Here is a 57,124-nt window from a genome sequence, read left to right on the forward strand (position 1 = left end):
AATGTTGCCATAGATAACTCTGACCCTATATCGAAACACAAACTGCATGTTCGCAAATGAACATAAAGATACACATTAGACTTGTTACAAACAAGATCCGGTGGTAAAAATGAACACAACTTTTTTTGCGTAACAGTGAGAGAAGACGCGAAACAATAACCACCTGAAACAAAAAGTTTTTATTTGTCATCATTAAATCAAACGTTTTTCATATTGAAAATAGAGGATTTTTTTGAACGACTTAACCAACCCTGCCGAATACAAAGGCTCGACATTCAGCCAAGATTCGCTGTCGAAAAGACAACGCTTGATCTTGACCATGGTAAACGAGCAAGGGTTTGCAACCATTGAAGCCCTGGCCAGCCATTTTGACGTCACACCTCAAACCATTCGGCGTGATATCAATCGACTCTGTGAGTGTCAGCTCATTCAGCGGTACCATGGAGGTGCCAGCAGATCCTCCAGCGTTGAAAACGTTGACTACAGTACGCGTAAAAATATTCTTAATCTGGAAAAAAAACGCATAGCTGAAATGGTGGCAAAGCAAATACCCAACCGAGCTTCACTGTTCATCAACCTGGGAACGACCACTGAAGAGGTTGCCAAGTCTCTAGCCAACCACAAAAAACTGCGGGTTATTACCAACAATCTCAATGTGGCGCTGACCATGAGCAACAATAAAGATTGTGACGTGATCATTGCCGGGGGCATGGTAAGAAGCAGGGACAAAGGAATCACCGGAGAGGCAACGGTAGAGTTTATTCGTCAGTTTAAGGTTGATTATGGCATTATTGGTGTTTCCGGAATAGACGAAGACGGTACCTTGCTCGATTATGATTATCATGAAGTTCGAGTTGCGCGAGAAATCATTAATAATTCGCGCAACATCTTTCTCGTCACCGACCACACCAAGTTCACCAGAAATGCCATGGTCCGTATAGCAGATATTGCCGGAATTGATGCAATATTCACTGACAAGAAGCCCCCTAAACCATTTAGGGATATGCTGAAAAAAAAAGATGTGGCTCTTTTTGTTTCAGAGGGTGATGAAGAATAAGAAGAATGTTCCCTATTCTCTGAAGAATGAGCAGTTGAATGGTACAGCTCAAAGCTTTGAATCTTGAAACTTTTCAGAAAATAATTTCCCCGAGTCTATATATATGAGCATAAAAGCCGGGTACAACCTACAATTGATAATTAAACCACCCACGTAAATGCACAGAGTATTTAGGTGTAGAAATCGAGACCCGATCTGACTGCATATTCCAGAACAACCTGAGACTCATATATAGTGTGGTTTAACTTTATCTGACCATCTCGCGGAAACCAATTATTCAGGTATAACAGGAAACAGCTACACTCAAGAAGGCAGGTCACAGCTTGATATTGCCAATGCTACCCCTCAAGTTTAAGGGTTGAACGATACTATCTCGCATATTGCCGAACATACAGTCTTTCAGTATAATTACTTATTCCTGTCGGTTTCGCCGCCAGGAATCGTGGTGCTGACTGCGTTCAGCCCCTAGTCCGTCGCCTCTGGCGCCGGAACAAGGAAAGGGACCCGACACCGCGCACATCACACCAAGAAGAGATTGCTTGCACTGCACACAGCGCGGGTCAGTACCTTGATTATGTGCCCTGCGAGCATGGTTAGAGTTATATGGCCAAGGAGCCGAATAAACAACAATATAGAATCCCAAAAGTCTTTTTACACTAGAGTCAGATAGAAAATGAACAGCACAATAGAAGAATGGGAAAAAACGGAGAGCCCTGACATTGTGCTTAAAGCTCTGGAATCTCAGATAAAGCAACTTTACAAGCAATCGTGGGTTGGCTTAATAGGTGTCCTTGTGGTCGCTATTTCTATCTGCATCGCACTTTGGCAAGTTCTGCCCTCATGGAAACTCACTTTGTGGGTAGGAATTTTAACGCTGGTCACTTCTGCACGTGGTTATATTATCGCTGCGTTTAAGCGAAAAGCACCGGTAGGGGCTAATATAATTAAATGGGCGAAATGGCATGTCATTGGCACTAGTGTTTCTGGTTTGACGTGGGCTTTGCCATCCTTCTTTTTGTGGCCAGAAAATTCTTCCGAGTATCATTTGATTTGGGCTTTATGCATCTTACCGCTAAGTGCTTCTGCTGTATCAACATACTACACGTGGAAAGCATCCTATATTTCATTCATCTTACTTTCCGTTATACCGGTTTCGCTTCGTTTTTTTTATGAGGGTGGGTTGTCATACATTGTTCTGGGATTTCTAGCGTTATTTTTTATTGCTGTTCTTATGCAGGCTGGCAGTTTGATACATACCAGCAGCTTGCGTACGCTGATCGTAGGCTTTCGCAATGAGGCACTCAGTGTATTCTTATCTGAAGAAAAAGCAAAACAGGAAAAACTCAGCCATCAACTTCAAAAAGCCCATGACCAGCTTCAAAAGATCAGCCTGACGGATGATCTGACTGGACTTTGGAACCGGCGTTACCTTAAAGTGACTATTCAAAAATACGTCGCTCAAGTGCTTCGGAACTATCGCAATTTCCATCAGGGATTAGAAAGAATAAATTCCAGCAACACTGACATTATGTTCATTATGCTGGATTTGGATCATTTCAAGACAGTAAACGACACCTACGGCCATAACGCTGGAGACCAAGTTCTCAAACAGATGAGCCATTTGCTGAAGAAATCCTGCCGTGAAACAGATACCGCAATTAGATGGGGTGGCGAAGAATTTTTGGTGGTTTCCTTAAATGTGCAACGCGAAAACGACACAATTCTCATTGAACGTATACGGCAGGCAGTGGAAACTAACAAGTTTGATATCGGTAAAGAGTCACCACTTCATCTCACTTGTTCAATTGGAGCCGCTGTATTCCCTTTTCTCACAAACCGCCCAGAAGCGCTGAGTTGGGAGAAGGCAGTGGATTTAGCCGATACTTGTCTGTATGCCGCGAAGCGTTCTGGGCGTAATGCCTGGGTAACAATCATTTCTACAGATCTCACCATCAGCGATGACCTAACGTCTGATCTCGCCAAGCATCTGCCAGGTCTTATTAAAGAAGGAAAACTCAAAATTAAGACCAACCTGAAGGAAAATATGGTTGATTGTTGGCCCGATTGAAATCTGACGGATAAGTCTACAAATCGTTTCAAGTTGACTCGGCGGGATGAGCCCTCATCGCAAGTTAAGCCAGTGCTAACATTGCCAACTCAAACATCATAGTTCTGATTGAATCTAATAGTTTTACCTTCTTCCTGTTGAAGGTGAGGCTGTACCTATATGGTTAAAGGAGGTCGCCGGTGTTAAGACGATTCGGAAGAGATCAGGAACAAGCTTCAATAAGTCTTAATGGTGTTCGCTTAATATTGCCAGTTTCAACCTCACTAATTCCCCGATTGTCTCCTTATATCACAACAATACAGAAGGCAGCTATTTTGTTACATTTATAGGTGGGATGCGTAATCCATCCGTCCATGGAGAACGCGGACGATTTGGATTTTATCGTCTGCTATTTGACGATAAAAAATGACATGGGAGCCAATATTCTTTTTCCTATAGCCAGTTTTAATCTCACTACAGTTCCGGCCTTGGCTAGGGTTTTGTGCAATAGATCTAAAGCTTTCGTCTATCAAGGACAGATATTTATCTCTTTGAACTTGCCCCCAATGTTCTTCGGTGTAACGCCCGATTTCCAGTACGTCAGCAATGGCTTGATTTGTAAGAGAAAATGAAGGCACTAAACGAGCCTTTCCTTATCCAAGATTTCCAAAATGGCGTTCAAAGAATAATCACCTTCTCCGCTTTCTTCTCCTTCGATAAGGGCTTTACGCAGGAGAGCTTTCTTTATTTCACGCTCTTCTAAAAGCTGTAATCCAGCTCGAATTGTCTCGCTTGCAGTGCCAAAGTGACCACGGGAAACTTGGTTGGCAATGAATTTTTCGTAATGCGCTCCAAGAGTGACGCTTGTGTTTTTTTGCATCTTTCTATCCTCCATTAATACCAACAAATATTATTTATTAATATAGGCCTTGATCATATTCAAGTCAACAATTGTCATTTCATCAAGAAAATCTTGCTGGGTAACCAGCCAGAAAGCAGGCAAGAATCGTGTCTGCTGTCGGAGGGAGGAGCTGGGTACTGGCACTTTATCGTACTTTCAAAATATAGCCTTTGTCCTTTGAAGATTTTTTCCGATAAGAAATGAGAAGGTACAAAAGCCCCCCTGGACACCTAAGAATGCTGTAACGTAAAAGGGTGGGGAAAATATTTCGAGCATCCTACCGCAAGGTTGCGAGTAATAGTCTTTTGCTTAGCAGTACGTTAGGACAAAATTTTGCACGGGTTCTCAGTGGTCATGGAAAAATCTGAATACCCCGAACAATCTATCACCGACGATATCGTTGCTACCTGCGGACAATGCCCACGCAAAGCTTACTATTCGTTATTTTTTCCAAAGAAGTGCCGAGTCAAAGCCATTACGACTTTCGTAAATCAACGCAAAAAAGAGAACAAAATTAGCTTTATTGCGAAAAGTTCGTCAAATTCCCCTTTCTGTTCAGATCCGCTATCCGGTAAGGCTGATATCATCACTGATGCGACACTCTCTTATAAAGACCTAACTTTCGAAAATATCCATCTTAGAAAAATAAATGGCACATCCCCTTTTGGCAACTTTTTATATGCACCCATTTTATTTGCGGCGGACACCGCAATAAAGCTTCATGACCGTATTCGAGCCGCATTATGTGATACCATCTTGCATGGTATTCAGGCAACCAGTACCGGCAAAAGCACTGTGGTATTAATTGATGGAAGCGTCCGGCGCGTAGCAATCAGGCGTGAGGCATGTGTTACGATTGTTGAAGATCTTCGCCATTGGATTGGTACTTGTCCCGATGCGCCTCCTGTGGCGTTTAATCAGCATTGTCCGTTCTGTGCATTCGAACATACGTGCGTCGAGTACGAGAAAAAAGCGGATAGTCTCGCTCTTCTATCTAAGCCTGGTAAACGTCAATAGCTATATCTTTGGACGAATCTATTTTCCGGTTTACTCCAATAGCCTGAAGGAGCTTTGCTGCTATCTCGGGTTTCACTGGGGCGTTCAGAATTCATCTGGTTTAATGGCCATCATGTGGCGTTACATATATGAAACAACAGCGCACCGGAAGCCAAAACACGATTTGCATCTGTACAACAGAGAGGACTGTGTAAACCTGAAAAATCTTAAAATGGCGATCATTGACATCTGCGAGAACGCCTCAATCAAAAAAGTTTTGGCTGCAGATAGTGCTGATCAATTCCTTAACAGCACTATCAAGCAAATCGAAAAGGATTTTTCCTTTATTCAGAAGTCGGCACATGGCAAATACGAACAGTCAAAAATTACACTCAAACATGCAAAGCGAGAGGGCCCAAAGAAAAAGAAGGTTGGATTGCAGCACTTTAAGGAAATCCCGAAATCCCACATTGACAAAGAAATCCGTATACCAAGTCGACGCGTATGCCCTTTACACAAAAGGCCTTTGAAACCTACCGGTGTCATGACGGACAAAGTCGTTGTAGACCTTATAAAAACCAAAAAAGGTATAAAAAAGACAATCGTCAAATACTACGGAGAAAAGGGACGTTGCCCGAATTGCAGCCATAGGCATATTCCCCGCGGCTTAAAGAATCTAAAATCCTACGGCCCTGGGATTCTCGCCTGGATCGCATATCAAAGACTGGCAATGCGCTTACCATTCGGAAAGATCTCTCAACTTATTGAGGATACTTTTGATATTTGGATTGCCAGCGCCGGTGTTCATCGCCTTTTCAAATCTGTAACACCACAGTATCGCATTACGGAAAATCGCATCCTCGATAGTTTGAAATCAGGGTCCGTCATTCATGTCGATGAAACACAGGTCAATATCCAAGGAGAAATGCAGTATGTCTGGGTATTTTGTAACGCAACATATGTCATTTTTCGACTGACACCCACACGGGAAGCACACATAGTTTATGATATCTTGAGTAATTACCATGGTGTTGTCGTTTCCGATTTTTATTCTGGTTATGATTCGCTTTCGACGGGTCAACAAAAATGCTGGGCGCATTTTATCCGAGATATCAATGAGGACTTGCGGAAGTCACCGTTCGACACCGAGCTCGAAACATTTACGAAAGCCTTACGAGACTTAATCGTGCCTATTTTCGAAGCTGTCGAAAAATACGGCTTAAAAGCAAGACATCTTCGAAAATTTAGGGTCAAGGTAGATAAGTTTTACACATTGCATGTAAACGAATCAAAACTTAAATCAGATACGGCCGTCAAATATCAAAAAAGGCTTTCAAAATACAAAGACCGTCTGTTTGTTTTTCTGGAATGCGATAACATCCCCTGGAATAACAACATGGCGGAAAGGGCTTTAAGACACATTGCGGTCCAACGGAAAATATCGGGATCGTTTTTCTCTTCAAGTATGCAAGATTATCTCGTGCTTCTAGGAATTTCACAGACGTGTCGATTTCAGAACAAACAGCTATTATCCTTTTTGATGTCAGGCGAGAAAGACATTGATGTTCTTAAAAGCAAAAAGGATACCAAAGGATGGATTATGAAATAAGTAGCATTTCTAGCCTCGGGAAATCAGCGAACAGCATACACAATCCCAAGAGTGAAGAACCAACGGAGAAACTGCAGATTTCAACGTTTGAACTTGCCACTCTCAATCTCAATAAATTTCTAATTTCTTATAACTTTACATGCTTCCTGTCCATGCCCCAGGCTGATAGGTAGATTTTCAGCTCTATTCCTTCCCGGAAATACTTGTCCATATCCAAAACCATTGACGGGCTTACCGGCATGCTTTCAACATAAATGCATGTATTGAGGCGCTCTTACAGGCAATATCGCCGTATCAACGAAAAAGTAGAAAATAGGATGAAGGTGCCCACTCTGTCATTTGAAAACGAGTAAGAAGGTAAAGCATGTAGGAGCAGTTTAATGTTTTGCAGAAATTGCTGATAAGGTTAAGTCTAACCCCAAATGGCCTATCTACTGACGTTTTCGGTGCTGAAATCCGGTTCAATTTACCTTCATCAGGGGGTGATTGCGGAAATGGCAGGAACAGTAGCAAACTCAACCCGCTAGCTTCAGAGTATACATATTCAATTAAAATCGGTAACTTAAAAACAATATACCCAAAAGCTCAATTCGACCTTTTTACTGAAGTATGCCGAGAGGGCAGATCGTGGAGAGTTGGAGTGCTGCTGAACGGTTACTGTATTTTTTAATATTTCAATGACCACCCACAAGAAACACTTAAAGTTGTCGATTATACATATCGGCTATTTTAGGAGTACCACAAGGCTCAAACCCCTCCTCGTGTTTATTCTTGCCGATCTGTAATTTTTCATAGGATTTCCCCCATTCTCTCATGTTCATGAGAACTGGAATCAGGTTCACGCCTGCTTCCTTGAGGCTGTACTCAACTTTAGGTGGCACTTCTCTATATACATTCCTGAATATCAAGCCATCTTCCTCGAGCTCTCTTAGCTGCTTAGTAAGCATCCTCTGGGTAATATCCGGCATACTTCTTTTTAATTCACCAAACCGCATAATGCCTTCCTGTGTGTAATCAGCGGAACAAAAACCCACCAAAAACAGCGATTAAAAATCAGCCACAACAACGGCTGGTCGCAGCTGTGCGTTTCAGAATGATGTCTTGACGACATTTCCTCCATAGTATCCAGAAGTTGTATTTTTACTCCTTATGCTCTTTTGCGATAGCTTTTCCCCTCCATGACAAGGATCTCCGAGTTATAGACAAGACGGTCGGCTATTGCTGTGGCCACGGTGGTACTGTCAAAAATGGTTCCCCATTGTGCGAATGGCAGATTGGTCGTTATGATGGTGGACTTCTGCTCATGCCGGGCACTGATAACCTGGAAAAACAAATTTGAACCCTGTTGGCCAAGCGGGAGATAACCTATCTCGTCACAGACAAGTAGATCCGGATTTTGATACGTTTTGAGTTTACTCAGCAAGGTATTGTTTTCCTGGGCGGCGACCAGTTGATTGATCATGTCCATTGCCGAGGTGAACAGAGTTTTTATGCCAGCCTGGGTGGATGCGTAGGCAATAGTCTTGGCCAACAGACTTTTACCGACACCGGGGTTGCCGATCAGTATGATATCCATTTTGCGGTGAATAAACTCGAGGTCGATCATGCCAAGGATAACTGCCTTCTGTTTCTTGCGGGAAGGATGGTGATCAAAGTTAAACTGATCGATGGTGGGTTGTTCGTAAGCGCCAGCAGAACCACACCCAGCTTTACCTAACGAGGGCAGCTATATGCTCTTTTGCATTCCAAGGCAACAGTGCCTCATAATCCTGCAGTGATTGAGCTTTCGGCAGTTCCTCGAATATATGCCTCAAATAACTGTACGGTTCGATGCCGTTAGCCTTAGCTGTTTCGATAAGGCTGTACAGTGCAGCGCTAGCCTCAGCCCCTTCCGGAGTTCCAGCAAAAAGCCAGTTTTTCCGGCCCACGACAAACGGCCTGATAGAGTTTTCGGCCATGTTGTTATCGATGGCAAGATGGCCGTCCTCGATATATCCAACCAGCCGTTTCCATTGATTGAGCGAATAGGTAATCGCCTTACCAAGTAATCCCTTGGGAAGAGTTCTGGTTGACTGCTTCAAAAGCCATTCATGAAAGCTATCCAAGATCGGTTTGGCATATTCCTGTCGTTGTCGATATACCTCTTCCGGTCGCAGTTCGTTTTCCCTGAACTGCTTTTCCAACCTGTACAGTTTTCTGATGTAAGATAAGGCCACATCCGCACTGCCGCTTTTCCCTTTCTTGCCACGTGCCTTGACAATATCAGCAAAATAGCGTCTGGCATGGGCAAAGCAGCCAATGTGGACTACCCCTTCTTTGTGATCCAGAAAGTCATAGCCGCTATAGCCGTCAGTTTGCACGTATCCGGTGTACTCGCCTAAAAAATCGGCAGCAACATCTCCGGCACGGGTCGGGTGGTATTGATACAAAAGAACCTGTTTGTCGGGATCGCCCCGGCGGAAGATCCACATATAGGAATTGGAAGTCGGGTCTCGACCGGGTTCTTTGAGCACCTGTACAGTAGTTTCATCAATGTTGATGGCATTTGCAGCCAGCAGTTCATCGTGAAGCAGGTTCAGCAACGGGATGCATGCCTGTGCGGCCTGCATGGCCCAGGTGGACATGGAGGATCGCGATATTTTAACCCCAAGACGGGAAAACTGTTTCTCCTGCCGATAAAAAGGCAGATGATCTATGAACTTCCCGGTCATGATGAAAGCAAGCAGACCGGCGGTAGCTATGGATTTGGGGATAAGCTGTGGCTGGACAGGGGCAATTTTGACGGTCGGCCCTTCATCCAGCGCACCTTCGCAGCACTTGCAGGCATATTTAGGCCGAATGTGGCGGATTACCTGCATCCTGGCAGGTACTATATCCAGTTGTTCGCTGACCTCTTCCCCGATCCTGGTCAACGGACATCCGCAACCACAGGTCTTCTCGCTATCAGCAATATCGTGCACTTTTTCCACACGGGGGAGATCCGCAGGTAACGGCTTACGCCCCCCTTTCTTGCGTTGATGCCCTTTAACCGGGATTTCTTCAGGGCCAGCCTCTTCTCCCTCCGGCTCCGGCATGTCAAATAGGGGGAGAACTTCAACCGTGCTGTCCGGTGGGATCTTTTCACTTTTACGGCCAAAAAGTTTGGCCCGAAGAAGACGTAACTGCTCATACAGGATAGAGGTTTCTTTTTGGTAAGACGCCTCCAGCCCCTCAATCCTGTCCTGCAAATCGAGTATGATTTCTTTAAGAGATTCTGGCGAATCCGGTAATGTGGCAGCTTCAAATTTCATGAAACCATCATAACATATCTACCTGAATTTTCATCGATTAACTTAAAAAAACAGACTGTTATACAGTGTCAAACATGAGGCGTTCATGGGCATCAACCTGCTCAATGGACAAACCGTCAAGCAGCCAGGATAATGATTGTCCGGATATGCTCATAACCTCCAGCTCGCTTTGCGGCCATTGAAAACGGTCTTTTTCGAGCCGCTTATGCCAGAGGCAGAATCCGTTTCGATCCCACAGCAGAATCTTGACGATATCACGCCTGCGATTGCAGAAACAGAACAGATGCCCGGAAAAAGGATCAAGCTCGAACTGTTCGGCAACCAGCATGGAAAGGCCATTGATTGATTTCCGCATGTCGGTGGTGCCGGGCGCAAGATAAACTTGCACAGGCATGGAAGAAAATAGCATTACCGACTCGCGAGAAGAGGAAGAAGCCTGCCGAGGGCATCGCTGCTGAAGGTATTGCTTATCTCGATGCTGATATTGTTGGCCAATACTACACGTATGTCTCCGCGCTGAGATGACAGTGTGATCCGGGTTGCTTTTTCCGGAACCGGGATCAGTTGAGGGGTATGCGAGATATCAGGTCGCCTCCGTTTTCTCTGCCAATACGTCAGCGCGTGGTAAGATAGTTTATGTTGGCGACAGTACTCGGCGCGATTCAAGCCGCTTTTTGCCTGCGCTTCAACATGCGCCATCCAAAAACGAGATGTGTGAGCACGGTTTGTCATGTGATGCCTCCGTATGAGTTGATCGGGAGATCAACATGACATAGCTCGAAGTCAAAATACAGATGCGGTAAAATTCTCGCTTACGGTTGTTCGGTAAGCTTCGACTGTTTAAAGCAGCGCAGGATCTTTCCCTGGCGGCGTTTTTCGATCTCCAAGTCGAGCAACCTGTGAATGGTTTGCAAAGTCGAAAGATTTTTCTGCGCTCCCTGTTCCAGTAGTTCTCCGATATTTTCAGCACAGTGTGTGAGACGCAGTACCTTGAATTTCTTTTTTATCTCGTCAACCATTGTTTGATCTCCTCTTGAGGGCGATAGCGTCGTATTCGGCCAAAGCCGGAGTTGTGAGCCTGATTGCATTAAGGTCCTCCTGTTTGAGCCGTACCGGCAGATGAGTGCTGGTCGGAGTCATCTCCTGATAGAGGATATTGCGGACGTAATCAGCACCGATGACATTTTTCTCCAATGACTTTTTCAATCCGTAGATAAGGGAACTGTCTCCGAACTCATCGCGCAGTATCAGGAGGGCTGCGATATTTTTTCTGATTGCCAGGCGCAGTGAGTTCAAGCGCTCGAGATACTGGAGCGCCACCTCTCCCAAAGAGAGGAAGACCACTACCTGTCGATCTTGAAGCAGCCGTTTTTTGATTTTTTTCACCTGTTCCCGATGACCTGGCACTTCGATTCGCTGCTGTCTTTCCCAGCAGCGGCTGTGGCAGGCGATGAGTTTTTCTTTGAGATAGATTGAGATGAGAGAGTTGTCTGCCTTGAGGGTGACCTGTTTGCCGATGGCCCATGGCGGTACGGAATAAACATTGGTGTCAAAGCGCACACCGAAGTCTTTATGCACCTTGAGAGATGCAGTCTGTCGACAGTCAGGTAAGGGCTCAGGAAGTGGACGCAGGTTATGCAACCGGTCAATCGGCCGTTGAGATGTGGTAGCGTGCTTCCTAACGTTGGCTACAGTGTCCAGCCATTGATGCACCTGGTCCTGAACATCACTCAAGCTGCTGAATTCCCGCAGAGGCCAGAAATTGGTACGCAGGTATTTGATCGCATTCTCTACTTTCCCTTTTTCGTAAGGCGACCGAATTGTACAGGCATGCGGAAGGATGCCGAACTTGCTGAGAAACACGAGGAAAGCCTCATTGAAACGAACCACAGAGCCGACTCGCTCGGTCACTGCGGTGAGCATATTATCGACCACGATTTCTCTTGAAGTGCCGCCAAAGTAGGTGAATGCTTCCAGCAAACCTTGATGCAGATATTCCTGCTTCTGACTGTGGGAGAAATAGACGTAGAGCATACGACTGTAACCTTCAACCACCGCAAGGGCATACAGTTTTCTATGCCCGGCGCCATAGCTCAGGGAGGGGAAGTGGCCCCAGTCAATCTGTACCTGCTCACCTGGTTCGGATTCATAGCGGATGAACGGTTGGCGCTGAGCCTGCTGCCCCCGCAATTGTCTGAGCAAGGCCCTGACAATGGTGATCTCGCCAGTGAACCCATTCTCCCGTATTTTCCGCAGTACTACCGGTGCCTTGATGTCCGGGCAGCTATCCACCATTTCACCTATCATTTCGCGATAAGGGTCGAGTTTGGATTTTTTGGCAGTCCTCTCGGCAGGCATCGGTCTGTCGTCCTGCAGATATTTCGCCACGGTCTGCCGGTCGAGTTGCAGTTGTCTGGCAATGCTGCGTTGGGAAAACCCCTCTTTTTTAAGCTGCAGGATTTCAAGTGCCGTTCGCCTGCTGATCATGTCCTTCCCTCCTTGAATTGCCGAACAAGCTGATGGATGGTTGCCGGATCTTCCCGTCGCATATCTTCCTCATTCTGGAGTAACCGCGTTTGGTGTACAGGTTCAGGCGGAAGGGAAAGCACCTGGAATAAGGTGCCGTCAAAGGCCAACAGGTTTTTGCTGAGGAGCCCGTCCCGGGCAAGAATGTATTCATCGACATTGATGGTTAGCAGGGTGCAGATTTTGTCGTAGGAATAAAAAGACAGCCCCTGCCGGTCAGCCACCATGACCAGAAAAAAATAGAGCAGCAGCTCTTGATGAGAGAGGCTGCTCCAGAAACCATGGCGGAGAAAACGGTGCTCGATAAAGGCAAAGCTGCCGCTGATTGTCCTGACACGTTCAATAATAAGTGGATTTCGCATGATAGACCTCCGTTTTTCACTACGATATCGCATGTATTACCGGAAGACTATCGAGTCCTTCTTTGCAAGATCGCCTATATCGCTGTTGTTGGGACTATTTTTACAGCTAACGCGTCCATCTTTGCAAGATTCCCGCTGTCGGCAGAAATGAAATATGTCATTGATGTATCGTTTAAAAGGCTTTCTAACGTATCCATCTTTGCAAGATTCTCCTTCACCGGGACTGACTGGCGCGCGGCCTTGTCCCGTACCCGTTGCAGTTTTCGGTTTTGCTCGCAATAATTCGGATTTTTTTGACGATACTGTTGCCAATAGAAGGGATTTTTCCTCTGCCAGGCCCGCTGGCTCTCGCATTTGTTGGCCCGGTGATCTGGATCGGTCTGCTGTTTTTCTCTTTGCCATTTGCTCTTTCTTGCTCGCTGACAAGCCTTGGCTCCACAATACTTCTGGTTATGCACTCTTGGGTTCCTTGGTAGAATCCTTCTGCAACAGACGCATCGAAATGTGCAAGTCTTCACTCTCTCCTCCGCGGGTTGAGGGATGTGCACGTCGAAAAAAAGAAAAAGAAGAAACTACAAAGGAAAAAATAGAAGAAAAGACACCTGATATGCATCAGGATTGGATGAAAAACGTAAGAAAATGAAGAAGGAGATTATCTGTGGCTGGATTTCAACCGATGATGGTGTCGACTTTTAAACCGCTGATTTTGGTTGGGAAGTAAATCGCTGGTACCATTCCTGTGCAAGATGATATACTATAACAGGCTTCCACTTCCCGCCTATAACTTTAAGAGTTAATTCGAAATAGCAGCGATACGCCTTTTCATTTATCTGCTTGCTTTTGCATTTATCGACCATCGCTTTATCTCCATTAGTATACATTTTGTAACTATGGCACTTCAAGTACCGTACTTGCGGTTAGTGGTGTAACGTTTTACATAGTCTCATGAAGAAAGTCAATGTGGGTACGTAACGGGATTCAATAGTGTAGTACCTAAGAAAGGTTGAGAATATCGAGGTGATCATCTGGTACGAAAAAAATGCTGATGTTTATGATCGGCCCGTATCAATCAACAACCGCAAAGTAATACAGATGGAGGTTATCATCCAATAACACTAGGGATTGTTTTGTTCTGAATAACATACTTGTTGAGGCATAGAGTCCTCTGGGAACAGGGAAAATGTTATCGAATTTACAGCTCTCAACAATTGCTGCGAAGTACCAAAAATCTGTAGCTCAGCTTTGTATCCGTTGGTGTCTTTAAAACGGTGTACTGCCTCTACCAAAGACCGCAACTCCATCACGAATTGAAGAAAACTTGCAAGTATTTGATTTCTCAATATCTGAGGAAGACATGAGGGAAATAAACAGTCTGGAATATTTTGGTGGCTCTGGTTTGCATCCAGGCTTAATTCCTTTTTAGAGGTAGCCGGCACATTTGAACTGAGCATTGCTCCACAATCAAATAAATAATACCGAATGGTGATGAAATGGAACTGTTAGAAGCAATTTCAACAAGAAGAAGTGTGAGGAAATATGCAGAAAAAGAAGTTGCTGATGAAATGATAGATAAGATTATAAGAGCAGCAATGACGGCTCCTTCGGCTGGTAATCAGCAACCATGGCACTTCATTATCACGCGAGACCGTGAAAAGATGAACAAAGTATCAGGATTTCATCCATACGCCTCAATGCTGAAAAACGCATCTGTTGCTATCGTTGTGTGCGGTGCCCCAAATGGTAAAAAATGGCCGGACTTTTGGCCGCAGGATTGTTCGGCCGCATCGCAGAACATGCTTCTTTCTGCACGAGATCTTGGGCTCGGCACTGTATGGGTTGGTGTTTATCCGCTGGAGGACCGGATGGAAGGAATGAGAAAACTCTTTGGTATACCTGATGACATATATCCTTTTGCTATTGTTCCTGTTGGTTGGCCTGAGGCTGAGTTTAAAGCGATGGATAGGTATAATAGTTCATTGATTCATTCTGAAAGTTGGTAATTTATAGGTTGTGCAAATGAAATATACCCCTCCAGTCTATAGACCACCCTTTGAGGCAAACTCTCTTCTGTTGCAGGTAACAGCAGGCTGTAGCCATAATAAATGTGCATTTTGCAGTATGTACAATAATGTACCGTTCCAAGTTGAACAGTTAGAGCAAATTGAAAAAGATTTAGTTGAGGCGCGACGTCTTTACCCCTCAGTAAAACGGGTGTTTCTGGTGAGTGGTGATCCCTTTGTACTCAAGGTGAATCAGTTGATTCGTATCGCAGAAAAAGTGAATCACCATTTACCAGAGGTTGAAACAATAGCGATGTATGCTTCAATCGCTAATATTACCAGCAAGAATAATGAAGAACTTAAAGCTCTACGGTCATTAAAAATCAACGATTTGAACATTGGCCTTGAATCTGGATTACCTTCAGTTGTTAAAAATTTAAATAAAGGATTTACAATCCAGCAGGCCAAGGTTCAGTGCAAACGTTTAGCAACTGCCGGTTTCGACTTTAGTCTCAATATAATTATTGGAGCGGCCGGGAATACTATGTGGGAGGAAAACGCTCTAGCATCAGCAAAAATCATAAATGAGATACAACCGCACCTTATATTTGTTGCTGCTCTACACCTTGAAGAAGATTGCGAGTTGGCAACGAGGCTTCAACAAGGTTCGTTCATAGAGAACACTTTGCGAGAAAACATTGAAGAAGAAATCTTACTTCTGCAAAACCTGGAGCTTGATCGAACTAGGTTTTTTGCAGTTCATCCTTCGAATGCTATACCTGTCGATGGTTATCTACCTGAAGAGAAGGGGAAGCTTCTAGAGATTCTAAAAAATGGCAGAGATTCAATTGAGGCGGAATGGCTGAATACAAGAAATACTTCCTTGGTAACAGGTGGAGAGGGAGCAATACTTTTGAATCCCAAAAGATGAAAGAAGTCTACATCTTCCCATTTTACCGATTAAAATTACTACTGGTAAGCCTAGACAATCATATTAAAATAAAATTTGAGATATTACCTAATTAGGTAATTTTAGCACCTGAGCCTTGGACTTAATATTGCCAAGTCCAATATATCAAATTCGTCCATTTCTCGCTGGTTAATATAATTCCTCTATATCCGAGAGACTGTCAGGTTAGGTAGAAACTTGATCATCAAACCCGTCAGTCCAGCTCCGGACTTTTACAACTTCGAGCGATTGTCAAAGATTGTACCCCTGTAACGACTGTTACGAGGATAAACAATGAATAACAGTTAAGACCGTTTGCATCTTTTGCGGAAGTTCTAGCCACCATTGCGTAAACAGGTTTCTGTCTTTCTGATACCAAAGAGCTGTTGTTATACCAACCCTGTACATTCCCCCGTTACCAATACCGGCACCACAACTGATGTCTGGAAAAGCGTTCATCCCTGCAACAAAAGCGTCAATTTTTTCCTGGTCCCAAGCTGTGCGGAAACGAAAAATCAAGAAAGTCGGTTTCCAGATATCCACCCCTTCGCACGAAGACCGTATTTCAATTTCTTGAATACTGTTGATCTCATTCAGAGCAGCTGTTGGGATATTGGCATCTACAGGTATTCCACCCCAGTCCTTTTGCCGGTGCGGAGTACCTTTTCCGAAAAGAAATTTTTCTTTGCCATGCAAAATTTCATAAATAAAAGAGGGAGCATTCTTTTTCCTAGAACCAAGAAAATGCTGCCTCGTGTCAGTTTGCATTGGTCTTTCTCCGTTTAAGAAAACAATAAATTTCTTAAATGCTTCATTAGCCTTTCCCGCAACTAAATGTAACCATTACGTTTTCCCCCCAGAAGTTACAATGGAGGAAAAACGTAATTACTAAAAATTTACAAAGTACGCAGTCGCTATTAATTCCGTTTAAGATTGAGGTTTGACAGGTATTCCGCCACCCCTTTTCTGGTAGGTTTCATGGCTTCATCACCCTCATTCCAATTTGCAGGACAAACATCTCCATGTTTTTCATGGAACTGGAGCGCGCCGACCATCCGCAGGGCTTCCTCAATATTTCGACCTAGTGGTAAATCGTTAATAACAGAGTGGCGAAGTATCCCCTCCTTATCGATGAGAAAGGTACCACGCAGAGCAATACCAGCATCCAGCAACACTCCGTAATCAAGAGATATTTTTTTATCAAGATCAGCAACCAATGGATACTGAATATTCCCTATCCCCCCTTCGTTAACAGGAGTATTTTTCCATGCTAAATGGGAAAACTGGGAATCAATAGATACACCTATAATCTCGCAGTTTTTTTCTTTGAATTGATTTAAATATTTATCAAACTGTAAAATCTCTGAAGGGCAAACAAAGGTAAAATCCAATGGATAGAAAAAAAGCACCACATACTTTCCACGATAATCAGCAAGAGAAAAATCTTCTTTCAGCGTATTGTCAGGCATAACCGCTGTTGCTGTAAAATCAGGGGCTGGTTTGGTAATGAGTGGACTCATTGTCTTCTCCTCAAGTAAAGGTTAAGAGGCGTATTGATGAAACATAAAGCATGTTTATGCTATTACAATATAATTAACCGCTAACTCATTGTGGAGCCACCGGCTGTAATTGGGGCCATATTTTTCAAGACTTCACGATGCATAAGCAAAACAGACAAGGTCCTGCTCCCTGGCCTGGCTAACCAAGCAAGTAGCGTCTATCAGAGATATTCCTTAAACAACTCTTTAGAGGCTCCGGATATAACGGCTTTATTGACCAGCATGCCATCGTCTTTGATTGTTTCCACACCTGAATTAATAGATGCTGTTACCGAACCTACATCACCGGCGAGCAGCAGGAATCCTTTCCCTCCGACAGCCATGGAAAGGTGAACTCTAAACAATGTTACCCCAGCGGCTTTTACCGCAGCATCTGCAGCACGAAGAATTGACGCCGCAGAAAAGGTTTCGATAACCCCCAAAGCATTACCTTTGGTTTTTACCAGCTCAACACAACCTGAAATTGCAGGAAATATAGCCTGGTCAATATTCGGGAGAACAAGCTGTTCAACCAAAAAGCCTTTAGAGGCTGAAAGTCCGGCTTCCATCGCTGCCTTCACTGAACCGACCTTACCACCAATAACAATCATGTACTTACCTGGACATATTGTGCGGGCAACGAGCAACTCAACATCTGCAGCCTTAAGGACGGCATCCTGGACAACAAACCCTGCCGCAATGCTTGACAACTCCAACATTCCAACTGCACCAGTCATGATATCTCCTGTCTCTCAACAACTATTGCTTTCTGGTTAATCTCAACAATAACACCGTCCACAGATGAGTGAATTTCTGCTCCGAGCTTATCCGCGACAGTGGCTATCTTTTCTCCTTTGCTTACCTGTTGCCCTTGCTTAACCACAGGTTCAGCAGGTGCACCAATATGTTGTTGTAGTCGAATTTCATATCGATTAGCTGCTGTGGTAAATTCCACCAAAGGTCCATTATCGACAAACTGCAGCAGGTCTAAGCGTTCTTTAACCCGCTTGGTAGGTGTCCTGCGATACGCTATGAGCGGATGCGCCACAGCTTTCTTATCCCCTTGAAACTGGATCTTTTTCTGAATTATTTTTCTTTTGCTATTGATACAGGCCTGCGATGGATACAACCCTTCCGGACAGGCAACAATGGTGCACAGGTTGCATTCACAGCAATAAAGCGTATGTGCAGCACTGCTGTCCGGATCAACCTCTCCATTACTGAAGAGAAGGTTGCGCATGGCAAGGTGTGGTCTCACCGGGTGACCGAGAAGGGCACGGGGACAGAGTTCACTGCAAAAAGTACATTGATCGCAAGAGGATTTACCAATTCGATTAACCTTTGTTTCAACCGCACCGGTCTTCATTTTGGTCACAAGTACATGATCCGGCGGGAGGACAATAAGCCCTCCTGTTGTTTTGGTTACAGGCTCATCAAGGTTATCAGTCAACCTGCCCATCATCGGGCCGCCCACCACCACCTCGTATACACTTAATGTTGGTTTGGCAAACTGCAGCACCTCACGAAAAGAAACGCCCAAGGGAACATCAATGGATACCGGATTTTCCACTTCCCCACCAACTGTGAGCAGTTTTGAAACCACCGGCCCACTCTTAGCGATATTGTAGAGTGTCTCTACATTTTGCACTATCACGTTTTGAGTAATAGGCAATTCACCAGGCTGAACAACTCTGCCGGTTGTCTCAAAGATGAGATTAATTTCATCTCCAGCCGGGTAGAAATCGCGAAGAGGAAAGATGGTTATCGTATCAGGAATCGTCTTTGTAAGATGCTCAATAACCTTTGCATGCTTTTCCTTGACGCCAATGATAATTTTTTTTGCTCGTGCCAGTTCTGCAGCATACAAAAGTCCCTGCACAAAAAGATCAGTTTTGTGCAGCAGTATCTCTACATCTTTATGCAGGAGAGGTTCGCATTCGGCAGCATTGACAATAAGTATCTCAGCTTCACTGGTAAGCTTCACATAACAGGGAAACCCTGCTCCACCTGCACCAACAATACCTTTTTCTTTAATTTCTGCTGTTGAGATCATTGGTTATCCATTGTCTACTCAGATACCCTGTTGAACACGGTAGTAATTTCGAATCTTGTCTATAGCAGCTTTAACCGCCGAAGGGTTACCAAACAGCGCTAACATTTGAACGTGTTGCGGACAATTACCCGACACCAGTACTGCTTTGACATCACTTGCCTTTTCAGCCATGTCCGCAGCACAGTAGAGTTCAATAAGATGCGCCTGAACCAGGCCAACTGCACCCCACTTTCCGAGTTGCACCTCTTCTTTTGCTCCGGAACTGATATTATTCATCAACATCCTGATGAAGGTCTTTGAAGGTGCCTGGATAATGTCAATTTTCACGTTCTAGGCTCCAATCAATTCCTCAAACTTCTTTGCTGCCGCTTCAGCACACTGGACATCCTGGGCAACGCTGCCGCCACTTACTCCAACTCCGCCAACAACCTTTCCGTCCTGAACGAGCGGGATGCCTCCTCCAAAAATCACAACCCTGCAGTTATCAGTGGTATTGAGACCATACAACTCTGCTCCAGGCGCACAAGCAGTTGCCAAGGCTTCTGTGGGTACTTTTACAGCTAATGCTGTATAGGCCTTGTTGAGGGCAATATCCACGCTGACCAGCAAGGCATCATCCATGCGTTGAGAAGCGACCATATTTCCCCCTTCGTCAACCACAGATATAACCATGGGGGTTCCGATTTCTTCTGCAACTTTTTTTGCTGCTGCAATCATTTCCAGAGCATTGTCTAATTTACTTGCCATTTTAACTCCTCCGAGATTCAATTCTTTGAGCACAGTTGAACAATACCAAGGCATTGCATCAAATGATGCGAAACCCTTCAACCAGGACGCATCGTCTTGCACGAGTAAAAGAGCGGGCAGACGTCAAGCCTTCTCCAGTTGGTCCCGCTATAGTAAAGGAAGTGTGTCCTTCTCCACCAAGGCCAATGCCGGCATAGCAGGGACCGTTCTTGACAAAAATAGTTGTCTGTACAGCCCTGGCAAAACGACTGAGATGTTCAACATTGGTGGAGTGCATTATTGCTGTATGACGATTCCCCTGCTCTACTTCCACTGCAAAATCAATAGCCTCATCTATATCCTTCACGGATACGATGGGTATAACCGGCATCATCTGCTCTTTCCAGACAAGCGGATGGTCCTTAGGAGCCCTGAATATTGCCAAACGATACTCCTCTCCTACGGTTACACCAATTTCAGCAAGAATTTTCTGCACATTTTTGCCAATACAGGCGGGATTCGCCTTACCATCCGGCGTAACCACCAAGGCTGTCATTTTCTTTTCCTCTGCCTCGTTAAGCAGGTAAGCCTTGCCTGTCTCGACCATGAATTTGATGAGGCTGTCGGCAACCTCTTCAACAACAATCACCTCTTTTTCACATATACAAAAAATATTGTTGTTGATACTGGCTCCGTTGACTATGCATTCGGCAGCCTGACGAATATTGGCAGTCTCATCAACCAGCGCCGGAGGATTGCCGGCTCCTGCACCAATGGCTTTTTTCCCTGACGAAAGCACAGCTTTCACTACAGGCTTCCCACCGGTGGCAACCAGCATATTGATTCCCGGATGGTTGATTATCTCTTTTGCGCGATCCAAAGTTGGTTCAGCTATGGCTGTGATGGTAGCCGGAGGGCCTCCTGCATCAACAATCGCTTTGTGGAGTAAGGCAACCATTTTGGCTGAGGTAGCTTTAGCACTGGGATGTGGGTTAAAAACAACCGTATTGCCGGCAGCCACCATACTGATGGTATTGTTAATTAATGTTCCTGTGGGATTAGTAATAGGAGTAAGTGCACCGATAACTCCTACCGGGGCAGGCTCAACCAATGCAAGCCCAGAGTCTCCGGTCATGGCCGTTGGCACAAGATCCTCAGTACCGGGAGTTTTCTCTGCACAAAGGATATTTTCCCTTACCTTATCTTCATATCGACCATAGCCTGTATCTTCGATGGCAAAAGCGGCAAGTTCTTCATTGTTTTCAAGACACGCCTTTCTGATAGAGGCTATAATCTTCTCACGTTGTTTAAGAGAAAGTTTTAAGAGTTGTTTCTGCGCTGTTGCAGCACAGGCAACGGCCACATCGACACTATCATACATGCCGTCAGCTGACGGGTGATCACCTTGAGATATGGATGACTTTTCTTTAGCGGCCAACTGTTCCACAACTTTCTGGACAAGGTCTGTTATCATTTCACTTTGATTTGTCATCTTTTGTTCTCCTGTAACCCTTTTAGCTTCTTTGTTTTTTATATTCTTAATTTCAGTTTGTTATCCATTGTGACTGAAATGTTCTTCACGCTAAAGCAAGCAACAGAGCACCGGTTATCATCAACACCACATGCTCGTCGCTTGGACCTTTATCCAGTTTACGCCGAATTATTTTTTCAATACAATCTGAGGAAACCTTTAGTGACTTATCCCGTGGAATGATCTTTGTAATCATTGCCGCACACGTCATCATGGTTTCAAATGTTGCCTGAACCGGGCGAGCCACCTTTTCATCTTCTTCAACAGAGCCACCACTTATCCCAATTCCACCCACAACCTGCGTACCGTCAAACAAAGGAAGTCCGCCTCCAAAAAGGATAAGCCGCCCCTGGTGCGTATTTTGGATACCGTAAAGAGGTTTACCTGGATTTGACAACTCGCCGACCATTCTTGTATCCATCCTGAGAATGGCTGCTGTATATGCTTTCGATATGGCTATTTCTCTACCGGCCGGCAGCGTGTTATCCATACATCCGAAATAGATCATGTTTCCCTGATCATCAGCAATGGAGATAGCCATTGGAACTTGTAGCTTGGTTGCTTCGCGCTCTGCTATCTTTGCTAAGAGTACCGCAACAGGATATGAAAGCTTCATTCCCCCTCCTTTACTAAAGTCTGCAAAACTGTATCTGCAATGACGGTTTCCACTTCAAGCCCCCAGGCAATTGTAAAAAGCAGGTCACTGAGGCGGTTGAAATACTGGAGTAATGTGTCTAATCCGCCAACTTCCCTGTCCAAACCGACAATGAGACGTTCACTCCGTCGACAGACAGTTCGTGCAACATGGACTGCAGCACTACTTCTCGATTCCCCAGGTACGACAAATCGCTGAGGAAGCTTGTATATGGCGGTATAGTTGTCAATCCACTGCTCGATCTTTTCAACATCGTTTGTCGTCAGTCGTACTTTCAAATTGTCCAACTTTCCTGCACAGGACAATTCTGCGCCGGCTGTAGATATGTCTTCTTGAACCTCGTAAATAACATCAGCAAAAGTGTCACCTTTCATCAGTGACCTTGCCACTCCCAAATGAGCCTGTAGTTCATCCAGGGCACCATATGCCTCTACTCGCAGGTCATCTTTTGGTACTCTTCCGCCACTAAGAAGGGATGTCGATCCTCTATCCCCTCCCCTTGTATATACTTTGGCAGTCATACCTTCTCCCCTGATCAACCAATATCCAACTGATCAATAATCCCCACGATGGTAGCATCAACAGGGCAGTTTTCTTTTGCTACCGCCTTACCGGCACTACTACCGAGAGTGACAATTACCTTTTCTCCCCGTCCTGCACCGACAGCATCCACAGCAACCATTGGGCTCCCCGCAGATTTTTTACTTTGCGGGTCCAAAGGTTGGATCACCTGAATTTTCAATCCAATCATGGCCTCATGTTTTTGGGTCGCTACCACTGTTCCGATGACTTCTGCGATGAGCATGGATTCTCCTCGTTTTACTGCAGGAAAAAGTTATTTTTTCCCGTTCACACTTGTTCTATTTTCACACCCTTCTGCGCAGCCATATCCTTTGCCATGGGGGTGACAATCACCCCATCGGCGCAAACAAGATCATAGCCGTTTTGAACGGCAAAATTGATATGAGAAGCGGTCACCACCCTTCCCTTGAGGTGCTTTTTCGGTTTACCGGATGAACGCCTGTCGCTGAGAGCAGGATTATTCGGCACTGGGGGGCCGGAAAGCACCTGTTCGGGAAGGATAGTTTGCTGGGTATCAACGTTCTGCTGATTGTCAAAACATGACTCAAGAGTTATTGCCAATGCTCTCATCTCACATACAACGGCACCGTACTCTTGGATACTGGCCAACCGTACACCTAGGGCATCAACAAGAGGTTTTCTTATTCGAGAGCCGAACAAGCCACCATCTCCTGCAATTATAAGTGGCTTTCCAATGGTTACGGCATTCAACAGGAGATGCTCATGGGGTGTATCCGCCATCAGCATCGAAAGCTTTGACAGGGTATTTATACTTGCAATAGGAACAACCACCCCTTCAGCCTTGTTGAACTCATCGTGACATTGCCCCCATTGCCCAGGGTTCACTGTTTGTACATAAGGCAGCCCTTTAAGCTGGTTTTCAACGGTGTTTCGATAGGTATTGCCGGCATTTGCCGAAAAGAAAAGGTTGAGTTTAAAACCTTTCATAACCATATGCCGCAGTTGGTCGACAGCCCTTTCTACATTCCCGTTACACCCTGTGCATACAGCAAGAATAGTTTGTCGACTCCCATCAGCGCCCATTTTTTGGGCCAATCTGCTTACGACTTCAATGACCAGCTTATTGATAAAATCGTTTTCCATGGCGCTTAATTGACTGTCTCTTTACTGCTTCCGCAGAAATTTTTGCACCCCAGGGCTATTCCCAGAGGCGTAACCAGGAGAGGATTGGCAGGTTTAATAGTTTTAATCCCAGTCTCTTCTTCCATCACTTTTTCAATTCTAGGAAAGCAGCTCGTCCCCCCCACCAAATAAATCCTTTCTACCTGGTGATTCTGCAAGTGAGTGTTGACAATGGCGGCCATTTTTTCGAAAACCGGTTTGACTAGATACAAAATCTCCCATTGCTTGTCAGGATCACGCTTCATACTTTCCGCTTCATTTTGCCCGACTTTAAAATGACCGGAAAGTACCAAATCCACATGGGTGCCTCCGGTTGGTTCATCTGCGGTGTAGACAACTTCCCCGTTTTTTATGATTGAAATACCGGTAGTCCCGCCACCTATATCCACTACAGCTCCATCTGTAATATCAAGAACCTTTGAAGCGGCAGTTGGCTCATCAAGCATTCCAGCTACCTCAAGACCTACAGATTCGATAACATGGCCGAATGTATTTGCATTTCTTCCGGTTGTACCGGGAGGAAATGCCACCGCAGCACTAGTAAGCGGAAAACCGGCAGCCTGAAGTTTTACCACTTGTTCCTTTAAAATCGAGATGGCCCCGACATAATCCAGAACCAGGCCATCTCGAACAAAAGACTGACTTTTGGTTAATGCGCCGGCAACAGGCACTCCCTGATCATCAACCACAGCAGTCGCAATATAAGCCGTACCCAAATCTACCCCTGCATAAAGGGTACCTTTCCCATAACCAGGCCCATCAAGACTGAGAGTCTTCTCAAAATCCTTGATCAAACTATTTGCTTTTTCGCTAATCACCATGGTTCCCAGTCATCAATTTAGGGGGTGGCCCCACATGCTTCAGAATCTGCCAAAGTCCACAGATACGCTATGTGGCACAAACGGGTTTCACCTTCTTTATTTTTTGGACTCAACACCTGTCACTTTGCTGATTGCAGCCTCTGCAGCTCCAGCAGCCCTCTCAATATCAGACTGCCGACCTCCCAGGTAGAGTCTCCCGACAGCGCCAAAAACACGACAGTCAACAAGGGTTACATTCGAGTTTTTCTCCGCCTCATTAGCTGCAAGAGCAATATAGGCAGCAGGTTGTACTTCAAGAATATACAGATCCTGACCAGGCAGAAGCATAGACGACATCCTGGAAATATTTACCATCTGCGCATGGTATGGATTTACTTTGTTGATGATTTGCGAGCTAAGGACCTTTGGCTTAACCCGGTCAGTCATCTTTTTGCCCAAGGTCTTGAGCACTGCATCACCTGCATGTTTTACATCTGCCTGCTTTGTTGAATGAAACTCAAGAACGCCGAACACCCTTTCAACAACCATCAGCCCCGGCTGAACATCGGCGGACTTGACAACGGCATTGGTTATTTCGTTAATGAGAACACCTGGAGCAATTTCAATAAATGTTGCAGCCATTCCCGGTACGGGAATATATCCTCTCGCATTGGCGCCAAGGTAGGCAGCAAACTGTGGCTGCAAACGATCAAGGTAAACAAAGGTGCGAAGATCAGTCATTTTTTACTCCTTTTCAGTGGTATCAATTATCCTTAATGCAGACTCTTTTCTACTTTCAGGATTTTCTTATTGGCTGTTATTTTTTATCAGTTGGTTTGGCTTTGCTTTTCTCTGGAGAAGATTCACCCGTTGCAGCTTTTCCCTTTTCAGCGGTTGATTGAACCGAAGGTGCTGTCGAGGTTGTTTTCCTGGTTGCAGCTTGCCGTTTCCTAAGAGGACGTTTCCGGCTTGTTACGGCTCTTTTTCGTTGTGTTGTTTTGGTGGCCGATCTTGCCGCTCCAGTCTGTTGAGCACTTTCTGCTGCTTTTTTTTCCGTTCTTTTTTCAACTGTTCCTGTACCTGCTGCCACTTTCTTATCAGTCGTATCCGTATCATGGACTCCAGCCTCCACATCTACCGCTTTTCCCTGCGCAGATTCATTCCCTACTTGGGTCGCAACCTTTTTAGCTGGTGCTGGTTTGATCGTTCTCTTTTTAACCGTTGCTGCTTTCTGTTTTACAGAAGCTCTTGTTGTACGTTTTTTGACGGTTCTTTTTGCAACTGTTTTTGTTTGCGGTTCTTGTTGGGCTGTCGGTACAACAAGTATCTTTTTCTGTTGCTGCCCCTCATCAGCATCGTCTTGCCCTGTAAAAGGGGGAGGAGTAACGTGGTCAAAAGCTGCATGCGCTCGGGCAATCACATGGGTCGAAACAACTTCACCAACTGCGTTCGCGGCAGCGCCACCTGATGCTACTGCTGCCCGGACAGCGGCCACATCTCCTTGAAATGTTATGGTGACAAGTGCAGGCCATGTAAGTTTACACTCAAGCAGTGATACATTTGCTGCCTTAACTCCGGCATCGGCTGCAGCAATTGCAGGAACAAACCCTCGTGTTTCAATAAGCCCCAAGCTTCCCTTCATCACAAATCCGCCTTTCCTGAATTTAGTTTCCCCACGACTTCAACCACAATACGAATCAACAGCTTTAAATCGATTTCATCTGCATGGGTGTTCTGGTTTGCCTTGCTTTCACCTTCGCTACGTCCTGACAACTCGGGGTACTCAACCTCAGCTGCCACAACCGGCATCAAGGGAGTTCCCTTTACAAAACGAGCAGAGTTAGCTCCTAACCTGCGTAAACTACCGGAATTATAAATATCTTCTTTTATCTCAATTAACTTTTTTTCATTGGGCAAATCTCTGTGATGCAAAGCTGCCTCTTTAGATATTTCAACCAGACCAACCCCAACACCTAAAGAAGATGCTTTTGCAGCTTCAGCGGCAAGCTCATGCGCTGAGTTTCCCTCCACATGCTTTACCGCACACGGAATCCCTTCTTCTTCAAGGCCAAGCTGAATGAACTGCAGAGACTGGTCAGCTGAAGGGGGTGCAACATAGATCCAGACAACCGGCATGGTTTCAACAAAGGTTTGCTGCTCTTTTGTTGTCATCTGTTCACCTATGCTGGTTTGCAAGCAGTAACCCGGTAGCTACTGCATTTCTGGGTCCTTCTAATCCGCGAACATTTGCCCTGCCGACAACCACCCCGTATTCCACCAATGCATCTGAAAGCATCTTGGGTATTTCAAAGTCCAACGCTGATCCACCCACAAGCGCAACAAAATCAATAAGACGAATATTGCCGTTAGGTGCTACAACTCTGAGGGCTCGAAGTGCATTCTGGACAAAAACCTTTTCCTTGGCCTTTCTCCTCACCTCCATGATTTTGGGTAAGTGTTCCTGAGGTTCAACAGGAATCATACCTTCATCGGTTACCACTACCACCCGACCAAAGAGTCTCGGATCAATGTGTTCGCTAAAAAACTGAACACTCCCATCTTCATGACGCGCGTGAAAAAGTGTTTCGACTTTGGCCAGCGGGTTCCTTTTTATTTTTTCTGCAAGGTCGATATCATGAATATCAAGCTCGCGATCAATAAGCAGGGTGACCATGTCACCAGCCCCGGCAAGGTGTACCCGGTTAACCTCGCCTTTAGAATCAATGATTGAGGCATCGGTCGACCCACCACCTAAATCTAAAATGGCCAACGGCTTATCTGTTCCTGGTGTAGTCAAAGCGCCCATGATGGCCATATCAGCTTCGACACCACCAACCTCCACAGGAACCCGCATTTCTTCAACCAGCTTCCTTGCAAGGCGCTTCATCGGCAGTAGTTGGGTTTCCACCATGGCTGCCAGGCCAACAGCATTGCCCATTGCAAACTCACCAGCTAACCCACCAGTTACTTTGCGTGGAACAAGGGTATCAACAGCTATGATGTCCCGGACTGTGATATCACTGACAGGCTGGTCGGTGAGCTCTGCCATAACTTTACGAACATTTTCAAACATTCCGCCAACATTGGTCCCCGGCTCAGCCTGAATCTCGACAAGTGGTGCAACCTTGACCACATTTTCCATCAATACTTCAGCACCCTCTTCAACCGGGACAACCGCCTTGCTTGTTTCACCAATAAGGGTGACCTTTCCAGCTGCAATTCGCCGCTCCTGGATATCACCGCGAGGCGTTTTAATAACTACAGCACTTCGTGTACCCATCAATGCTCTGGAAATAGGTACCACATGGCGAGTTTCTTCTGGAGTAAGCTTAAAAAGAGTGGCTATATCGTAGGGGTTGGAAAGTTTATCAATGCTCTTTCCCTGTTCGGCAACTTCCACCACTGCTTCCATTCCAAGTGGAATTTTGTCGATGTAGCGGACCTCATCAATAATCGGAATAGGTCTGTTCAAGCGGTTATGGATCAATACACCATCATCTTTTTGGACAATGGCTCCGCTAATAGTAAGATTGCGCTCCCAAGCCTGGTTAATTAACAGCGCTGCTTTTTCAAAGTCTACGCTACCAGCAACAATAACAATAAAGCTATCTGTTGTGGCGGCACCAGGCAGGCTTTCAATATTAATGGTTTTACCGATACCAAGCCCCAGCCCACCAGGAGTAGACGGATTATGCCCTATCATGGCCGACTCGGTAATAACGGTCTCGGTGATGGTTTCCATGGCAACATCGCCAATAACCGGCGTGGCCTCATTAAGTAGAACCGAGGAAAGCTCTTTGCGTGAAAGAGATGCTTTTTTAAGGGCAAGGTCGAGCGCGTCGATAACGCTAAACGCGTTTTTCAACGTACCCTTGATTCCAGAGGTCCTTACCAGGGAGCTGGAGAGAAAAGTTACCTCTCCACTCTCCCCGACTTTACCCAAGGCTACTTCTGTAGAATTGTTTCCAATATCCACGCCGGCTACATAGGCCATGTCATGCTACCTCTCAGGCTTTTTTTAAACGGTCCCGATTGCCGTACACCTCGCACGCTTCGCGTACGAACTCGGCACACACGGTTGCCTGATACTTGGTTTCCAACTCAGACGCCATTGCCAGCAATTCTTCCCTGGTACTACGGTATGGCCGCAGGGCGTTGTACATTTCAAGTACACGCTCATCTGGAATCCGTGTCATTTCCGCAGCCCGCTTCAGATTTGAAGCAATGGATGCACGACCTGCACTTTTTGCTATTTCTGCCTGTTGCTCCAGGGTTTCCGGACGAATCTTCACATCTTCAAACTTAATTTCGCCGGAAACGACCTTTTCAAGGGTAATATCAGCAAGTCTTAGTCCGCTGGCCGATTTCACCATATCTGGTCGCTTGGTTCCCAGAGGATAATCAGCAACACTTCTTCCAGCCGTACCGGATGCAGGAGCTGCGCTTGCAGACGAACCACCGCCCATGGTTGCCATCACACTTTCGACCACACTGGCTATAAGAGCCGGATCAATCTGTTTTTGTGACATATCTCTCTTCCTTATAATGATTCAAAAATTAAACTTGCAGTTCCATTGTTGGGTGGTCCTGCTGTACCAGTTCAACTTCCTTATTGTGCAGGAGAGCTGCAAGTCCCTGGTACTTGGGCCGTGCCATTGGGTCATTTTTTACTGTAACAGGATTGGGTGTTTCACCTTTTGCATACTTGGCCGCATTACGCCCCATGTTGCGAAAGGTTTCCAATTCAACAAGGGGTGCCTGAGAAAAGAGCTCCAGATTCTGCAATGGTGGGAGGTCTTCCTGATGGATAACGCTTGTTCCCCTGGAAAGAATACCAATACCGATTCCGGATCCGCTCAGTTTTGCCGCTTCATGAGAAATAAATGCGACATCTGCAGTTTTATACACTCTTACCAAACGCGGGGTCAGTCCCTCTTCTTCAATCCCTGCTTTTACCTCTCGCAAGACTTCATTATGGGGAATATTAATGATTGTCTTGGTCATGGTGTTGCCGAATGCCGGCGGAATGCCGATAACAACTTCACCTTTATTGGTTCCCTTTGTTGCAGGCCCTATTTCATTTAGATTCAGGGGTGCAACAGTTTCGGTCGCAGAAAGGGAGCTACTTGTCTCCCCGTCCATTTGCTCAACGACCTCAAGGATGATTTCTTTCAACATCTCCTGGGAAATATTCATCTTCTACAAACCTCCTGTCCAGGTTAGATATCTTCAGGGCTGATAGCCTGAGGTATGTTCTTGAGAAGCTCCCACCGTGCTCCTTCGAGACGGTAACCGGTTCCAGGACCCTGGTAGTCGTTGGGCTGGTTAACTGCACTGATAACTTCAAAATTTTCGTCGATAATTGCTGAAGTCTGGAGGTAATCACCAGATACTTTCTGCTTAAGCATGCCAAGCACACATTCTGCGATATCAGAAAAACCATGCTTAGACAGCGCCTTAACGATATCAAGACCGGTTGTTCCTTTAGCCATCATGGCGTCAATGGCACGCAAGTCTTCAGGCATGTTACGATCACCCATATCTTTAGTGCCGTGGGCATAGGTGGCAGCCTCAACTTCCTCTTCAGTAATAGGTGGAAGTCGTAATTCTTCAAATACAGCCTGAAGAGCCTTGACAGCTTTATTACGAACAGCAATAACACCCTCTTCATCAACAGGGTTGAGTCCACCATCTACCTGGAGGTCACGCTGAAGCACCAGATAATCATCGTAATCATCTACATCGTGTGTAGAGCCTGCAAACATGTTGTCATAGTTAGGAGATGCACTGTAGCCGGAAAAAATAAAATCTGTACCCGGCAGCATCTGCATCAGCATCCTAGCAGTATTTCTGATGGGAGAATGGGTGAAGGTCTGATCATTACCAGAAGCAACCTCAAGGTCATTGAGAACGGTTGCTACGTTTTCGCCAAGAATAGCTCTCACGCCTGAAGGGACAGATCCGGGAACACCAACACAGGAAATAGAACCATTCTGCAACCCCTGCACACCAGCACCTTTGGTGATCATAATGCAGCGAATTTCCAGATACAGCATGGATTTGCCCTCGGCATATCCCATCTGTACTTCTGATCCGGTACCAGAGGTGAAGCGCATCTTGATACCTCTGGAAGCATAAGCAGAAGCAAGAAATGCTTTGGACCAAGGAGTATCATCACCGTCAACAAACACCTGCTCTGTTCCGTACACGGAAACAGTTTCTGCGTACGCTGTAAGACCACGCATACCCATTTGAAGCTCAAGCGCTTCTTCCACAGCACACTGGGAAAGGGTACCAGGACGACCAACCTGTCCACCAATAAGCAGACACATGGCGTTCATTGGTGCATATCGTCCTACACCAACGGTTGTTTCTATCTCAGCAAATCCGCGATAACTTGCTTCTGCAGCATCAGCAGCCAACAAGGCTGGTGAATCTTTAACATTAGTGACGTGCGCTTGGTTGGCAGGGGTTTTACGCGGACGAAGCTTTTGCATCGCCATCATCATTTCAACCACATTGAGCCGCTTGAGAACGTCAACATATTTTGCAGGGGTCATCCCAACAGAGAGTCGAACAACATCCTTGCGCGGAACATTGATATCAACAAGCATTCTGGCAATTTCATTTGAATCCATTGCCATGGCTTCTTCAGCAACTGCAACATCTATACAGTGATCAGCGATAAAGCTATCGATCATGTCGAAATCTTTCCGGGCTTTTCCATCAAGCTCGGCAACCTTGCCACCTTCTATTTTTATACTAGGAACCGGGTCGTTGGGGCTATCCATTGCGACAAGCCCTACATCAACCCATTCCTTGATAAAACCGTCTTTATTGACGGCTCGTTTTTCGAGTACCTCGAATCGTTTCTGACGCTTTGCCATTTTATCTTCCCTCCTTAAATGTAGGGGGTACCCATGGATTTAGGCTCTTCGCCCCATGCACCAAGTAATTGGTTGCCGACTTCTCTACCTGCAATAACAGCCTGACGCACGGCACCGGAATCCCCTGTTACCCAGATGAACACCTCGTTACTCATAGATGTTCCATGGGCAGGTGAGCCATACCCTACAACCTCTACATCTGCTGATTTAACAGCCGTATCAACCATCAGCATGCCTACAACAGCAGGAGCGCCAAGGATGAGTCCAAAAGCCTTGCCTTCCGGGGTATTGAACGCCTTTTGCAGACACTTGCTGGCACGTGCTGAATACTGGTTTTCTGTGTATCCCTGCTCATTGGCGTACACATCACCAAAATACTTTGGTAGCACATCAAGGGTTACCTCAACGGCCCTTCGTGCATCGGATACATCTTCAGCACCAAAAACAATCAAGTTACCGTGACCTGCACCACCCTTGGTATCTCTAGGCATTTCAACTTTAATGATTTCGGTGTTGGTGGCTTTAACAGCATCATCAGCCGCCATCAGGTGTGGCCCAGCTCCGACCCTTGCACCAATAACGCCGATTGAACGATACTTTTTATCAAAACCCATTAATTCATGAATTGCCGGGTCGAGGTTGGCAATAACGATACCCATGGTATCGCCCATTCCTGCACCAACAAACTCAGTAACCTTGATCAAGTCAGCTGCATCATCAAATGATGGCGGGGCTGGGGAATCGGCCGGTGCTGGTGCAGCTTCGGTTTTATCACCGCCTACTCTGTTCATTACCTCTTTCATTACTCTTTGAATCAATTCTTCTGACATTGGATATCTCCTCTCAAGTCTTTCCAGTGTTTTTCCGGTAAAACTGCGGATAAAAAATCACAGGAACAACACGTGTATTATGCTTTTTTAGCGGCTTCAGGCAGAATGAATTCTACATCTTGATGCGGTCTTGGAATAACATGTACGGAAACGACCTCGCCGACTCTCTCTGCAGCTGCAACACCTGCATCTGTTGCAGCTTTTACAGCACCTACATCTCCCCTGACCATGGCTGTCACCAGGCCGGAACCTATCTGTTTAGTTCCCACAAGTACTACATTAGCCGCCTTTACCATGGCGTCAGCAGCCTCAATGTTGGCTACAAACCCTCTTGTCTCAATCATTCCTAATGCTTCTTTTGTCATAACGATTTCTCCTATGCTTTGTAATGTACTGATTTAGCTAAACAACTTTGCTAACCATATTAATAATAAAGGTTCCAACGGCGATAGCGCATGCTGGAGGATCTATATGATTACTCCCATGGTTCCAGAACAGTCGTGCCATCAGTTCCTGTAGAAGTGCTGCGAGTATCCCTACCACTCCGGCAATCAGGATTGAGTCAAATGTGAGAAAAGCGATGGCCGAAAGGATCGACTGACAGTGCCATACTGGGAATTTCTGTATTTCACCGGTGCCGAGCTCCAGCGCTATCAACGATATGGCTGCCAGTGACCAACAGATAATTACAGGTACAACGGGACCACCTGGATTTGCGTAGGTTCCGCTCGCCACCATCGCCTCTTTAACGCCCATTGCGAGGCCACCGGACAACAGACCAACGCCAAGCCCGATGGTAATTAATTTGGAAGGTGCTGCTGCCCAGGGAACCCAAGAAAGTGCTCCTTTGTCTGTACCGAGCAATCCATTTTTCTTGATGGAATCCAGGTTGCCGAACGGCATCTCTTGATTGAAAAGAGCACGAGCAGCAATTGCCATAATGGCAACATTTAGTGCAATGATATCAAACGTATTGATAACAGGGATCTGTGCCAAAACCTGCAGAAGCAAGTGAGCGATAACAGCGGCCACCCCACCTACAATCAATACATCCCACGAAGTGTCTACAAGGGGAGAAAGAATATCTTTACCTGTTGCTGAGGCCAGATTCTTTTTCACACCTGCTGCATACGTTACAGCAACAACCCCTGCGGTAAATCCCCCCACATGCGGTCCGAAAATAGGGCCCAAACCAACCTGCAAAAGAATAAATTCCGACCCACCGCTCATAATGACAACGCACCCTACGAGTACAGCCAGCCCGCAGATCACGAACGAAAACAGTCCTCCAAGGGCGGCACCCACTACTCCTCCTCCGAAGCAGATTAATAAAGTGCTTAAACTCATAGGATCCATTTCACTTGCCTCCTTTACTAAGTTTTTTTAGATGAACAGATACATTCCAAGGAATATCAATGAACTTATTCTTGTACGGCCGAAGCAGTTCCAGACTGTTATGGCTGGACCAAAAGAACATCGCATGCCTGCTCTTCTTTTACAGGAACAATTCTAAGTTACTAATTAATCAACTTTGTAAAGGGATAACAATCCCGTCAAAGGAGGAAATAGCATCCCCCTTTAAGGGGAGAAAAAGGGGATATGAGGGGGTGAAATTTAAATTGGAAGGTGTCTTTTTACAAAAGAATGGGAGAGGAAAATCAAAGAAAACAGAGATTTTTATTCTGATTGAGAGGTTTTATTTTTATCCAGAAAATAATTAATTTTTTTAATTATTTCATGATTTTCTGTGTTTTTCATAATGTAGCCATCGGCACCGGCAGCCATAAAACATTTAATAATGTCATCATCTCCAAATGTCGCCAGCATAACGATTTTCATCCCAGGAATAACTTGGCGAAGACGGACTATATTTTTTTCAGCCGAAGGACCAGGAAGTGCTGAATCGATTATTGAAAGATCTGGAACAGAAGAACAGATACCTGACACGGCTGCTGTTGCATTTCGAGCTTCTCCTACAACTTGAAAATTACCTATCTGCTCAAGTTCTATCTTGAGACTGACTCGAAATAGAGGATCATCTCCTGCTATAAAAATTCTTTTACTCTTCATTTTTTTCTCAAAAAAAAGCACCTAAAATAATGGTGATCTAATACATATTTTTAACAATGGTATTCAATTTACTTTTTGACAGCAGGGCATTTACCGTGAATTTTTCATCAGTTCAGGCGGCGTCAAGTTCAATTTTTTTGGTAGTGAATAGGTAAGCGTAGACTCCGGGTAAGCGTAGACTCCGGGTAATTATATAATTCTATAATAGTAGCCTATATTCATTGCAAAAAAGCTGAGGAAAATGATACTGGATGGACTAACCTTTGGTGAACATTGTGAAAAAATTTCAACTTCATCGTAGTTTGTATACCATGTAGCAATTGTGTGTAATTTGACACGTTGACACAATGTTCATGAAGAATTCGGGTAGTATCAGGCTGTGCTTAATGATATTATTGGACATAAGCACAAACAAGTTACCGACGAGAGGGACGCCCATACCTCGTCTAAAAGGTACAATAACAGGTTGAGGATACAATCCCTCGAAAGGGAGGTATTATATCCCCTTTAAGAGTCATTCAGGGGGGAGAAACCAACACTATTCAAGGAGTTTTTTGTCCGAAGCTAACCTGACGGCTTCCACACGATTTCTGACTCCCAGTTTTTTATAAATATTTTTCACATGACTTTTTACAGTTTCCAAACTAATAAAAAGCTCTGTTGATATCTCTTTATTAGGCGTTCCCAAAGAGATATATTTGAGTACTTCAATTTCTCTAGCAGTAAGCCCATAATGCTTCTGTTCACGCTTGTTATCATCGAGTCGTTCTTTCATACCAAGATTAACTAAATATGGTGAAAAACACTCTTTATCCGCACAGAAGCAGCGAATAATATTTTCCAGTTCATCAAGAGGAACATTCTTTAAGAGATACCCATCAGCGCCGGCTCCCATAGCCTCTCTTACAAAATTTTCTTCATTGAAAGTAGACAAGATCAAGAGCTTCAAATTCGGCATATTTTTTCTGAGAACCCTGATAACAGCAACTCCTGAAAGACCAGGCATATCCATATCAATCAATGCTATATCAGGAGAAAGCTCACCTATGCGCTCAACAGCGCTGTATCCATCGGAAGCTTCCCCTACGAGGACAAACCCATCTTTTTGATCAAGGCTGTGTTTCAAACCAGTGCGAATCAAAGGATGGTCATCGGCAAGAAATATTTTTATATTATTCTCTTGTTCCATATTTCTTCCCTATGAAAAACGATTACGATGATATTGTCGGAAACAATTTTTCCCTAACACACTATTAGTCAACCAATGGTAGAACAAAGTTAAACATGCATCCTTTATTGTGCTTATCATCCCACCCCTTGATTGGTGAAACCACCCATATATATCCATTATGGGCGTACACCACTAATCTGCAGTAAGAGAGACCAAGGCCTGTTCCTTTCCTTCCTTTCAATATACCGTCTTCATTTTTAATTCTAAAAAATTTGTCAAAAACATCTTTTTGATATTTTTCAGGTATCCCTGCCCCATAGTCCGTAATTGTCACAAGGCAATAAGGTATATCCTGCCGAAGGCGCTTTAGAATACGTGTGGGAATACTTTCCTCTTCATTTAACATCACTTTTTTTATACAAATTTCTATCTTCGAGCTTTCCGGACTATATTTTATTGCATTATCTATAAGATTAACACACGTTCTCAGCAGACGAGTGCGGTCTCCATTAAATTTTTTTAGCTCTTCACTGGGAACAAAACTGATTCCTATTTTTTTTTCCATAGCAAAAAGTTGTACCTGTTCGATACTTTTCATGAGTACCGACTCCATGCTCAACAGTTCTTTTCTCAGTAGAAACTGACCATTTTCGCTACGGTAAATGTCAAGAAAATCACTGACCAGTCCCAAAAGCTGGTTTCCTGTGCCCAAGGCGAGGCGAAGCATCTCCATTTGTGTCACATTGAGCTCACCCAAAATCTGATCTACCAGAATCTGTAAAGCTTTCTGAATGGAAATAATCGGGTTTCCCATATCATGGGTAAGCATGCCGACCAGATCTTCTTTCATTTTCTCTACTTTTTTTTCTTCTGTTATATCCCTAACAACCGCGACAAAGCCCTCTGTTTCACTGTTGCTTTTAATACCAGAAAGTGCGAGCTGGACCGGAAAATTTCTCAGGTCACTATCTACTGCTGTAAGTTCAAATCGGGCACTCTCTTCTTCGCCAAGATCTACAATTGTATGGAAAGCATTTATAGCAGTGGGATCTATAAAGAGCGAGGATAGGGAATTGCCTACTATCTCTAGTTTATCAATGCCAAACATCGTCGCGCCGGCTTCATTAATCTTTGTGATAAGGAAATTTCCATCAGTAGCAATGATGCCGTCAGAAACAGAGTTGACCAACTTGTTGAGATAACGTCTTGATCTTCTATAGGATAGATATTGCTGGAGAGCCAGTTCACTTATAGTGCGGGTTACCACGGCCATAAGTCCGGCAATTTTTTTTAGCTGATCTCTATCAACGATGGGTACAGATTGCAATTCGTTGAGGTATCCGTCGATATCCTCCACACCTATTTCCGTTGCTTTTTGAATAGCAACAGACTTTTCCATAGGCTTTTCAAGAACCTGCCCCATGAGTACGTTGGCAAGATGCATGTCATCTATTACAATAGGAAAGGCACTGTCCAGGAGACCAGCATTGAGGCACTTATAAATAACGAATTTTCTTTGACGTGCCGACTCCTGTCCGCCGTAACTGTCACTATCATAACACCGTTTGACACCCTCGACGGTAGAACGGCAAAATTTACTGCACAGAGAAGTGAAATTCTGGGGCGTTGTTATAGGTTCACCATTTATTTCGGTAATAATGGATGCAACGCCGGTAGCTTGAGTAAAATGATAGAGTATTTCTTCAAGTTTATCTCTGCTGATGAGGTCTAATAAATGGATATCATTTTGTATCATAACCCAGCTCGTATTTGGAAAGACAAGGTGACACCGTATTCATCTAAAAACTGTTTTTTGTATAGTATCAGTTTCTGCTGTTTACCTCTGCTGGTCCATTTTTTATTTGGTTATCTATTATTTATTAAAGCTCCATGTAACATAAAAACTTATTTTTTCCCTTGAAGTCTCATGGTCACCTCTTCATTTTTATCAAGAAGAATCAGCATACCCTTTTCTATTCGATAAGACTCTGTCTTATCAAGGGCAGCAAAAAAGACGCTTTCCATGGATACACTATCGGGACAGGCCATTCGAGTTGAGGCGAGTTTGTTAAAAATAAAGACATCTCCTTTAAAGAGAAAGGTACCGAAAAATCGGTTACATCCAGCATAACCTTTTACCTTATTTCCTTTAGCATCAAGCTCAAAAAAAGGTGCTTTTATTTGTTTTTCCACCTTCTTTCCATCAATTTCAACCGCTGTCCAATAGATACCAAAGAGGTTGTTTCTCACAATATTACCATTGCAGTCCTGATCTGGATACAGCCTGTTGAAACCGGTCACCACCATAATATCTTTATCTCTTTGTTGAGTTCCTTTTCTGGTTGGAAGAAGTTTTCCCTGAAAGGAAACCAATAATGCTCTGTTTTTTTCATGGGGTGTATTGCGATAAGCCCTGTCAAGTTCAGTGAATTTGCCGCTGGGATCAACAGGAAAATAAAGCCCACTGGAACATTCCTGTAAGACATGGGTGTTGCCGGAAGACCTATACATACCTCGTATTTTCACCACATCAGGAAAAGGATCAAAAGTCTGCTTTTTTTTCAGCTCATAATCTATCAGCTCACTCTCCGCTTCTCCCTCTAAATCAAGGAAGCTGAGTGTTTCTGCATCTTTTATCCCGTATGTCTTCAGGTTTCCCTTACCTTTGCCGAGAATAACCTGATTGTTCTTCTCATCAAACCGCCACTTTCGCATCTGCGCTTCGCTTTTTATAACCTCATTTCCTTGATACCAGGTTTTACGAAGTTGGTAGAGGTGATCAGGTCGAAGATTCAGGTCAATTTTTACAAAATCGCATTCAGGGCACCCTATTTTTCCGCTAAAGCTTACTGGAAGATCAATTGGAAAACTAGTGACCTGCTCCTTAGATGTACTCTCAACCACATCTACTTTTTGGGAGGCGCATCCGACAATCAGTATGACTAGAAAAACGAAAGAAAGGATATTTTTCCATGTATTATTCATTATGCACCAATGTGATAGAGGCGAGACCAAGAGATAATGGAGACTACCCAAACATCATATTTTCAGAAAAGGTTTTCTCAGCAGTCTTCTTTTTTTAAGTCCCTGCCGAAAAGATCGTTTACAGCCGCCCTGCATTCTTTATTCTCATAGATAACCTGGTAGACCTGATCAAGAATAGGCATATCAACATCGAGTTTTTTTGCCAGGTTATAGCAGGATTTGGTGGTTTTGACCCCTTCTGCAACCATGGTCATTTCCGCAAGAATAGCATCTAGTTTTTTCCCCGCTCCAAGCGCCAGGCCCACTGTACGGTTACGACTCAGGTCACCGGTGCAGGTCAGTACCAGATCTCCCATTCCTCCCAAGCCGGCAAATGTTGCCTTATCAGCACCAAGAGCCACACCCATGCGGCTTATCTCAGCCAGTCCCCTGGTTATAAGTGCTGCTCTGGTATTCAAGCCATAACCCAACCCATCAGATATACCGGCTGCTATGGCAATAATATTTTTCATGGCACCACTTATTTCTAAACCAACCACATCTACAGAGGAATAGGTACGGAAATGCTCTGTTGAAAAGAGTTTTTGCACAGCTATGGCCGCTTTTTCGTTTTTAAAGGCAACAGTAACAGCCGTAGGCTGTCCCGCTGCTACTTCCTTTGCAAAACTGGGTCCGCTGAGAGCGCCGTAATGGTATTTATGATGTGATTGTTTGCTCTCATCAACCATCACTTCATTCATGGTCATCCGTGTGCCTATTTCAATTCCTTTAACCGCCGAAACCACCAGAGCAGAATCAACAAGCAGCGGTAAAACCGCTTTATACACGCCTCTATACACGTGTGAAGGAACGACCATTACCACACACTGTGCATCCTTTACGGCTTCTTGAATATCACTTGTCAGAGATAGAGCGGCAGGCAGGCTGAAACCCGGTAAAAACATCTTGTTTTCACGGTCTTTTTTTAGCCTATCAATATGCTCAGGTTCATGTCCCCAAAGACAGACCTGTTCACCCTTTTTGGCCAACAACACTGCCAAAGACGTTCCCCAGCTTCCAGCACCAATGACCGCTGTTTTCTTAATCTGCGGAATTATCATTGTCTTCTATATCCTCCACCATTTCTTCTTCACGGGCAAGCATAGACATGCCGACAACAATTTCATTATCTTCAAGGTTAATAAGACGTACACCCTGGGTATTTCTGCCTATTATACGAATAGTATCCATGGGCATACGAATAACCTTACCTGAATTGGCTATAAGCATAACCTGATCTTCATCGACAACGGGTAACACACCGACAACTTTCCCGTTTCTTTCGCTGGTTTTTATAGCAAAAACCCCTTTGCCACCTCTATTCTGCAGTTTGTACTCTGCTACTGCTGTGCGTTTACCGTACCCGTTTTCGGTAACTGTTAAGATGGAATCATCGCTCTTGATAACAGATACACCGACAACTTCATCGTCTTCAGCTAAAGTTATACCTTTAACTCCGGCTGCCAGGCGGCCCATGGTTCTCACGTTCGATTCATGAAAATGAATGGAAAGCCCGTTTTTGGTGACCAGGAAAATCTCATCATCGCCTGTGGTAAGAGCAGCCGTAAGAATTTCATCCTCATCTTTGATAGTCAGGCCGAGTTTACCCTTACGCAATGGTCTTTTATATTCTGTTATAGATGTTTTCTTGACCCTGCCAAGCTTGGTGACAGTCAACACGGTCTGCGAATCATCCACATTGGCAAGATCTGCAATGGGCAGAACGGCCGCTACTTTTTCCTCTTTGCCCAGTTCAAGAAGATTAACCACAGCCTTTCCCCGTGCAGCCCTTCCTGCAAGTGGCAATTCATACACCTTTCTCCAGAAAACCTTGCCCGTATTGGTAAAGAAAAGAAAAGTATCTAGATTCGAGGCCGTATACAGGTTGGTCACAAAATCATCTTCCAGAGTAGTCATTCCTTTGACCCCTTTACCTCCCCTTCGCTGAGCCCGGTAGAGATTTAGAGGGTTTCTCTTTATATACCCTGTGTGAGAGATGGTCACGACCATCTCTTCAGGTATGATCATATCTTCAGGCAAGATATCATCAGGGGCATCGATAATTTCCGTGCGACGCTCATCACCATACTCTTCTTTTATCTGATCCAGTTCTTCACGGATAATCTGAATAACAAGATCGTCATCGCCGAGCACCTTTTTTAACCAGGCTATTTTTTCGATAATCTCATTATAATCCTTTATTATTTTATCCCTTTCCAGACCGGTTAACCTTTGCAAACGCATATCCAGAATAGTCTGTGCCTGAATATCTGAAAGTTCAAAACGGCTTTTCAATTCAGCCTTTGCCTCTGCCGGATTGGCGGAAGCCCTGATAAGTTCTACAACTTCATCAAGATTGCTGATAGCTATCTTTAAGCCTTCTAAAATATGGGCTTTTTCCTCAGCCTTGCGCAACTCATAGGCAGTCCGACGATATACCACAGTTCGGCGATGAGCCAAAAAGTGTTCCAGAACCTGTTTAATATTAAGAACTTCCGGTTTGTTATTGACAATGCACAGCAAAATAATACCAAAACTTTTTTGCAGCGGCGTCATTTTAAACAATTGGTTAAGGACAATATCGGGAATCTCATCTCTTTTAAGATCGAGAACAATCCGAACACCTTGCCGATCAGACTCGTCACGTATTTCAGCAATCGATGTTATTCGTTTTTCCTTCATCAACTGAGCAATTTTTTCAACCAGAGTTGCCTTATTCTGTTGATAGGGAATCTCAGTAATAACGATTGATTCACTGTTTTTACTCCGTGGTTCGACATGCGTACAGGAGCGCATAATAACCACACCCCTGCCTGTTTCATACGCCTCACGAATACCAGCCCTTCCGCAAATAAAACCGCCGGTAGGGAAATCAGGTCCCGTAATTATTCCCATCAGTTGGTGAATGGTTATATTTGCATCTTCTATGAGTGCAATAAGGCCATTAATAACTTCGGTCAGGTTGTGTGGAGGTATTTTGGTAGCCATTCCCACCGCGATACCTTCAGATCCATTAATGAGAATATTGGGAATTTTTGAAGGAAGAACCGAAGGCTCTTCAAGGGAGTTGTCATAGTTGGGAACAAAATCGACCGTGTCTTTATCCAGATCAGCTACTATTTCCTGATCGAGCTTGGTCATTCGTGCTTCAGTGTAACGCATTGCAGCAGCTGAATCACCATCCATGGAGCCAAAGTTTCCCTGGCCGTCAACCAGAGGATAACGCATGGAAAAAGTCTGGGCCATACGGACAATGGTATCATAAGCTGCGGTATCGCCATGAGGATGATATTTACCTATAACATCACCCACGATACGAGCTGATTTGATATAAGGACGATTATAGGTATTCCCCAGTTCACGCATGGCAAAAAGTGCCCTTCTATGCACTGGTTTTAATCCATCCCGTACATCCGGCAACGCCCTTCCAATAATGACCGACATTGCATAATCAAGGTATGATTTACGCAATTCTTTTTCGATTGATATGGTCGGTTTTTCCATTTCTGTTATTTCAGAAGATTCTGTCATTACTTAATCCTGATTACATCTTGCTTAAACGCAATAATTTGCCTGAAAATCGATCGGTTATAAAGACTATTAAATATCGAGATCTGCTACTTCCAGGGCATGATTCTGGATAAATTCACGTCTTGGTTCCACCTTGTCGCCCATAAGGGTGGAAAAAATATCATCCGCCATTTCAGCATCATCAATTTTAACCTGTACCAGTGTTCTGTTTTCCGGGTTCATTGTTGTTTCCCAGAGTTGCTCTGGATTCATTTCACCCAAACCCTTATATCGCTGGAGATGACTGCCTTTAAAGGTTTCATTACGAACCAGCTCTATTAGTGCATGCCAGTCTGCAGCTTCCAATTCTTTTTCTTGACCGGTGGCACTTGTCCGTACCAGTTTAAAAGAGCCTTTTATATAATCGCTTATTTCTTTATAAATATCTAAAGCTTGGCGATATTCTCCAATAAGTGGAATACTAGGTCCCAAGGTAGACATGAGCAGCGATTGGCCGCGGAAAGTAACATCTACTTCATAGCAGGAAGGTCGCCACCTACATGGTCGAATATTACCTATAACAGGCTTTAAGGGCGCCAAATTTTCCACTAACATTTCAATAAACTCTCTTTCCTTAAACTGATCTGCTGACTGGACTTTATTTTCCAACAGAAACAGCGTCATTTCCTCCTGGATATTCATCCTATCCAGATGGTTTATGATTTTTTCAAAAAAAGATAATTTTTTCAGGATATCAACCATTTCTAGACCGCTTATCTCTGTATCCCGGTCTGTATAAACCTTGAAAAGTTCACTCGCCTGGGAATAAAGATGCGTGTTCAGTGCTTCGTCATCTATGAAATATTGCTCCTTTTTACCACGTCCGAGGCGATAGAGGGGAGGTTGGCCAATATAGACAAAACCATTTTCAACCAACGGTAACATCTGGCGATAGAAGAAGGTGAGCAATAGAGTTCGAATATGCGCTCCATCCACATCGGCATCAGTCATTATTATAACTTTATGGTAGCGCAGTTTTTCTACATCAAATTCTTCTCGCCCTATTCCAGTGCCAAGAGAAGCTATGAGTTGTTTAATTTCTTCGGAGTTAAGAATTTTATCAAAGCGCGCCTTCTCCACATTCATAATCTTGCCACGTAAAGGAAGGATAGCCTGCACCGCTCTATCCCTGCCCTGCTTTGCTGAACCGCCTGCAGAATCACCCTCGACTATAAATATTTCTCTTTCTTTAGGATCCTTGCTCTGACATTCAGCGAGTTTTCCGGCCATCATTACAGACAGACCGTCCTTTTTACGTGACAGTTCCCTTGCTCTTCTCGCTGCTTCTCGTGCTCTTGCCGCTTCAACAGCTTTACTAAGAATACGTTTGGCTACTGCAGGATTCTCTTCCAGGTATGTGGAAAGTTTCTCATTGCAGATAGACTCAACAATGGATTTTACTTCAGAATTGCCCAACTTTGTTTTCGTCTGGCCTTCGAACTGGGGATCTGGTACACGAACAGATATAATACATGTCAATCCTTCACGGACATCATCACCACCCATTTTTTCTTTCAGATTTTTAGGGACTACGTCATCGCTTGAATACCTATTAATACATTTTGTAAGTGATGCCCTGAATCCGGCGACATGGCTACCGCCTTCCCTGGTGTTAATGTTATTAACAAAAGAAAAAACCCGTTCCGAATACCCATCAAAATACTGGAAACATACTTCTACCTGAACGTTTTCTTTTTCTCCGGTAATTAATACGGGTTCTGCGTGAATGGCTGTTCTTTTCCGGTTGAGATACTCAACATAAGAGGTAATACCGCCTTCAAAATGAAATTTATCCTCTTCGCCTGATCGCTCGTCTTTGAGATAAATTCGAATGCCTTTATTTAAAAAGGCCAGTTCGCGTAACCTGTTTTTAATGATTTCATATTTAAAGACGGTAGTTTCCGTAAAAATGGAAGCATCAGGAGTGAAATAAATGGTAGTTCCGGTCTTTTCACTTTTTCCTATTTCCTCCAGTTCGCTTGTTCGCAGACCAAATTCATAGGTCTGTTTGTAAAGCTTACCGTTGCGCCTTACTTCAGCATACGCTTTAGCACTGAGGGCATTGACCACAGAAACACCAACCCCGTGCAATCCGCCGGATACCTTGTAACTTGATTTATCAAATTTTCCGCCCGCATGGAGGGTTGTCATTACCAATTCCAGCGCAGACATATTTTCTGTAGGATGCATATCCACAGGAATACCCCTGCCATTATCAGTAACCGTCACCGAATTATCCTGGTGGATGGTAACCCTTATTCTGTCGCAGTAACCTGCTAGAGCTTCGTCAATGGAGTTATCCACAACCTCATAAATGAGATGATGTAATCCTTCTTCAGCCGTATTACCGATATACATTGACGGTCTTTTTCTTACGGCTTCAAGTCCATCCAGAACTTTTATCTGATCCGCATCATACGACGAATGATTCTGTTCGCTCACTTTTTTCCTTTTTATGAATTTAACAAGAGGAAAAACCTTTTCTATCAAATTGATAGTTGGTTTTATATTTTAGATTGGAAAATATCAGGACTCAAACCTGTTTTTGGCTACATTTTTCGAGGTTATTTCAGGGTCAAATATTTTCCCATTCATAGCTATATAAACGCCTTTGGGAAGAATTTGGACGGCGGCAATAGCATATCCTATGTTGAAAACAGCATCACTATTCCTGAGTTTAGCCGGCTGCATGGATCCTGTTAAAACAACAGTTTTATCTACCGATAAAAGTTTTTTTGCTGTTTCCACTATGGTATCGGTACCATGGGTGATGAGTATTCTTTGATGGGAATCCGCCTTTACACTGTCCAAAATGTATTGGCGATCAGCATCCGTCATCTCCAAAGAATCTTTTTTAAGTAACGATTCTATTTGATAAGAAAAAACAACATTTGCTTCTTCCAAAACTTCTTGTATATGAGGATCTCCTACCTGGAACTCACTTTTAGCATCAAAATAGATTTTATCGATGGTCCCTCCGGTAGTGAATATTTTAATATTCATTTTATAATCTATTTATTATTATAATTTCATAGGCATAATAACACTTATAAAACCTTCATCATCATCAGAAGTTATAAGACATGGACTTGCATCTGAATTTATACTTGCCTTAATTACATCTCCATCTATTACTTGAAGGGTGTCCATAAAGTACCTGCAGTTAAATCCCATAGAAAGAGATTCTCCTTCGTACTCAACAGTAAACTCATCTTTTGCCGATCCAAAATCGGCATTTTGTGAAGTAAGCACCATATTAGTGTCTGTAATTTCCATCTTAATGGCATGGAATAGATCTTCTGTAAAAAGGTTTATTCTCTTTAAACTCTCTAAAAAACGAATACGATCAATGAGAATTGTATTATCACTTGATAGACCTTGTAATATAGATTGATAATCAGGAAATTCTCCTTCCATTAATCTTATAATGAGTAAACTGTCATTACTCTTTAAAACAGCCTGCTTTTCTTCTATACCAAAGGAAAAATTATCTGCATTATCACAAAATTTTCGGATTTCCTGAACCCCTCTTCGGGGAATGAGAGTAATTGGATTCATTTCCAGGCTGTTTAAACTTTCATCAACTTCTTTGCTCATAATTGTCAATCTATGGCCATCAGAAGAGATCATTTTTAAAAAAAGCTTATCCTCTTCTTTTACTTTTTGAAAAAGCGCAGCCGTGAGACTGAACATGTTTTCTTTATCCTGGGCAATGGAAAAAATTGTTTTATCGACAAGATCGGCAATGATGGTACTGTCAACATTCACCATGGCTTCTTCATTGTATTCAGGAAATTGCGGAAACTCATCGCTTAGCATTCCGGCCAATCTGTAGACACTGGGTCCTGCTGTAATTTCTACCCAGTTTTTTTTCTCTTCTTTAAATGCAATAACCGATGATCCGGATTCCCTTGCCAACTCAAACAATTTTTTAGCCGGTAAGGTTAAACTACCTGGTGAGAGGACTTCTGCGGGTACGGTCTGTTTTAGACCTATTTCTAAATCTGTGCCGGTAAACGTTACCTTATCATGCCCTACTTCCAATAAAACATTTGATAAAATAGCCAGGGTTCCCTTTTTGCTGGTAATGTTTTGCTGGGTGCTGATTGCCCTAAGTAAGTCATCCCTGCTTATGTTGAATTGAAAGGCCATATTAATAATCCTTCTTTATATATATAAATTTATTATTGTTATTAAAGGTGTTTGTTTGTTGGTATTAAATATAAACTATTAATTTAATTAACTTTTTAAAGTTTATTACAAAGTTCATCTCTTTTTAATCATTCGTTGAAAAACACATTTTTTCTGTCAAAACAGAGTTATTAACATATGATGAACAGGGTTATCATAAAGTTATTAATAAAGGTTCTGAAAATACCCCAAAAAAACTGAAATATCAAATAAATAATATCATTTCAGCACATCTGAAAACTACAAATAAGACCCAAAAAAATAGCTTTCAGCACTTTATCTGATAGAAGCCTATTAAATCTCTTATCCGGCACCATGGAAGGCACTAATTTGCCATGAAATATTGAAAGATAAAGGGACGTAATCGTCGAGGTTGAATTGATAGAATAATCCATGAAGAATTTGATTCTTGTAGATTCTCTGAGCGGCCTGGAATTGAGGATAATTGATAATCTGGAGGGCCGTGTATTTTGTTTGATCAAATGGATCACATAAATCCTGTCTGCTAAGATCTCCCTCTTCTCTTACTGTCTGTATATATGGTCGACTATATCTTACAGGGTAGAAATTAATTTTTAGGTATCTCAGACTGTTAAAACCCAATCCCTCGGAATTTAGCGTTTACCCGATTATTAGTAGAAAAATTATCCCCGTAAGGAAATAAGTGGCTATTCGAAGGGTCATAATAATAAGTTTTTTTTATATAATTCTTTGTTATTGCTATTAAGGGTGTTTGGATGTTGGTATTAAGTATAAATAATTAATTTTATTAACTATTTATACTTAATAATTATGTTTGCTCCCTGCTTAATGGGAGTTGATAAATCTAATTTATATATTCAATCAGAGTTATTAACAGGTTATCAACACTATTATAATACAGTTATTAAGAAAGACTGTTTAAAAAGTATAAAAACAATCAAAGTACAGGTAAATAGTTACTTTTTATTATGATAAATATCAGGAATGGCAATAGAGAAAAACTGCTTAGGAATCTTTGTCGATCCGGAGTAGAACAGAATGTTTTTCCAGGGTGTATGGCAGCTATCAGTATAGGAACCGGTCATCGTCGACAAAGATTTGTCGCAGGTGCCGGTCAGCTTGCCTTTCAGGCAAATACTCAGCCTGTGAATAGAGGCACCTTTTTTGATTTAGCATCTTTGACAAAACCCTTGTGTACAAGCCTTTGCGTATTGCAGCTTATCAAGCAAGGGAAGCTTGCGTGGGATACTTTACTTGTCGATTGCGTAAAAGCCCTGAAAAGAGATTCAGATAAGGCAAATATAAGTATAGAACACCTTCTTACCCATAGTTCAGGTTTAAAGGCATACAGACCCTATTTTAGATTATTTAAAAGTGTTTTTGCAAAGGAAGATAAAGCCAAGTTGTTGTACTATATTCATCATGAAAAAATTGTATATCAGCCTGGTACGAAAAATATATACAGTGATTTAGGGTATATTTTATTAGGGGAAATTATTGAACAGCAAACAAACAAGCGATTAGACCAATTTTTTACTGAGCAAATAACTCGGAAACTTAACCTGGAAAAACATCTTTTTTTTATCCCGCTGGATCAGGCAGGAACTCGCCAACCTCTTCAGGATTGTGCTGCCACTGAAAAGTGTCCTTGGCGAGGTAGGGTTATGCAGGGGGAAGTACATGATGAACACTGCTGGCTACTTGGAGGTGTTGCCGGACACGCAGGTTTGTTCGGTAATATAGACGGCGTGTTGGGGTTATGTGAATTGGTGTTCGACCAGTGGCTGGGAAAAGGAGATGGATCTTGTTTGTTGAGCAACCAGTTTGAGCAACTTTTTATACGTACAAATAATAAGTTGAGTTGGTATAGAGGGTTTGACAGGCCTACTCCTGGCGGGTCAAGCAGCGGACGTTATTTTTCTGAAAAAAGCGCGGGACATCTTGGATTTAGCGGAACTTCGTTTTGGATGGATCCGGAAAAAGAGATAGTCGTTGTTCTGCTCACTAACAGAGTAAATCCTTCCCGTAAGAACATAAAAATACGCTCTTTCAGACCTTGGTTTCATGATAAGATCATGGAACATTTTTTTTAATTATAAAAAAAGCCCTGCTAAAAGAAAAGCAGGGCTTTTTTTATTTACTACCTCAGAAAAGCAGCAAGATCTACCACCAGCAAACAGTCTTGTCTGCAGCATATATTTTCTGCACCAAGACATCATAGTTGGGCTGGTCAAAATAGAGTTTAAATTCATCAGCATCGCGATCGCGATTGAGAATTCCAACAAGTGTCTCTATGTCACTGGTTGGCTCTGAGCGGTAAACCTGCAGGATTTTCATTTTTTCGTCACTCATGGTTCTACCTCCTCAACCACCGCATGCCGCTGGCGGCTCATGGGATCCTTTGGGCATACCAAAAGGAATAATAACATCTGCATCGCGCATTTTTTCGCCGAGTTCTTCCAAAGAAATGTTTTCAATTTCAGAACCTTCAGGCATGTCGGTAGGTGCTTCAGCACCACAGCTATACACCTGACCTTCCATATCGGCGATCCAGGCAATGTTTTCCGTCATGTATTCTGTCATGTTCGGAAATTCGCCATTCATGATGACCGGATAAGCATAATGATTTTCAACAGCAAGACCCAATCCGGAGCGAATGCCGTCATTGTATATACGGTTGGCTACCAGGATATATACTTTTAATGATTCCATATCGGTATCTCCTTACATTACGATATACTTTTCACACTGCTCAAGAATTGCACCGTGAAAAGCCTGGGTACGCATCTGCTTGTCAATAAGACCACGTGGAATGTCTTTTTCGTGATCAAAACCTTCACAGATGTAGCTGTCAGTACAAATTGCCAGGTTTTCAGTTTTGATGAGCTGAGCCAGCTCCCAAAATTCAGGGCTTTTTGTAAGGTGAACAGATTTAAAAGTAAAAAAGATCATTACTTCCTTACCAGCGCGTATAGCAGCCTGGGTGAGACCGAGGATATGACGCATATTCTGGGGGCAGGTAACGAAGATACCGAATTTATTAGCATCAGCAGCCATTAGCTTTTGCCTCCTTTAAAAGGATTTGTTAACGATATAATTATCCTTTCTTGATGAAAAAGCTAATATATCCACTTTCTTCTTTTTCGCCCAGGTATTCATGACCAGCACGGTCACACCAGCCGGGAATATCATTTCTGGAACCTGGATCAGTTCCCATGACGTGGAGAACATCGCCGGAACCAAGCTTACCCATTTCTTTCTTGGTACGGAGTAACGGCATGGGGCAACTCAGTCCTTTTGCATCGAGTACGGAAGTAACCTCGATACCTTCAGGTGCTACTTTTACATCACTCATTTTTTCCTCCTGATAAAATAACAGTTTTAATTGTCTGTTTTAAACATGAAAAAAGACAGTTTAAGGTATAGAAAAAAGGTTTCTTTGTCAAGGTGAATCAAAAACAAACTGAATAGCTATTCATGCCTTGTTTTTCCGTCACTTTTGATGAATGAATATTCAATATTGTGCTATAATGGTCTGTTTCATTGAGGTTATTGACAAATTGAAAGGCTACAGGTATCTTATCAACTTTTTGAGGCTTTCTGCGAAAAAGAGGTACTTTATAAAGGGTTTAAGGAGGCAGTGAATGGAAGACATTAAGATTTTTTGGGACAAGATCAAAAAGTTGTACAAAGCCCTGTGTCAGGATGAATGGAGTGCAACTACGACAGGTATTGTTGTTGCGCTTCTCACTATCCTGATCATGGCCTGGTGGCGGCCTTGGGGTGCTGTGGGCGCAATCCGTAACTGGGGTGACTGGATATTGCACGGGGTCGGTATTTTCAGTGGAGACCTTGCTGAATTGACAGGTTTTGTTGATGAAGATGGAGATTTTCTACTCAAGAAGTCCATATGGTATAATACCGGGTCCGTAATTGGGTTGGGGCTTATCGGTGGTGCTTTCATATCTGCTTGCCTGGGAGGACAGTTTGCTTTTCGTTTTCCACCGGTCCGTGAATATGTGAAGGCGATGATAGCCGGTGTATTGATGGGTATAGGTGCTGCCTTGGCCGGCGGATGTAATGTTGGCGGTATGTACAATGCCATAGGTAATTTGGCAGCCAATGGTTTTGCCATGTGGGTTGGTCTTATTCCAGGAGCACTATTTGGCCTCTGGTTGCTCTATAAAGAGATGGAACATATCTCTTGGGGCGGTGGCGGATCCTTTACCCTTAATATCCCTTATCCAGTCCAATTTATTTTCGGTGTAGGTGGTATAGGCGTTCTTATCTGGGGTGCTGCTAAATATGCAGGGTATGAAGGGGATGACTTTGAAGAATACATTGCTTCTCTTTCCGGTTTGGTCCTCATCGCAACCGGTATCGGTTATGCAATGCAGAGAGGCCGCTGGTGCATGATTCAGGGCTTTCGTGAACCACATATGACCGGTGATTCTACCATGGCCAGGTCAGTTGCTCTTTCTATCCTTATTGTAGCAATTGGTGCGGCAGTGTTGAAATATGGAGTTCCTGCCCGTCTTGATGGCGAAGCTGTTCTACTTCCCATGAACTATGTTCGAGGTACTTTCGGCTGGGGTGGTGTTGTTGGTGGTTTTATATTTGGTGTTGGTGCTATGATGGCCGGTGGTTGTGGTTCCGGAACACTGTGGCGTGTGGGTGAAGGGCAGATAAAACTTTGGCTGGTTGTGCCGTTTTTCGGTATTTCCAACTCACTTGTTGTTGCTTTGTTTAAGAACTTCGATGTTGAAGCCAACGGTTGGCTTGGCAAGTATGTGTATATGCCGGATGTTTTTGGTTATGGATACACCTTGGGTATTATAGTTCTGTTTGCTGCACTTTGGTACCTGATAGTGTCGTGGAATGAAGACAGTAATAAGTTGTTATTGCCTATGTAATTTTTTCTTTGTCAGTCTTGATAAAAAGGCGGTATCCTTAACTGGATATCGCCTTTTTTTATGCAATCGTTTCTTTTTCGAGTTTTTAACAGATTTTCCACGATAATCAGTCATTTTTTCACTACGGGAGACTGGTTGCATTGCTCAGTTAAGAGGTAGGGACTTATTTTTTATGGTTTTTTATGCACAAGTCGCATCAGAAAAGTAAAAAACAGCTTCTGCGTCGAGCCTGTTCAATATCCCGTGATAGTTTGAGTGCAGAGGAACAAAAGAATAAAAGCGATCTAATTAGTGATATTTTTATCGATATTTTTGGTTTGCAGTCCACCAAATGTTTTTTTGTTTATGTCGATTATCGGAGCGAAGTGCAGACAAATAAAATTATCGATTTTATACTTCAACAGGGAGGAATCGTCTGTGTACCGGCAGTAGTCTCACAACGTGCAAAAATGGTCGCTGTGCAGATAAAAAGCCCTGCAATAGATCTTGCCCCTGGATTTAAAGGTATTTTAGAACCATTACCCGAGCTACTTCACCATTGTATTGTAGATGCTGAAAATATTGACGTAGCCGTTATTCCAGGGATTGCCTTTGATAAAAATGGCGGCAGAATAGGGTATGGTGGTGGGTATTATGATAGATTTCTCCAAAATGATGCTCCGCAGGCCTTGCGGGTAGGATTGGCGTATAAACTGCAGATGATCTCAACAATTCCTATGGAATCTCATGATATATTCATGGATTATATTATCTGCGAGTTTTCAGCTTTTCGGACTCAATAACAATGAAATTGATGGGAGTCATCGGCGATACGAATGATGGTCGTGCTCAGAGAATTGAATGTTGAATTGAAACTCTTTCTTGTAGTGATCACTACTTAATTATCTGTGATCATCACAAATATCCATTCATCATTCATACTTGAGAGTTGGTAGAGGTGGAGGCCCATAATTAATGCAATATACATTAATTTTTGGGAAATATTTATGATAGCGGAAAATTTATGGACTCAAAGATCCTTATTGCAGATGATGATACCCTCGTCAGAACTGCGATAAAAAAAATATTAACAATGTTTGGCCATCAGGTAGTTGCTGCTGAGTCCGGCTGCGAGGCCCTTTCTTTAATTAATGATGATTTTGATGTCATTATTCTAGATATAAATATGCCGGATATGGACGGATTTGAAACTCTGGACAAATTAAATCAGCGCAATATAGATATTCCGGTACTGTTTCTTACCGGCGCAGGTTCTATGGATTATGCAGTTAAGGCTATTAATCTGGGGGCCTATGATTTTTTGACCAAGCCTATCGCTGATTTGGAAATGTTTCACGTTAAGGTGAAACGGGCAATTGAGAAGCGACAGTTTTTGCGTAATCAACAGCTCTATAAACAGAATCTTGAAAAAGAAATTAGCGAAAAGACCAAGGAACTGGCAGAGAAAAATGCATTGCTTGAAGAATATAGTGAGCATTTAGAAAATGCCACTATACAGATAATGTCCAGTCTTCAGGCTGCGATGGAAGAAAAAGATGAGTATACAGCAGGACATACCAATAGGGTCACCGAATATTCAATGCTGTTGGCAGAAGCCGCCTATCTGTCGCAAGAAGACTGTGTAACGCTGAAGAGGGCTGCCCAGTTTCATGATATAGGTAAACTGGTTATTGACCTTTCCTGTATCCAGAAACCAGGACCTTTAACCCTTGAAGAGTGGGAGTTGATAAAAAAACATCCGGAGATTGGCGCAAGCATTATCGAACCTTTGAGTTTTATGGATAAAGAAAGGGAAATTATTCGTCATCATCACGAAAAAGTAGACGGTTCCGGATACCCTGACGGCTGTACAGGCGATGAACTCGATACATTGACAAAAATTATAACCATCGCCGATAGTTATGATGCTATGACATCTAAACGTAATTATAGAAGAAACCTTACCACTGTAGAAGCTGTGGCCGAGTTGCGGCGATGCAGTGGTTCACAATTTGACCAAGAGATGGTCGAAATATTCGCCAAGGTTGTTCTTTCTGCCAGATCACTGTATAAACAGTAGCTGTTTTTTTCTAATATTTATCTTCTTGTTCGTTCTGTGGAATAGACCTATGAAAATTACCCGTGAAGAAGTCCAACATGTTGCCGATCTCGCACGGCTTAAGCTCAGCGAAAATGAAATTGAGCGGATGACCGAGCAGCTTGACACTATATTAAGTTACGTTGAAAAGCTTGATAAGGTCGATACCGAGGGAGTTCCTGTGACTACCCATACGCAGCAGGTCGTTAATGCTTTCAGAGAGGATGTGGTTAAACCTTCCTTGGATAGAGAGGCTGTTCTTGCCAATGCCCCTGAAGATAACGGAGAATCGTTTACCGTTCCTCGTATCATAAGCTAGCGCCCACCCTCTGCTCACTTTATTTACCTCTATTTTCGGCCGGCAACCATACCTGTTATCGTTTTTTCTTAATTACTATAAAATACCATGGAATATTATTCGCTTACTCTTTGCGAGGCTCTGCGACTGCTGGAAAGTGGAGAAACCACTTCGGTCGCACTCACCCAGTCAGTGCTTTCCCGAATAGAAAGTGTTGAAAGTTCGGTTAAAGCTTATCTTAATATCGATAAAGAGAGGGCCATACAACAGGCTGAGAGGGCAGATGATCTTCGCAGTCAGGGAAAAGGCGGTCCTCTGTGCGGTATACCACTTGCAGTTAAGGACGTGTTGTGCACCGCTGATTTTCCTACAACCTGCGGTTCGCGTATCCTCGAACATTTTACGCCTCCCTATAATGCTACGGTGATTGAGAAACTGCAAAAAGCCGGTGCGATTATTATAGGGAAGCTTTCCATGGATGAATTTGCCATGGGATCCACCAATGAAAACTGTGCGTTTACTGTCCCTGAGAACCCATGGCGGCAAGGGTATGTTGCCGGTGGTTCCAGTGGTGGCTCAGCAGCAGCCGTTGCTGCCGATGAATGCTTTGCCGCCCTGGGATCTGATACAGGCGGCTCTGTGAGACAGCCTGCTTCATTGTGCGGTGTTGTCGGCATGAAGCCAACCTATGGACGAGTTTCCCGATATGGGTTGGTGGCTTTTGCTTCTTCACTTGACCAGGTAGGGCCATTAACCAAAGATGTTCGTGATTGTGCCCTGATGATGAATGTTATTTCCGGATACGATGAGCTTGATTCCACCTCAATCAATACTTCGGTTCCTGATTATACCCTTGCCCTTGAACGAGGATTACAGGGAATGCGGATAGGGGTTCCTAAGGAATACTTCGGGGATGGCCTGGACAGTGAAGTTGAGGCTGTCGTCCGTAAGGGAATAGCAATGCTTGAAGAAATGGGCGCAGAAGTGAAAGAGGTGACCCTCCCCCATACGGAATATTGTGTTGCCGTCTACTATCTCATTGCCCCTGCTGAGGCAAGTTCCAATCTGGCCAGGTATGATGGTGTCCGTTACAGTTATCGAGATACCGATGCCGAGTCATTACTGGATGTGTACAAACAATCACGATCGAAGGGGTTTGGCGATGAAGTAAAACGACGTATTCTCATCGGCACATATGCGCTTTCAGCCGGCTATTATGACGCCTATTATAAAAAAGCCTCTCAAGTGCGGACTTTGATAAAACAGGATTTTGAAAAAGTCTTCCAGGAGTGCGACCTTATTGTTTCCCCTGTAAATCCAGGTCCGGCATGGCCTCTCGGAGAAAAGTCAGATGACCCGCTGGCAATGTATCTTTCTGATATTCTAACTTTATCTGCAAATCTTGCTGGCATTCCCGGCCTTTCTGTTCCCTGTGGTTTTACCACATCAGGTTTACCGGTAGGCATGCAGATGCAGGCAGCCCATTTCAATGAGGAAGTGCTGTTAAAGGCGGCTTACAATCTTGAGCAACTGGCAGGGATCGTTAATCAAAAACCTGCGATAGGCGAAAACAAATGAAACTGCAGACTCCTGAAAATATACTCCGGATAATACCCTATCCGCCAGGTAAGCCCCTGGATGAATTGGAAAGGGAATATGGCATCAGTGATTCTATAAAACTTGCTTCCAATGAAAACCCTTGGGGACCATCGCCCAAAGCTGTACAAGCCATAACAGAAATGCTCACCGGTTTACATCGTTACCCGGATGGGTCTTCCTATTACCTGACCCAGGCCCTTGCTCGATGGACAGGTGCAGACCCTGAAGAAATTGTTCTCGGGAACGGCTCCAACGAGGTTATTGAATTTTTGATCAAGGCCTTTGTTAACCCCGGTGATAAAGTAATCACCTCCCATCCATCCTTTCTCATGTACCAGAAATTTGTCCAGGTGCGGGGCGGAGAAAACACGATAATTGAGTTGCGGGATATGCAGCATGACCTGGCAACTATAGCTGAATCGGTGAGTGAGAAAACCAGACTCATCTTTATTGATAATCCCAATAATCCAACCGGCACCCTTATTAGCAAGGAAGCTTTTGCAACATTTATGGATGCGTTGCCGGAAACGGTCATTGTCGTCCTGGATGAAGCATATGTGGATTTTGTTGCTGAGGAAGAGCGGATAGATATTCTTTCCTACGTTCATAATTCACAGAATAAACCTGGTCTGGTGAGTTTACGCACCTTTTCCAAGGCCTTTGGTCTTGCTGGTTTGCGAGTCGGGTTTGGCATTATGCCCCAAGAAATTGCAGATTTGCTTCACCGGGTTCGCCAACCTTTTAATATCAACCTACCAGGACAGGTTGGTGCCTTGGCAGCCCTTGCAGATAAGGAACATTATACAAAGACCCTTCAGGAGACAGCACAGGGGCTCAAGTGGTTATCCGAACAGGTAGGCCGGCTTGGATGCATTCCCTATCCTTCTCACACTAATTTTTTTCTGATCGATGTGAACGGCGATGCAACCCGCCTGTATGAGGCAATGCTCTATAAGGGTGTTATTGTGCGCTCAATGAAAGCTTATGGGTTCCCATCCTTTATTCGTATTACCATCGGTACGACTGCTGAAAATATCCGTTTTATTAATGCATTAAAAGAGTGCCTCAACGAGCTTGGTTATGTCTGATCTGATGCAAGTGGTTGCCATTGACGGTCCTTCCGGCGGTGGCAAATCAACGGTTTCCAGGGGACTTGCAAGTAAACTTGGTTTTACCTACCTGGACACAGGAGCTATGTACCGCGCCGTCGCCTTTGCCTGCAGAGATCAGCAAATTAAACCCAGTGATGAGAGAGAACTCAAACAACTGCTCCAGGAGCTTGTTATTGAGCTGCTTCCAGCTGTAAATGGGGCAAGTGATGTGCAGGTAGTGGTCAATGGTAAGGAAGTAGGCCGCCATCTTCGTACTCCTGAGATGGGGATGTTGGCCTCTCAAGTTTCAGCTATCCCTGCTGTTAGAGCTCATCTGACCCAACTGCAGCAGGATATGGGAAAATCGGGAAAGATTGTTGCTGAAGGCAGAGATACAGGCACTGTTGTTTATCCAAGAGCAGCCTGGAAATTTTTTTTAGATGCAAAGCCGGAAATACGAATGCGGAGACGGGCCGATCAGCTGCGCAGTCAAGGCGCGGAGGTGAACGAACAGGACCTGCTGGCCCAGATAATACAACGTGATAGAGACGACAGTAAAAGGGCTGTGGCGCCTTTAAAACAGGCAACTGACGCCGTCTATATAGATTCTTCAGACAAGAGCGCTGAAGAGGTCATATCTCTTATGTATGAGCGAA

Annotated in this window: 60 protein-coding genes and 2 pseudogenes (1 of these 62 cut by a window edge); 16 read left to right on the forward strand and 46 right to left on the reverse strand. The window is 43.9% G+C overall.

Annotation, left to right across the window (positions count from 1 at the left end; translation table 11 throughout):
- The first annotated feature begins 232 nt into the window (after nucleotides 1–232).
- Together ACHZCY_RS11170 and ACHZCY_RS11175 are read left to right on the forward strand one after the other, a co-directional pair.
- Nucleotides 233–1,057: a DeoR/GlpR family DNA-binding transcription regulator gene (locus ACHZCY_RS11170; protein WP_319548951.1), complete on the forward strand. Its 825-nt coding sequence runs from the start codon at nucleotides 233–235 to the stop codon at nucleotides 1,055–1,057.
- 673 nt (nucleotides 1,058–1,730) lie between these two features.
- On the forward strand, nucleotides 1,731–3,125 hold the full coding sequence (locus tag ACHZCY_RS11175) for a GGDEF domain-containing protein (protein ID WP_319548952.1): 1,395 nt from the start codon (nucleotides 1,731–1,733) through the stop codon (nucleotides 3,123–3,125).
- A gap of 323 nt (nucleotides 3,126–3,448) precedes the next feature.
- Here ACHZCY_RS11175 and ACHZCY_RS11180 read toward each other — a convergent pair whose 3' ends face one another.
- Complete coding sequence (locus ACHZCY_RS11180) at nucleotides 3,449–3,742, reverse strand: type II toxin-antitoxin system RelE/ParE family toxin (protein ID WP_394713397.1); 294 nt, start codon at nucleotides 3,740–3,742, stop codon at nucleotides 3,449–3,451.
- On the reverse strand, nucleotides 3,742–3,984 hold the full coding sequence (locus ACHZCY_RS11185) for a type II toxin-antitoxin system ParD family antitoxin (protein WP_319548953.1): 243 nt from the start codon (nucleotides 3,982–3,984) through the stop codon (nucleotides 3,742–3,744). The genes ACHZCY_RS11180 and ACHZCY_RS11185 overlap by 1 nt, the downstream gene beginning before the upstream one ends.
- A 375-nt stretch (nucleotides 3,985–4,359) precedes the next feature.
- Between ACHZCY_RS11185 and ACHZCY_RS11190 the strand changes: the two genes are divergently transcribed.
- The 3 genes and pseudogenes from ACHZCY_RS11190 to tnpC (ACHZCY_RS11200) all read left to right on the forward strand — a co-directional run bounded on the left by ACHZCY_RS11190 (nucleotide 4,360) and on the right by tnpC (ACHZCY_RS11200) (nucleotide 6,610).
- Complete coding sequence (locus tag ACHZCY_RS11190) at nucleotides 4,360–5,022, forward strand: hypothetical protein (RefSeq protein WP_319548954.1); 663 nt, start codon at nucleotides 4,360–4,362, stop codon at nucleotides 5,020–5,022.
- Nucleotides 4,940–5,224 (forward strand): annotated as a pseudogene (locus tag ACHZCY_RS11195) (ribonuclease H-like domain-containing protein); the annotation flags it as partial. The gene ACHZCY_RS11190 and the pseudogene ACHZCY_RS11195, both read left to right, overlap by 83 nt.
- A gap of 9 nt (nucleotides 5,225–5,233) precedes the next feature.
- Nucleotides 5,234–6,610, forward strand: a complete 1,377-nt coding sequence (gene tnpC / locus ACHZCY_RS11200) for an IS66 family transposase (protein ID WP_319548955.1) — start codon at nucleotides 5,234–5,236, stop codon at nucleotides 6,608–6,610.
- Between the two features lie 698 nt (nucleotides 6,611–7,308).
- Here the strand turns inward: tnpC (ACHZCY_RS11200) and ACHZCY_RS11205 are convergent.
- From ACHZCY_RS11205 to ACHZCY_RS11245, 9 genes are all read right to left on the reverse strand, one after another.
- Complete coding sequence (locus tag ACHZCY_RS11205; RefSeq protein WP_319548956.1) at nucleotides 7,309–7,605, reverse strand: winged helix-turn-helix transcriptional regulator; 297 nt, start codon at nucleotides 7,603–7,605, stop codon at nucleotides 7,309–7,311.
- A 152-nt stretch (nucleotides 7,606–7,757) separates the two neighbouring features.
- Nucleotides 7,758–8,336: an ATP-binding protein gene (locus tag ACHZCY_RS11210; protein WP_319550216.1), complete on the reverse strand. Its 579-nt coding sequence runs from the start codon at nucleotides 8,334–8,336 to the stop codon at nucleotides 7,758–7,760.
- Nucleotides 8,320–9,900 (reverse strand): IS66 family transposase, encoded by a 1,581-nt coding sequence (gene tnpC / locus ACHZCY_RS11215; RefSeq protein WP_319548957.1) that lies wholly within the window; start codon nucleotides 9,898–9,900, stop codon nucleotides 8,320–8,322. Before tnpC (ACHZCY_RS11215) ends, ACHZCY_RS11210 begins: the two co-directional genes overlap by 17 nt.
- Nucleotides 9,901–9,958: 58 nt before the next feature.
- Complete coding sequence (tnpB, locus tag ACHZCY_RS11220) at nucleotides 9,959–10,294, reverse strand: IS66 family insertion sequence element accessory protein TnpB (RefSeq protein ID WP_319548958.1); 336 nt, start codon at nucleotides 10,292–10,294, stop codon at nucleotides 9,959–9,961.
- Nucleotides 10,295–10,308: 14 nt separating this feature from the next.
- Nucleotides 10,309–10,632, reverse strand: coding sequence for an IS66 family insertion sequence element accessory protein TnpA (gene tnpA, locus ACHZCY_RS11225; protein WP_319548959.1), 324 nt, complete (start codon nucleotides 10,630–10,632; stop codon nucleotides 10,309–10,311).
- 80 nt (nucleotides 10,633–10,712) lie between these two features.
- The gene (locus ACHZCY_RS11230) at nucleotides 10,713–10,919 is read right to left on the reverse strand and encodes a hypothetical protein (protein ID WP_319548960.1); all 207 of its coding nucleotides are present in this window, start codon (nucleotides 10,917–10,919) and stop codon (nucleotides 10,713–10,715) included.
- Nucleotides 10,912–12,387 carry an IS21 family transposase gene (gene istA, locus ACHZCY_RS11235; protein WP_319548961.1) on the reverse strand — a complete coding sequence of 492 codons (1,476 nt, stop codon included), beginning with the start codon at nucleotides 12,385–12,387 and terminating at the stop codon, nucleotides 10,912–10,914. The genes ACHZCY_RS11230 and istA overlap by 8 nt, the downstream gene beginning before the upstream one ends.
- The gene (locus tag ACHZCY_RS11240) at nucleotides 12,384–12,788 is read right to left on the reverse strand and encodes a hypothetical protein (RefSeq protein WP_319548962.1); all 405 of its coding nucleotides are present in this window, start codon (nucleotides 12,786–12,788) and stop codon (nucleotides 12,384–12,386) included. Before ACHZCY_RS11240 ends, istA begins: the two co-directional genes overlap by 4 nt.
- Nucleotides 12,789–12,862: 74 nt before the next feature.
- Nucleotides 12,863–13,246 (reverse strand): hypothetical protein, encoded by a 384-nt coding sequence (locus ACHZCY_RS11245; protein ID WP_319548963.1) that lies wholly within the window; start codon nucleotides 13,244–13,246, stop codon nucleotides 12,863–12,865.
- Between the two features lie 677 nt (nucleotides 13,247–13,923).
- Here ACHZCY_RS11245 and ACHZCY_RS11250 point away from each other — a divergent pair.
- From ACHZCY_RS11250 to ACHZCY_RS11260, 3 genes and pseudogenes are all read left to right on the forward strand, one after another.
- A pseudogene (locus ACHZCY_RS11250) lies at nucleotides 13,924–14,211 on the forward strand (aldo/keto reductase); the annotation flags it as partial.
- Between the two features lie 67 nt (nucleotides 14,212–14,278).
- Entirely contained in the window at nucleotides 14,279–14,788 is a 510-nt protein-coding gene (locus ACHZCY_RS11255) for a nitroreductase family protein (protein WP_205222352.1), read from the forward strand.
- A gap of 16 nt (nucleotides 14,789–14,804) precedes the next feature.
- Nucleotides 14,805–15,719: a radical SAM protein gene (locus tag ACHZCY_RS11260; RefSeq protein ID WP_319548964.1), complete on the forward strand. Its 915-nt coding sequence runs from the start codon at nucleotides 14,805–14,807 to the stop codon at nucleotides 15,717–15,719.
- Nucleotides 15,720–16,016: 297 nt separating this feature from the next.
- Here ACHZCY_RS11260 and ACHZCY_RS11265 read toward each other — a convergent pair whose 3' ends face one another.
- The 31 genes from ACHZCY_RS11265 to dnaN form a co-directional block, all read right to left on the reverse strand.
- Nucleotides 16,017–16,505: a hypothetical protein gene (locus tag ACHZCY_RS11265; protein WP_319548965.1), complete on the reverse strand. Its 489-nt coding sequence runs from the start codon at nucleotides 16,503–16,505 to the stop codon at nucleotides 16,017–16,019.
- Between the two features lie 149 nt (nucleotides 16,506–16,654).
- Complete coding sequence (locus ACHZCY_RS11270; RefSeq protein WP_205222355.1) at nucleotides 16,655–17,257, reverse strand: peroxiredoxin; 603 nt, start codon at nucleotides 17,255–17,257, stop codon at nucleotides 16,655–16,657.
- 200 nt (nucleotides 17,258–17,457) lie between these two features.
- Complete coding sequence (locus tag ACHZCY_RS11275) at nucleotides 17,458–18,012, reverse strand: BMC domain-containing protein (protein WP_205222356.1); 555 nt, start codon at nucleotides 18,010–18,012, stop codon at nucleotides 17,458–17,460.
- Nucleotides 18,009–19,328: a 4Fe-4S dicluster domain-containing protein gene (locus ACHZCY_RS11280; RefSeq protein WP_319548966.1), complete on the reverse strand. Its 1,320-nt coding sequence runs from the start codon at nucleotides 19,326–19,328 to the stop codon at nucleotides 18,009–18,011. Before ACHZCY_RS11280 ends, ACHZCY_RS11275 begins: the two co-directional genes overlap by 4 nt.
- 18 nt (nucleotides 19,329–19,346) lie before the next feature.
- The gene (locus ACHZCY_RS11285) at nucleotides 19,347–19,655 is read right to left on the reverse strand and encodes a BMC domain-containing protein (protein WP_205222358.1); all 309 of its coding nucleotides are present in this window, start codon (nucleotides 19,653–19,655) and stop codon (nucleotides 19,347–19,349) included.
- A 3-nt stretch (nucleotides 19,656–19,658) separates the two neighbouring features.
- Nucleotides 19,659–20,075 carry a GlcG/HbpS family heme-binding protein gene (locus ACHZCY_RS11290; RefSeq protein WP_205222359.1) on the reverse strand — a complete coding sequence of 139 codons (417 nt, stop codon included), beginning with the start codon at nucleotides 20,073–20,075 and terminating at the stop codon, nucleotides 19,659–19,661.
- A gap of 58 nt (nucleotides 20,076–20,133) precedes the next feature.
- A complete protein-coding gene (locus ACHZCY_RS11295) occupies nucleotides 20,134–21,546 on the reverse strand; it encodes an aldehyde dehydrogenase family protein (protein ID WP_319548967.1) in 1,413 nt (470 codons plus the stop codon).
- 85 nt (nucleotides 21,547–21,631) lie between these two features.
- Entirely contained in the window at nucleotides 21,632–22,201 is a 570-nt protein-coding gene (locus ACHZCY_RS11300; protein ID WP_205222360.1) for a GlcG/HbpS family heme-binding protein, read from the reverse strand.
- Nucleotides 22,198–22,761, reverse strand: a complete 564-nt coding sequence (locus ACHZCY_RS11305; RefSeq protein WP_205222361.1) for a cob(I)yrinic acid a,c-diamide adenosyltransferase — start codon at nucleotides 22,759–22,761, stop codon at nucleotides 22,198–22,200. The genes ACHZCY_RS11300 and ACHZCY_RS11305 overlap by 4 nt, the downstream gene beginning before the upstream one ends.
- A 14-nt stretch (nucleotides 22,762–22,775) precedes the next feature.
- A complete protein-coding gene (locus ACHZCY_RS11310; protein WP_205222362.1) occupies nucleotides 22,776–23,045 on the reverse strand; it encodes a EutN/CcmL family microcompartment protein in 270 nt (89 codons plus the stop codon).
- A 44-nt stretch (nucleotides 23,046–23,089) separates the two neighbouring features.
- Nucleotides 23,090–23,926 carry a flavoprotein gene (locus ACHZCY_RS11315; RefSeq protein WP_319548968.1) on the reverse strand — a complete coding sequence of 279 codons (837 nt, stop codon included), beginning with the start codon at nucleotides 23,924–23,926 and terminating at the stop codon, nucleotides 23,090–23,092.
- A 5-nt stretch (nucleotides 23,927–23,931) separates the two neighbouring features.
- Nucleotides 23,932–24,786, reverse strand: a complete 855-nt coding sequence (eutJ, locus tag ACHZCY_RS11320; RefSeq protein WP_205222364.1) for an ethanolamine utilization protein EutJ — start codon at nucleotides 24,784–24,786, stop codon at nucleotides 23,932–23,934.
- Nucleotides 24,787–24,882: 96 nt separating this feature from the next.
- Nucleotides 24,883–25,506: a hypothetical protein gene (locus tag ACHZCY_RS11325; protein WP_205222365.1), complete on the reverse strand. Its 624-nt coding sequence runs from the start codon at nucleotides 25,504–25,506 to the stop codon at nucleotides 24,883–24,885.
- Nucleotides 25,507–25,582: 76 nt separating this feature from the next.
- On the reverse strand, nucleotides 25,583–26,407 hold the full coding sequence (locus ACHZCY_RS11330) for a BMC domain-containing protein (protein WP_319548969.1): 825 nt from the start codon (nucleotides 26,405–26,407) through the stop codon (nucleotides 25,583–25,585).
- On the reverse strand, nucleotides 26,407–26,937 hold the full coding sequence (locus ACHZCY_RS11335) for a glycerol dehydratase reactivase beta/small subunit family protein (RefSeq protein WP_319548970.1): 531 nt from the start codon (nucleotides 26,935–26,937) through the stop codon (nucleotides 26,407–26,409). The genes ACHZCY_RS11330 and ACHZCY_RS11335 overlap by 1 nt, the downstream gene beginning before the upstream one ends.
- Before the next feature lie 4 nt (nucleotides 26,938–26,941).
- Nucleotides 26,942–28,759, reverse strand: coding sequence for a diol dehydratase reactivase subunit alpha (locus ACHZCY_RS11340; protein WP_319548971.1), 1,818 nt, complete (start codon nucleotides 28,757–28,759; stop codon nucleotides 26,942–26,944).
- Between the two features lie 13 nt (nucleotides 28,760–28,772).
- Entirely contained in the window at nucleotides 28,773–29,279 is a 507-nt protein-coding gene (locus ACHZCY_RS11345) for a diol dehydratase small subunit (RefSeq protein WP_394713433.1), read from the reverse strand.
- A 43-nt stretch (nucleotides 29,280–29,322) separates the two neighbouring features.
- On the reverse strand, nucleotides 29,323–29,961 hold the full coding sequence (locus tag ACHZCY_RS11350) for a propanediol/glycerol family dehydratase medium subunit (RefSeq protein WP_205222370.1): 639 nt from the start codon (nucleotides 29,959–29,961) through the stop codon (nucleotides 29,323–29,325).
- A 23-nt stretch (nucleotides 29,962–29,984) separates the two neighbouring features.
- Entirely contained in the window at nucleotides 29,985–31,652 is a 1,668-nt protein-coding gene (locus ACHZCY_RS11355) for a propanediol/glycerol family dehydratase large subunit (RefSeq protein WP_319548973.1), read from the reverse strand.
- 14 nt (nucleotides 31,653–31,666) lie between these two features.
- A complete protein-coding gene (pduB, locus tag ACHZCY_RS11360; RefSeq protein ID WP_205222372.1) occupies nucleotides 31,667–32,482 on the reverse strand; it encodes a propanediol utilization microcompartment protein PduB in 816 nt (271 codons plus the stop codon).
- Between the two features lie 77 nt (nucleotides 32,483–32,559).
- Nucleotides 32,560–32,847 (reverse strand): ethanolamine utilization microcompartment protein EutM, encoded by a 288-nt coding sequence (gene eutM, locus ACHZCY_RS11365; protein WP_205222373.1) that lies wholly within the window; start codon nucleotides 32,845–32,847, stop codon nucleotides 32,560–32,562.
- Nucleotides 32,848–32,884: 37 nt separating this feature from the next.
- A complete protein-coding gene (locus tag ACHZCY_RS11370; RefSeq protein WP_319548974.1) occupies nucleotides 32,885–33,838 on the reverse strand; it encodes a hypothetical protein in 954 nt (317 codons plus the stop codon).
- Nucleotides 33,839–34,159: 321 nt separating this feature from the next.
- Entirely contained in the window at nucleotides 34,160–34,552 is a 393-nt protein-coding gene (locus ACHZCY_RS11375; RefSeq protein WP_319548975.1) for a response regulator, read from the reverse strand.
- 538 nt (nucleotides 34,553–35,090) lie between these two features.
- Nucleotides 35,091–35,741 carry a response regulator transcription factor gene (locus ACHZCY_RS11380; RefSeq protein WP_319548976.1) on the reverse strand — a complete coding sequence of 217 codons (651 nt, stop codon included), beginning with the start codon at nucleotides 35,739–35,741 and terminating at the stop codon, nucleotides 35,091–35,093.
- Between the two features lie 64 nt (nucleotides 35,742–35,805).
- The gene (locus tag ACHZCY_RS11385; RefSeq protein ID WP_319548977.1) at nucleotides 35,806–37,479 is read right to left on the reverse strand and encodes a sensor histidine kinase; all 1,674 of its coding nucleotides are present in this window, start codon (nucleotides 37,477–37,479) and stop codon (nucleotides 35,806–35,808) included.
- Between the two features lie 149 nt (nucleotides 37,480–37,628).
- The gene (locus ACHZCY_RS11390; protein ID WP_319548978.1) at nucleotides 37,629–38,708 is read right to left on the reverse strand and encodes an META domain-containing protein; all 1,080 of its coding nucleotides are present in this window, start codon (nucleotides 38,706–38,708) and stop codon (nucleotides 37,629–37,631) included.
- Between the two features lie 77 nt (nucleotides 38,709–38,785).
- The gene (locus ACHZCY_RS11395; RefSeq protein WP_319548979.1) at nucleotides 38,786–39,808 is read right to left on the reverse strand and encodes an NAD(P)H-dependent glycerol-3-phosphate dehydrogenase; all 1,023 of its coding nucleotides are present in this window, start codon (nucleotides 39,806–39,808) and stop codon (nucleotides 38,786–38,788) included.
- Nucleotides 39,789–42,278, reverse strand: coding sequence for a DNA gyrase subunit A (gene gyrA, locus ACHZCY_RS11400; protein ID WP_205222380.1), 2,490 nt, complete (start codon nucleotides 42,276–42,278; stop codon nucleotides 39,789–39,791). The genes ACHZCY_RS11395 and gyrA overlap by 20 nt, the downstream gene beginning before the upstream one ends.
- Before the next feature lie 69 nt (nucleotides 42,279–42,347).
- Nucleotides 42,348–44,759: a DNA topoisomerase (ATP-hydrolyzing) subunit B gene (gyrB, locus tag ACHZCY_RS11405; RefSeq protein ID WP_319548980.1), complete on the reverse strand. Its 2,412-nt coding sequence runs from the start codon at nucleotides 44,757–44,759 to the stop codon at nucleotides 42,348–42,350.
- An 84-nt stretch (nucleotides 44,760–44,843) separates the two neighbouring features.
- Nucleotides 44,844–45,320 carry an asparaginase domain-containing protein gene (locus ACHZCY_RS11410; RefSeq protein ID WP_319548981.1) on the reverse strand — a complete coding sequence of 159 codons (477 nt, stop codon included), beginning with the start codon at nucleotides 45,318–45,320 and terminating at the stop codon, nucleotides 44,844–44,846.
- Between the two features lie 18 nt (nucleotides 45,321–45,338).
- Nucleotides 45,339–46,469, reverse strand: a complete 1,131-nt coding sequence (dnaN, locus tag ACHZCY_RS11415; RefSeq protein WP_205222383.1) for a DNA polymerase III subunit beta — start codon at nucleotides 46,467–46,469, stop codon at nucleotides 45,339–45,341.
- A gap of 1,076 nt (nucleotides 46,470–47,545) precedes the next feature.
- On the opposite strand from dnaN, the gene ACHZCY_RS11420 reads away from it, so the two are divergent.
- Nucleotides 47,546–48,583, forward strand: a complete 1,038-nt coding sequence (locus ACHZCY_RS11420; RefSeq protein WP_319548982.1) for a serine hydrolase domain-containing protein — start codon at nucleotides 47,546–47,548, stop codon at nucleotides 48,581–48,583.
- 70 nt (nucleotides 48,584–48,653) lie between these two features.
- Here the strand turns inward: ACHZCY_RS11420 and ACHZCY_RS11425 are convergent, their stop codons facing one another.
- From ACHZCY_RS11425 to ACHZCY_RS11440, 4 genes are read right to left on the reverse strand one after another with little or no spacing between them, the layout of a single operon-like run.
- Complete coding sequence (locus tag ACHZCY_RS11425; protein ID WP_319548983.1) at nucleotides 48,654–48,842, reverse strand: hypothetical protein; 189 nt, start codon at nucleotides 48,840–48,842, stop codon at nucleotides 48,654–48,656.
- A gap of 12 nt (nucleotides 48,843–48,854) precedes the next feature.
- On the reverse strand, nucleotides 48,855–49,202 hold the full coding sequence (locus tag ACHZCY_RS11430) for a hypothetical protein (RefSeq protein WP_205222385.1): 348 nt from the start codon (nucleotides 49,200–49,202) through the stop codon (nucleotides 48,855–48,857).
- A 12-nt stretch (nucleotides 49,203–49,214) separates the two neighbouring features.
- Nucleotides 49,215–49,547: a hypothetical protein gene (locus ACHZCY_RS11435; RefSeq protein ID WP_319548984.1), complete on the reverse strand. Its 333-nt coding sequence runs from the start codon at nucleotides 49,545–49,547 to the stop codon at nucleotides 49,215–49,217.
- Between the two features lie 40 nt (nucleotides 49,548–49,587).
- Entirely contained in the window at nucleotides 49,588–49,845 is a 258-nt protein-coding gene (locus ACHZCY_RS11440) for a sulfurtransferase TusA family protein (protein WP_205222387.1), read from the reverse strand.
- A 289-nt stretch (nucleotides 49,846–50,134) separates the two neighbouring features.
- On the opposite strand from ACHZCY_RS11440, the gene ACHZCY_RS11445 reads away from it, so the two are divergent.
- The 7 genes from ACHZCY_RS11445 to cmk form a co-directional block, all read left to right on the forward strand.
- On the forward strand, nucleotides 50,135–51,403 hold the full coding sequence (locus ACHZCY_RS11445; RefSeq protein WP_319548985.1) for a YeeE/YedE thiosulfate transporter family protein: 1,269 nt from the start codon (nucleotides 50,135–50,137) through the stop codon (nucleotides 51,401–51,403).
- A gap of 182 nt (nucleotides 51,404–51,585) precedes the next feature.
- On the forward strand, nucleotides 51,586–52,185 hold the full coding sequence (locus ACHZCY_RS11450) for a 5-formyltetrahydrofolate cyclo-ligase (RefSeq protein WP_319548986.1): 600 nt from the start codon (nucleotides 51,586–51,588) through the stop codon (nucleotides 52,183–52,185).
- 221 nt (nucleotides 52,186–52,406) lie between these two features.
- A complete protein-coding gene (locus ACHZCY_RS11455) occupies nucleotides 52,407–53,462 on the forward strand; it encodes an HD domain-containing phosphohydrolase (RefSeq protein ID WP_319548987.1) in 1,056 nt (351 codons plus the stop codon).
- Nucleotides 53,463–53,511: 49 nt separating this feature from the next.
- A complete protein-coding gene (gatC, locus tag ACHZCY_RS11460) occupies nucleotides 53,512–53,799 on the forward strand; it encodes an Asp-tRNA(Asn)/Glu-tRNA(Gln) amidotransferase subunit GatC (RefSeq protein ID WP_205222391.1) in 288 nt (95 codons plus the stop codon).
- 87 nt (nucleotides 53,800–53,886) lie between these two features.
- Nucleotides 53,887–55,356, forward strand: coding sequence for an Asp-tRNA(Asn)/Glu-tRNA(Gln) amidotransferase subunit GatA (gene gatA, locus ACHZCY_RS11465; protein ID WP_319548988.1), 1,470 nt, complete (start codon nucleotides 53,887–53,889; stop codon nucleotides 55,354–55,356).
- Entirely contained in the window at nucleotides 55,353–56,465 is a 1,113-nt protein-coding gene (gene hisC / locus ACHZCY_RS11470; protein WP_319548989.1) for a histidinol-phosphate transaminase, read from the forward strand. The genes gatA and hisC overlap by 4 nt, the downstream gene beginning before the upstream one ends.
- A protein-coding gene (gene cmk, locus ACHZCY_RS11475; RefSeq protein ID WP_205222394.1) for a (d)CMP kinase crosses the window boundary here: on the forward strand, nucleotides 56,458–57,124 show its 5' portion. Its footprint extends 26 nt past the window's final position; only the first 667 of its 693 coding nucleotides appear in the window; the start codon lies at nucleotides 56,458–56,460; the stop codon falls past the right edge of the window. The genes hisC and cmk overlap by 8 nt, the downstream gene beginning before the upstream one ends.

Source organism: Desulfogranum marinum (assembly GCF_963675105.2).
GTDB classification, from domain to species: Bacteria; Desulfobacterota; Desulfobulbia; order Desulfobulbales; family Desulfobulbaceae; genus Desulfogranum; species Desulfogranum marinum.

Coding starts and splice junctions, on each gene's coding strand:
- ACHZCY_RS11300 (WP_205222360.1), bottom strand. CDS start 22,201: ATGAAGCTTTCATATCCTGTTGCGGTACTCTTAGCAAAGATAGCAGAG.
- ACHZCY_RS11335 (WP_319548970.1), bottom strand. CDS start 26,937: ATGACAACAAAAGAGCAGCAAACCTTTGTTGAAACCATGCCGGTTGTC.
- ACHZCY_RS11265 (WP_319548965.1), bottom strand. CDS start 16,505: ATGCAAACTGACACGAGGCAGCATTTTCTTGGTTCTAGGAAAAAGAAT.
- tnpC (WP_319548955.1), top strand. CDS start 5,234: ATGGCGATCATTGACATCTGCGAGAACGCCTCAATCAAAAAAGTTTTG.
- ACHZCY_RS11340 (WP_319548971.1), bottom strand. CDS start 28,759: ATGGCCTATGTAGCCGGCGTGGATATTGGAAACAATTCTACAGAAGTA.
- ACHZCY_RS11370 (WP_319548974.1), bottom strand. CDS start 33,838: ATGGATCCTATGAGTTTAAGCACTTTATTAATCTGCTTCGGAGGAGGA.
- ACHZCY_RS11420 (WP_319548982.1), top strand. CDS start 47,546: ATGGCAGCTATCAGTATAGGAACCGGTCATCGTCGACAAAGATTTGTC.
- ACHZCY_RS11270 (WP_205222355.1), bottom strand. CDS start 17,257: ATGAGTCCACTCATTACCAAACCAGCCCCTGATTTTACAGCAACAGCG.
- ACHZCY_RS11230 (WP_319548960.1), bottom strand. CDS start 10,919: ATGGTTGACGAGATAAAAAAGAAATTCAAGGTACTGCGTCTCACACAC.
- ACHZCY_RS11190 (WP_319548954.1), top strand. CDS start 4,360: ATGGAAAAATCTGAATACCCCGAACAATCTATCACCGACGATATCGTT.
- ACHZCY_RS11330 (WP_319548969.1), bottom strand. CDS start 26,407: ATGAAGGGAAGCTTGGGGCTTATTGAAACACGAGGGTTTGTTCCTGCA.
- ACHZCY_RS11325 (WP_205222365.1), bottom strand. CDS start 25,506: ATGACTGATCTTCGCACCTTTGTTTACCTTGATCGTTTGCAGCCACAG.
- ACHZCY_RS11355 (WP_319548973.1), bottom strand. CDS start 31,652: ATGGCAAAGCGTCAGAAACGATTCGAGGTACTCGAAAAACGAGCCGTC.
- ACHZCY_RS11380 (WP_319548976.1), bottom strand. CDS start 35,741: ATGGAACAAGAGAATAATATAAAAATATTTCTTGCCGATGACCATCCT.
- ACHZCY_RS11350 (WP_205222370.1), bottom strand. CDS start 29,961: ATGAATATTTCCCAGGAGATGTTGAAAGAAATCATCCTTGAGGTCGTT.
- tnpC (WP_319548957.1), bottom strand. CDS start 9,900: ATGAAATTTGAAGCTGCCACATTACCGGATTCGCCAGAATCTCTTAAA.
- ACHZCY_RS11290 (WP_205222359.1), bottom strand. CDS start 20,075: ATGGCAAGTAAATTAGACAATGCTCTGGAAATGATTGCAGCAGCAAAA.
- ACHZCY_RS11175 (WP_319548952.1), top strand. CDS start 1,731: ATGAACAGCACAATAGAAGAATGGGAAAAAACGGAGAGCCCTGACATT.
- tnpA (WP_319548959.1), bottom strand. CDS start 10,632: ATGACAAACCGTGCTCACACATCTCGTTTTTGGATGGCGCATGTTGAA.
- gyrA (WP_205222380.1), bottom strand. CDS start 42,278: ATGACAGAATCTTCTGAAATAACAGAAATGGAAAAACCGACCATATCA.
- ACHZCY_RS11275 (WP_205222356.1), bottom strand. CDS start 18,012: ATGACTGGTGCAGTTGGAATGTTGGAGTTGTCAAGCATTGCGGCAGGG.
- ACHZCY_RS11425 (WP_319548983.1), bottom strand. CDS start 48,842: ATGAGTGACGAAAAAATGAAAATCCTGCAGGTTTACCGCTCAGAGCCA.
- ACHZCY_RS11395 (WP_319548979.1), bottom strand. CDS start 39,808: ATGATAATTCCGCAGATTAAGAAAACAGCGGTCATTGGTGCTGGAAGC.
- ACHZCY_RS11375 (WP_319548975.1), bottom strand. CDS start 34,552: ATGAAGAGTAAAAGAATTTTTATAGCAGGAGATGATCCTCTATTTCGA.
- ACHZCY_RS11305 (WP_205222361.1), bottom strand. CDS start 22,761: ATGACTGCCAAAGTATATACAAGGGGAGGGGATAGAGGATCGACATCC.
- gatA (WP_319548988.1), top strand. CDS start 53,887: ATGGAATATTATTCGCTTACTCTTTGCGAGGCTCTGCGACTGCTGGAA.
- ACHZCY_RS11255 (WP_205222352.1), top strand. CDS start 14,279: ATGGAACTGTTAGAAGCAATTTCAACAAGAAGAAGTGTGAGGAAATAT.
- ACHZCY_RS11430 (WP_205222385.1), bottom strand. CDS start 49,202: ATGGAATCATTAAAAGTATATATCCTGGTAGCCAACCGTATATACAAT.
- eutM (WP_205222373.1), bottom strand. CDS start 32,847: ATGACAAAAGAAGCATTAGGAATGATTGAGACAAGAGGGTTTGTAGCC.
- ACHZCY_RS11455 (WP_319548987.1), top strand. CDS start 52,407: ATGGACTCAAAGATCCTTATTGCAGATGATGATACCCTCGTCAGAACT.
- pduB (WP_205222372.1), bottom strand. CDS start 32,482: ATGTCAGAAGAATTGATTCAAAGAGTAATGAAAGAGGTAATGAACAGA.
- ACHZCY_RS11445 (WP_319548985.1), top strand. CDS start 50,135: ATGGAAGACATTAAGATTTTTTGGGACAAGATCAAAAAGTTGTACAAA.
- eutJ (WP_205222364.1), bottom strand. CDS start 24,786: ATGGTGATTAGCGAAAAAGCAAATAGTTTGATCAAGGATTTTGAGAAG.
- ACHZCY_RS11410 (WP_319548981.1), bottom strand. CDS start 45,320: ATGAATATTAAAATATTCACTACCGGAGGGACCATCGATAAAATCTAT.
- ACHZCY_RS11390 (WP_319548978.1), bottom strand. CDS start 38,708: ATGAATAATACATGGAAAAATATCCTTTCTTTCGTTTTTCTAGTCATA.
- gatC (WP_205222391.1), top strand. CDS start 53,512: ATGAAAATTACCCGTGAAGAAGTCCAACATGTTGCCGATCTCGCACGG.
- ACHZCY_RS11295 (WP_319548967.1), bottom strand. CDS start 21,546: ATGACAAATCAAAGTGAAATGATAACAGACCTTGTCCAGAAAGTTGTG.
- istA (WP_319548961.1), bottom strand. CDS start 12,387: ATGATCAGCAGGCGAACGGCACTTGAAATCCTGCAGCTTAAAAAAGAG.
- ACHZCY_RS11240 (WP_319548962.1), bottom strand. CDS start 12,788: ATGCGAAATCCACTTATTATTGAACGTGTCAGGACAATCAGCGGCAGC.
- ACHZCY_RS11385 (WP_319548977.1), bottom strand. CDS start 37,479: ATGATACAAAATGATATCCATTTATTAGACCTCATCAGCAGAGATAAA.
- ACHZCY_RS11185 (WP_319548953.1), bottom strand. CDS start 3,984: ATGCAAAAAAACACAAGCGTCACTCTTGGAGCGCATTACGAAAAATTC.
- hisC (WP_319548989.1), top strand. CDS start 55,353: ATGAAACTGCAGACTCCTGAAAATATACTCCGGATAATACCCTATCCG.
- dnaN (WP_205222383.1), bottom strand. CDS start 46,469: ATGGCCTTTCAATTCAACATAAGCAGGGATGACTTACTTAGGGCAATC.
- ACHZCY_RS11315 (WP_319548968.1), bottom strand. CDS start 23,926: ATGGAAAACGATTTTATCAATAAGCTGGTCATTGAAGTCGTAAGCAGA.
- ACHZCY_RS11435 (WP_319548984.1), bottom strand. CDS start 49,547: ATGGCTGCTGATGCTAATAAATTCGGTATCTTCGTTACCTGCCCCCAG.
- ACHZCY_RS11450 (WP_319548986.1), top strand. CDS start 51,586: ATGCACAAGTCGCATCAGAAAAGTAAAAAACAGCTTCTGCGTCGAGCC.
- tnpB (WP_319548958.1), bottom strand. CDS start 10,294: ATGCCTGTGCAAGTTTATCTTGCGCCCGGCACCACCGACATGCGGAAA.
- ACHZCY_RS11310 (WP_205222362.1), bottom strand. CDS start 23,045: ATGCTCATCGCAGAAGTCATCGGAACAGTGGTAGCGACCCAAAAACAT.
- ACHZCY_RS11440 (WP_205222387.1), bottom strand. CDS start 49,845: ATGAGTGATGTAAAAGTAGCACCTGAAGGTATCGAGGTTACTTCCGTA.
- ACHZCY_RS11280 (WP_319548966.1), bottom strand. CDS start 19,328: ATGATCTCAACAGCAGAAATTAAAGAAAAAGGTATTGTTGGTGCAGGT.
- ACHZCY_RS11260 (WP_319548964.1), top strand. CDS start 14,805: ATGAAATATACCCCTCCAGTCTATAGACCACCCTTTGAGGCAAACTCT.
- ACHZCY_RS11205 (WP_319548956.1), bottom strand. CDS start 7,605: ATGCGGTTTGGTGAATTAAAAAGAAGTATGCCGGATATTACCCAGAGG.